Annotated in this window: 49 protein-coding genes and 2 pseudogenes (1 of these 51 running past the window's edge); 20 read left to right on the top strand and 31 right to left on the bottom strand. The window is 41.5% G+C overall.

Going from position 1 to position 57671, the window contains the following annotated elements; translation table 11 throughout:
• The 8 genes and pseudogenes from Q0541_RS22835 to Q0541_RS22795 form a co-directional block, all read right to left on the bottom strand.
• On the bottom strand, window positions 1-303 hold the 5' portion of the coding sequence (locus Q0541_RS22835) for a TerB family tellurite resistance protein (protein ID WP_273769603.1). It extends 120 nt beyond the left edge of the window; only the first 303 of its 423 coding nucleotides appear in the window; it begins with the start codon at window positions 301-303; its stop codon lies off the left edge, out of view.
• 57 nt (window positions 304-360) lie between these two features.
• Window positions 361-1857, bottom strand: coding sequence for a 16S rRNA (cytosine(967)-C(5))-methyltransferase RsmB (gene rsmB, locus Q0541_RS22830; protein ID WP_298915770.1), 1497 nt, complete (start codon window positions 1855-1857; stop codon window positions 361-363).
• A gap of 130 nt (window positions 1858-1987) precedes the next feature.
• The gene (locus Q0541_RS22825) at window positions 1988-3442 is read right to left on the bottom strand and encodes a glycoside hydrolase 100 family protein (RefSeq protein ID WP_273769604.1); all 1455 of its coding nucleotides are present in this window, start codon (window positions 3440-3442) and stop codon (window positions 1988-1990) included.
• Window positions 3443-3975: 533 nt separating this feature from the next.
• On the bottom strand, window positions 3976-4845 hold the full coding sequence (locus Q0541_RS34575) for a DnaJ domain-containing protein (protein WP_366941920.1): 870 nt from the start codon (window positions 4843-4845) through the stop codon (window positions 3976-3978).
• 15 nt (window positions 4846-4860) lie between these two features.
• Window positions 4861-5475, bottom strand: a pseudogene (locus tag Q0541_RS22810) (hypothetical protein); the annotation flags it as partial.
• A 529-nt stretch (window positions 5476-6004) separates the two neighbouring features.
• Window positions 6005-6868 (bottom strand): alpha/beta fold hydrolase, encoded by an 864-nt coding sequence (locus tag Q0541_RS22805; RefSeq protein ID WP_298915765.1) that lies wholly within the window; start codon window positions 6866-6868, stop codon window positions 6005-6007.
• A 272-nt stretch (window positions 6869-7140) separates the two neighbouring features.
• Window positions 7141-7860 (bottom strand): hypothetical protein, encoded by a 720-nt coding sequence (locus tag Q0541_RS22800; RefSeq protein ID WP_298915762.1) that lies wholly within the window; start codon window positions 7858-7860, stop codon window positions 7141-7143.
• A gap of 227 nt (window positions 7861-8087) precedes the next feature.
• Window positions 8088-8219: a hypothetical protein gene (locus tag Q0541_RS22795; RefSeq protein WP_298915759.1), complete on the bottom strand. Its 132-nt coding sequence runs from the start codon at window positions 8217-8219 to the stop codon at window positions 8088-8090.
• A 107-nt stretch (window positions 8220-8326) separates the two neighbouring features.
• On the opposite strand from Q0541_RS22795, the gene Q0541_RS22790 reads away from it, so the two are divergent.
• Window positions 8327-9520, top strand: coding sequence for a Coenzyme F420 hydrogenase/dehydrogenase, beta subunit C-terminal domain (locus Q0541_RS22790; protein WP_298915757.1), 1194 nt, complete (start codon window positions 8327-8329; stop codon window positions 9518-9520).
• A 146-nt stretch (window positions 9521-9666) separates the two neighbouring features.
• Here the strand turns inward: Q0541_RS22790 and Q0541_RS22785 are convergent, their stop codons facing one another.
• From Q0541_RS22785 to Q0541_RS22775, 3 genes are all read right to left on the bottom strand, one after another.
• Window positions 9667-10035: a hypothetical protein gene (locus tag Q0541_RS22785; protein WP_298915754.1), complete on the bottom strand. Its 369-nt coding sequence runs from the start codon at window positions 10033-10035 to the stop codon at window positions 9667-9669.
• Window positions 10036-10391: 356 nt separating this feature from the next.
• On the bottom strand, window positions 10392-10973 hold the full coding sequence (locus Q0541_RS22780; protein ID WP_298915804.1) for an ABC transporter ATP-binding protein: 582 nt from the start codon (window positions 10971-10973) through the stop codon (window positions 10392-10394).
• Window positions 10909-11190, bottom strand: a complete 282-nt coding sequence (locus Q0541_RS22775) for a hypothetical protein (RefSeq protein ID WP_298915751.1) — start codon at window positions 11188-11190, stop codon at window positions 10909-10911. Before Q0541_RS22775 ends, Q0541_RS22780 begins: the two co-directional genes overlap by 65 nt.
• 207 nt (window positions 11191-11397) lie before the next feature.
• On the opposite strand from Q0541_RS22775, the gene Q0541_RS22770 reads away from it, so the two are divergent.
• Together Q0541_RS22770 and Q0541_RS22765 are read left to right on the top strand one after the other, a co-directional pair.
• Window positions 11398-11730 carry a DUF433 domain-containing protein gene (locus tag Q0541_RS22770; RefSeq protein WP_366941919.1) on the top strand — a complete coding sequence of 111 codons (333 nt, stop codon included), beginning with the start codon at window positions 11398-11400 and terminating at the stop codon, window positions 11728-11730.
• Window positions 11731-11748: 18 nt separating this feature from the next.
• On the top strand, window positions 11749-11886 hold the full coding sequence (locus Q0541_RS22765; protein ID WP_298915798.1) for a DUF5615 family PIN-like protein: 138 nt from the start codon (window positions 11749-11751) through the stop codon (window positions 11884-11886).
• A 65-nt stretch (window positions 11887-11951) separates the two neighbouring features.
• Here the strand turns inward: Q0541_RS22765 and Q0541_RS34570 are convergent, their stop codons facing one another.
• The 6 genes from Q0541_RS34570 to lepB form a co-directional block, all read right to left on the bottom strand.
• Window positions 11952-12302 (bottom strand): hypothetical protein, encoded by a 351-nt coding sequence (locus tag Q0541_RS34570; protein ID WP_366941918.1) that lies wholly within the window; start codon window positions 12300-12302, stop codon window positions 11952-11954.
• A complete protein-coding gene (locus Q0541_RS34565) occupies window positions 12299-12481 on the bottom strand; it encodes a hypothetical protein (RefSeq protein WP_366941917.1) in 183 nt (60 codons plus the stop codon). The genes Q0541_RS34570 and Q0541_RS34565 overlap by 4 nt, the downstream gene beginning before the upstream one ends.
• A 51-nt stretch (window positions 12482-12532) precedes the next feature.
• Window positions 12533-14266 carry a R3H domain-containing nucleic acid-binding protein gene (locus Q0541_RS22755; protein WP_298915749.1) on the bottom strand — a complete coding sequence of 578 codons (1734 nt, stop codon included), beginning with the start codon at window positions 14264-14266 and terminating at the stop codon, window positions 12533-12535.
• A gap of 391 nt (window positions 14267-14657) precedes the next feature.
• A complete protein-coding gene (ldpA, locus tag Q0541_RS22750) occupies window positions 14658-15887 on the bottom strand; it encodes a circadian clock protein LdpA (protein ID WP_298915746.1) in 1230 nt (409 codons plus the stop codon).
• Window positions 15888-16033: 146 nt separating this feature from the next.
• Window positions 16034-16816 carry an MOSC N-terminal beta barrel domain-containing protein gene (locus Q0541_RS22745; protein ID WP_298915796.1) on the bottom strand — a complete coding sequence of 261 codons (783 nt, stop codon included), beginning with the start codon at window positions 16814-16816 and terminating at the stop codon, window positions 16034-16036.
• Between the two features lie 314 nt (window positions 16817-17130).
• Window positions 17131-17772 carry a signal peptidase I gene (gene lepB, locus Q0541_RS22740; protein WP_298915744.1) on the bottom strand — a complete coding sequence of 214 codons (642 nt, stop codon included), beginning with the start codon at window positions 17770-17772 and terminating at the stop codon, window positions 17131-17133.
• A gap of 407 nt (window positions 17773-18179) precedes the next feature.
• Here lepB and Q0541_RS22735 point away from each other — a divergent pair, with 407 nt between their 5' ends.
• Together Q0541_RS22735 and Q0541_RS22730 are read left to right on the top strand one after the other, a co-directional pair.
• The gene (locus tag Q0541_RS22735; RefSeq protein WP_298915740.1) at window positions 18180-19499 is read left to right on the top strand and encodes a dihydroorotase; all 1320 of its coding nucleotides are present in this window, start codon (window positions 18180-18182) and stop codon (window positions 19497-19499) included.
• 561 nt (window positions 19500-20060) lie between these two features.
• Complete coding sequence (locus Q0541_RS22730; RefSeq protein ID WP_298915737.1) at window positions 20061-21236, top strand: patatin-like phospholipase family protein; 1176 nt, start codon at window positions 20061-20063, stop codon at window positions 21234-21236.
• A gap of 529 nt (window positions 21237-21765) precedes the next feature.
• On the opposite strand, the gene tsaE is transcribed toward Q0541_RS22730, so the two are convergent.
• Both tsaE and Q0541_RS22720 read right to left on the bottom strand, forming a co-directional pair.
• Window positions 21766-22221 (bottom strand): tRNA (adenosine(37)-N6)-threonylcarbamoyltransferase complex ATPase subunit type 1 TsaE, encoded by a 456-nt coding sequence (gene tsaE / locus Q0541_RS22725; RefSeq protein ID WP_298915734.1) that lies wholly within the window; start codon window positions 22219-22221, stop codon window positions 21766-21768.
• 92 nt (window positions 22222-22313) lie between these two features.
• On the bottom strand, window positions 22314-23684 hold the full coding sequence (locus Q0541_RS22720; RefSeq protein ID WP_298915731.1) for a gluconeogenesis factor YvcK family protein: 1371 nt from the start codon (window positions 23682-23684) through the stop codon (window positions 22314-22316).
• A gap of 174 nt (window positions 23685-23858) precedes the next feature.
• Here Q0541_RS22720 and ruvC point away from each other — a divergent pair, with 174 nt between their 5' ends.
• Both ruvC and Q0541_RS22710 read left to right on the top strand, forming a co-directional pair.
• On the top strand, window positions 23859-24350 hold the full coding sequence (gene ruvC, locus Q0541_RS22715; RefSeq protein WP_298915728.1) for a crossover junction endodeoxyribonuclease RuvC: 492 nt from the start codon (window positions 23859-23861) through the stop codon (window positions 24348-24350).
• Between the two features lie 560 nt (window positions 24351-24910).
• Complete coding sequence (locus Q0541_RS22710) at window positions 24911-27223, top strand: NACHT domain-containing NTPase (protein ID WP_298915725.1); 2313 nt, start codon at window positions 24911-24913, stop codon at window positions 27221-27223.
• Between the two features lie 292 nt (window positions 27224-27515).
• Here the strand turns inward: Q0541_RS22710 and Q0541_RS22705 are convergent, their stop codons facing one another.
• Both Q0541_RS22705 and Q0541_RS22700 read right to left on the bottom strand, forming a co-directional pair.
• Window positions 27516-27728 carry a hypothetical protein gene (locus Q0541_RS22705; RefSeq protein WP_298915722.1) on the bottom strand — a complete coding sequence of 71 codons (213 nt, stop codon included), beginning with the start codon at window positions 27726-27728 and terminating at the stop codon, window positions 27516-27518.
• Window positions 27729-28590: 862 nt separating this feature from the next.
• Window positions 28591-32811 (bottom strand): chemotaxis protein CheB, encoded by a 4221-nt coding sequence (locus Q0541_RS22700; protein WP_298915719.1) that lies wholly within the window; start codon window positions 32809-32811, stop codon window positions 28591-28593.
• Between the two features lie 833 nt (window positions 32812-33644).
• Between Q0541_RS22700 and Q0541_RS22695 the strand changes: the two genes are divergently transcribed.
• Entirely contained in the window at window positions 33645-33827 is a 183-nt protein-coding gene (locus Q0541_RS22695; protein WP_298915716.1) for a hypothetical protein, read from the top strand.
• A 672-nt stretch (window positions 33828-34499) separates the two neighbouring features.
• On the opposite strand, the gene Q0541_RS22690 is transcribed toward Q0541_RS22695, so the two are convergent.
• Both Q0541_RS22690 and Q0541_RS22685 read right to left on the bottom strand, forming a co-directional pair.
• Window positions 34500-34940 (bottom strand): response regulator, encoded by a 441-nt coding sequence (locus Q0541_RS22690; protein ID WP_298915714.1) that lies wholly within the window; start codon window positions 34938-34940, stop codon window positions 34500-34502.
• 401 nt (window positions 34941-35341) lie between these two features.
• Window positions 35342-35518, bottom strand: a complete 177-nt coding sequence (locus tag Q0541_RS22685; RefSeq protein ID WP_298915710.1) for a hypothetical protein — start codon at window positions 35516-35518, stop codon at window positions 35342-35344.
• Between the two features lie 482 nt (window positions 35519-36000).
• Here Q0541_RS22685 and Q0541_RS22680 point away from each other — a divergent pair, with 482 nt between their 5' ends.
• Both Q0541_RS22680 and Q0541_RS22675 read left to right on the top strand, forming a co-directional pair.
• Window positions 36001-37302 carry a pitrilysin family protein gene (locus tag Q0541_RS22680; protein ID WP_298915706.1) on the top strand — a complete coding sequence of 434 codons (1302 nt, stop codon included), beginning with the start codon at window positions 36001-36003 and terminating at the stop codon, window positions 37300-37302.
• A gap of 260 nt (window positions 37303-37562) precedes the next feature.
• On the top strand, window positions 37563-38423 hold the full coding sequence (locus Q0541_RS22675; RefSeq protein WP_298915793.1) for a fructosamine kinase family protein: 861 nt from the start codon (window positions 37563-37565) through the stop codon (window positions 38421-38423).
• Between the two features lie 585 nt (window positions 38424-39008).
• On the opposite strand, the gene Q0541_RS22670 is transcribed toward Q0541_RS22675, so the two are convergent.
• On the bottom strand, window positions 39009-39329 hold the full coding sequence (locus Q0541_RS22670; protein ID WP_298915703.1) for a TMEM14 family protein: 321 nt from the start codon (window positions 39327-39329) through the stop codon (window positions 39009-39011).
• Between the two features lie 87 nt (window positions 39330-39416).
• On the opposite strand from Q0541_RS22670, the gene Q0541_RS22665 reads away from it, so the two are divergent.
• The 3 genes from Q0541_RS22665 to Q0541_RS22655 all read left to right on the top strand — a co-directional run bounded on the left by Q0541_RS22665 (window position 39417) and on the right by Q0541_RS22655 (window position 43837).
• Window positions 39417-40769 carry an ATP-binding protein gene (locus tag Q0541_RS22665; RefSeq protein WP_298915700.1) on the top strand — a complete coding sequence of 451 codons (1353 nt, stop codon included), beginning with the start codon at window positions 39417-39419 and terminating at the stop codon, window positions 40767-40769.
• Window positions 40770-41122: 353 nt separating this feature from the next.
• Window positions 41123-42412, top strand: a complete 1290-nt coding sequence (locus Q0541_RS22660; protein WP_298915697.1) for a tellurite resistance TerB C-terminal domain-containing protein — start codon at window positions 41123-41125, stop codon at window positions 42410-42412.
• A 96-nt stretch (window positions 42413-42508) separates the two neighbouring features.
• Window positions 42509-43837: an ATP-binding protein gene (locus tag Q0541_RS22655; RefSeq protein ID WP_298915694.1), complete on the top strand. Its 1329-nt coding sequence runs from the start codon at window positions 42509-42511 to the stop codon at window positions 43835-43837.
• Window positions 43838-43985: 148 nt separating this feature from the next.
• On the opposite strand, the gene Q0541_RS22650 is transcribed toward Q0541_RS22655, so the two are convergent.
• From Q0541_RS22650 to Q0541_RS22640, 3 genes are all read right to left on the bottom strand, one after another.
• Entirely contained in the window at window positions 43986-44468 is a 483-nt protein-coding gene (locus tag Q0541_RS22650; RefSeq protein ID WP_298915691.1) for a cupin domain-containing protein, read from the bottom strand.
• Between the two features lie 104 nt (window positions 44469-44572).
• Window positions 44573-45187 carry a Uma2 family endonuclease gene (locus Q0541_RS22645; protein WP_298915687.1) on the bottom strand — a complete coding sequence of 205 codons (615 nt, stop codon included), beginning with the start codon at window positions 45185-45187 and terminating at the stop codon, window positions 44573-44575.
• Window positions 45188-45500: 313 nt separating this feature from the next.
• On the bottom strand, window positions 45501-46703 hold the full coding sequence (locus Q0541_RS22640; protein WP_298915683.1) for an AGE family epimerase/isomerase: 1203 nt from the start codon (window positions 46701-46703) through the stop codon (window positions 45501-45503).
• 235 nt (window positions 46704-46938) lie between these two features.
• Between Q0541_RS22640 and Q0541_RS22635 the strand changes: the two genes are divergently transcribed.
• The gene (locus Q0541_RS22635) at window positions 46939-47823 is read left to right on the top strand and encodes an aspartoacylase (protein ID WP_298915680.1); all 885 of its coding nucleotides are present in this window, start codon (window positions 46939-46941) and stop codon (window positions 47821-47823) included.
• A 31-nt stretch (window positions 47824-47854) separates the two neighbouring features.
• Here Q0541_RS22635 and Q0541_RS22630 read toward each other — a convergent pair whose 3' ends face one another.
• The 4 genes from Q0541_RS22630 to acs all read right to left on the bottom strand — a co-directional run bounded on the left by Q0541_RS22630 (window position 47855) and on the right by acs (window position 52143).
• Window positions 47855-48004 (bottom strand): DUF4351 domain-containing protein, encoded by a 150-nt coding sequence (locus tag Q0541_RS22630; RefSeq protein ID WP_366941916.1) that lies wholly within the window; start codon window positions 48002-48004, stop codon window positions 47855-47857.
• A 9-nt stretch (window positions 48005-48013) separates the two neighbouring features.
• Entirely contained in the window at window positions 48014-48793 is a 780-nt protein-coding gene (locus Q0541_RS22625; RefSeq protein ID WP_298915677.1) for a Uma2 family endonuclease, read from the bottom strand.
• Window positions 48794-49361: 568 nt separating this feature from the next.
• A complete protein-coding gene (locus Q0541_RS22620; protein WP_298915674.1) occupies window positions 49362-50048 on the bottom strand; it encodes a tetratricopeptide repeat protein in 687 nt (228 codons plus the stop codon).
• A 121-nt stretch (window positions 50049-50169) separates the two neighbouring features.
• A complete protein-coding gene (acs, locus tag Q0541_RS22615) occupies window positions 50170-52143 on the bottom strand; it encodes an acetate--CoA ligase (protein WP_298915672.1) in 1974 nt (657 codons plus the stop codon).
• A gap of 666 nt (window positions 52144-52809) precedes the next feature.
• Here acs and Q0541_RS22610 point away from each other — a divergent pair.
• From Q0541_RS22610 to Q0541_RS22585, 6 genes and pseudogenes are all read left to right on the top strand, one after another.
• Window positions 52810-53454, top strand: a complete 645-nt coding sequence (locus tag Q0541_RS22610; RefSeq protein ID WP_298915669.1) for a restriction endonuclease subunit R — start codon at window positions 52810-52812, stop codon at window positions 53452-53454.
• 29 nt (window positions 53455-53483) lie between these two features.
• A pseudogene (locus tag Q0541_RS22605) lies at window positions 53484-54213 on the top strand (Uma2 family endonuclease).
• A gap of 93 nt (window positions 54214-54306) precedes the next feature.
• On the top strand, window positions 54307-54996 hold the full coding sequence (locus Q0541_RS22600) for a hypothetical protein (RefSeq protein ID WP_298915666.1): 690 nt from the start codon (window positions 54307-54309) through the stop codon (window positions 54994-54996).
• A gap of 64 nt (window positions 54997-55060) precedes the next feature.
• Entirely contained in the window at window positions 55061-55504 is a 444-nt protein-coding gene (locus Q0541_RS22595) for a hypothetical protein (protein WP_298915663.1), read from the top strand.
• Window positions 55505-55782: 278 nt separating this feature from the next.
• Window positions 55783-56199 carry a hypothetical protein gene (locus tag Q0541_RS22590; protein WP_298915660.1) on the top strand — a complete coding sequence of 139 codons (417 nt, stop codon included), beginning with the start codon at window positions 55783-55785 and terminating at the stop codon, window positions 56197-56199.
• Window positions 56200-56210: 11 nt separating this feature from the next.
• On the top strand, window positions 56211-57671 hold a 1461-nt coding region (locus Q0541_RS22585; RefSeq protein WP_298915657.1), incomplete at its 3' end, for a tetratricopeptide repeat protein.

The raw sequence follows: 57671 nt of genomic DNA, 5'->3' as shown, positions 1-57671 counted from the left end.
GGCTTCTTCAACGGCAACTTCACCATCGCTATAAATTAAGCCACTGATGGCTTCAATCAAGTTTTCACAATCTTCAAGGCTGGGGCGATCGCCTAAATACTCCTGCACCCAGTCATAGCACTCTTTTGGTTGTACAGGAACTAATTCGTACAGCCAAGGCTTAATTTCTGGATCGTTAGCCAAACCCTTTGCTTGAGCTATTTCGCGCAGATATTGCCGTTCTTCTGGCTGGATTCTGCCATCGATCCAGGCTGCTCCAATCAGGATTTTAACTAAGTTTTTCACATTGGAAGGGGTAACCATTGCTGCCTCCTCTGGTAGATTCAGACCTCCATAAAATCGTACAATCCCAAACAGTATTCACTCGGAATTATTGGTTTTTCTTAAGCGCACCATAAAAAAGCCATCCATGTCCTGTCGATGGGGCCAGACTTTAAACCAACCTTGAGGCATGGTATGGGCAGAATCAGGGAACTCAAAGCCGCTGGGAGACTCAATTTGCCAATCAGGTGACTCAGCTAAAAATGCCGAAATCACTTGTTCATTTTCTGCTGGATGCAATGTACAGGTAGCATAAACTAGTACACCACTAGGTTTGACAAAAGTAGATGTATGTGTTAATAATTCTTTTTGCAGCAGGGAAAGTTCTCGGACAGATTCTGGTGTCTGTCGCCAACGAGCATCAGCATGACGGTGCATGGTTCCCAAACCAGAACATGGAGCATCCAGTAATACGCGGTCTGCGGTGTTTTGAAATTGGGCAAAATGACGACTGTCACCAGTGTAAATTTGAATAGATTGTAAATTCAGCCGTTGAGAATTTTCTTGGAGTTTGCGAAGACGAGAAGGAGTGCGATCGCAAGCCCAAATTTTCCCTTTATCTGCCATTAATTCAGCGATGTGGGTTGTTTTACCCCCTGGTGCAGCACAGGCATCAATTACCACCTCACCTGGTTGGGGGTCGAGCAAATGACTTACCAATTGGGCACTACTATCTTGTACAGTCCACCAACCTTCTTTGAAACCAGGTAGTTTTTGAATTGACCCAGTATTACCAATCAATCGTAAAGCTTGGGGTAAATGAGAAATCCGTCTCACCAAAATACCAGCAGATTGCAAAGCCGCCTCAACTTGCTCAATTGAAGTGCAAAGGGGGTTGATACGCAAGTCAATTGTTGGTGATCGGTTCATCCATTCACATAATTGTTCTGTCTGGGCCAAACCCAATTGTTCTAACCAAACTTGAATAATCCAGTCAGGAAAGCTGTGTAAAATACCCAAGCGTTTCACCTGACCTGGAAAAGTTACGAAAGCTAACCCCCCAGCCCCCAACCCTTGTAGGGTTGAGGGAGAATTCAAAGCCTCTCCCCTTTTAGGAGAGAGGTTTGGAGAGAGGTTTTCCAGATCAGGTGAAAAGTCAAAGTGTTCCACTAGGTTCTCTGGAAGTTGTAACGGATCTGCCTTTATCTTTTCTGCAAGGCGAATGTACTGGCGTAATAGACCGTTAACAAAACCCGTGAGTCCAGAAAAACCGTTTTCTTTAGCAAGTTGGACGGTGGTATTAACAGCAGCTGAGGCGGGAATACGCTCTTGATAGCGCAGTTGGTAGAAGCCCAGATGTAAAATGGTGCGGAGGTCTTGTGGTTGTTGATCAGATTTCTTTTTAGCGAGTTGATCAATGAGACTATCAAGAGTGCGCTGCCTTCTGACGCTCCCATAAACCAGTTCTGTCACCAAACGGCGATCGTTATCAGCCAAATTAACTTTTTGCAGCACTCTATCTAGGGCAACATCAGCATAAGCCCCCTTATGAACATCTCGCAGGGCAATAAAAGCTAGTTGACGAGGGTTTGTCATGGAAACATGAGTCAGGAGGCTTTTGTATTTTAACTCTGCCAATTTTAGATTTTGGATTTTGGATTTTAGATTTTTCCTTCAATCCAAAATCTAAAATCTAAAATCCAAAATAGAATGACTCTTAACTTCCCTATCGAGTCATATACGGATCTACACTGGCGATTTCTAACTCACATGCTCTAGAAACCTGTTCTGCTGGTAATTTCCCAAAGCTGATTAACGGCAAATAAGTGGGGTTTGCCATCAGTTCTTTTGCTAATAAGAACCCAGTAATTGTCCAAGTTTGATATTTCCTAGCTTGTTTCCCAATCAGTCGCCCTTTCTTACCGTCGTAATACTCTGGCCATTCATCTGTACTCAGCCGTCCTTGGGCAGTTTCAATAGCCTTTTGTGCAAGACTTATTTTGTTAGTTTTCATAGCCGCAGCTGCCAACATCCACATTAAAACTGGCCAACTACCAGCATTATGATACGACCAGGGAATATTTTTTGGGTCACATCCAGTTACAATTCTGTATTCTTCATGTTCCAAAGCTGGGAAACAAATTTTCATTGGCATATCTCCCACCAAATCTTCCCATCGTTCCTCGATGAGAGTCATAATTGCTTGTGACTGTTCTTCGGTGGCTAAGTCTGAAATAATTGCCATTAAGTTTCCCAGTGAAAAGAAGCGAGTATCTAGCTGCGAGGGCCCAACATTACCTGCTAGATAACCACCTTTTTTTGACAGCCACTTATCTAATTCATAATAGGGAACAGAATCTACATATATGTTGAACAGATTAACAGCACCCTTGCCATATTCTTCACTTTTGAAGTGATAAATTGCATTCAGGCGATTAATATCTATCCAATAATGCTGGCGAATATGAGCACATAAAAGAGGCAAACGGTTATCAATAGCTGCAACAATATCGGAATTCCCTTGACAAATTAGCAGTTCACGAGATGCACGCAATGCCGTGTAAAAAAGAACTTGTAGTTCTAGAGGATGCCCATAAATGCCCATCCGACGGTCAATCATACAAGCACCATCTGGAACCAACAGCGTTGGGTACATATCAAAACGATTCGCCAAGCAGATTTCCATGATTAACCTGATTCCGTTTTGGAATTCAGGTTGATAGACTAGAGAAAAATCTTCTGTGGCAACTACATAAGCACGCAACAAAATAATCCACCATAGGCAAGAATCTACAGGTGTAACTCTAGCGATCGCATGTTCACCAAAGTCTGCTTCTAAATATTCTTGCCCATTTTCTGATACAACTTTAAAGCTAGCTGGTATTAATCCTCGTCCCGGCTTATAGGCGTCTAATGCCTTCTCTTTAGGCTGTAACTTTAAGGTTTCTTCTAAGAAATTGCGAACAATATCTGTTCTACCTTTGATCAGAAAAATTAGACCGGCAGAGACAAAATCCCGAACAAAGCACTGGTCATAATTGAGCGCCGCTACAGATGCATCATAAGCAGCTACCGTACCAACGGGGCGGCCTTGATAGTAGAGAATTGATTTTTCTAGTGCTTGCCACGCTGCTTCCACTTCTTTTAAATTTTCAGTAGTTTCCAATTCGTTTAGGTGCATCGCCAGAATAACTCCATTTGGGTTGTGAATTTGTGGTAGATGCGTCTTCATTTATTATTTTTGCTATTCTCAGCATAACAAAAACGCTTCTTTGAATAGCAAATATAACTTGCAGAAAAATTAATCAATTAACTATAAATAAATCTGCTGACATTTATACAACTTTATTGCTAGTTAATTTGCTTATAATCGATTACTCTTTGGGTTAATTATAGTTGTTGTTATTCACTATAAGCAGTAATATAATTCTTAAAAAGAGTTACACAATATATATTTTTAGATTATTTATTGTTCCGTTTCATGTCCGGAATCTTTGCTTTACTAAACAAAAATATATCTTCAGTGGTGTTTAGGGTTTGCGTGAAGTTAAAACTGGTTGCAGTATATTTACTTGAGCCGGATTAGTTTTTGACACTAAGAGGTCAGATTATTCCCCTATAATCTAATAATTTATAACTTTTTTTCAGAATATGCAAGATGAATGCTTTAAAAGTTTAAAATGTCAATACTTCCGAAGAGTTATATATTTTACCCTACTGACATTTGTCAGCGTTTAACTGCTCCTGGAATTCTTTATAAGCTTGATTAATTGCTTGCATTGAAGCTTTTGCGTTCGCAGAACTGTTGACATCAGGATGATACTGTCTTACTAATCGAATGTAGGCAAGTTTTAGAACATTGGCATTATCACTCTGATCTACACCCAAGACTTCCCACCATTTCCCAGATAATACGGAGTCGAGAGTAAATTTATCAAAGCTTTGCATTTGTCTCCAAATCTTGATGCATCCACCATTACCGCCACTTACCACCGTCTTACCATCAGGACTGAAAGCAACGGGATTTCGCCCAGAAAGATTTTGTAGTAATTCGCCAGTATGTAGGTTCCAAAGTTTGATGATACCGTCTCTGCTGGCACTGACAAGAGTTTTTCCATCAGGGCTGATAGCAACAGATAAAACCGCTGCTGAGTGTCCAGTCAGAGTGGAGAGTAATTCTCCAGTTTGAAGATTCCACACCTTTATTGTAGTGTCTGTGCTACCACTAATAAGAGTTTGACTGTTAAGGCTAATAACAACTGTATTCACAGCTCCCAAATGTTCAGTGAGAATGTAGCGCTGTTCCCAAGTTTTGACATCCCAAAGCCTAATAGTTTGATCTGCGCTACTGCTTGCAAGGATTTTACCATCGGGACTGATGGTGACAGACAAAACTGCATCTGAGTGTCCATTCAAGGTGCGTTTTATTGTTCCCGTGTAGCGTCCCCAAATTCTAATAGTCTTATCGGCAGCACCACTGGCAAGAATTGCCCCATCAGGACTGTAGGCAATCGAGTTAACAAAACCATTATGACTATAAGCATTTAAATAAGAGAATGTCCGGTGAAATTTTTTTGTGTCCATCTGCCAAGTGCTGATTTTGCGATCGACACTACCACTTGCAATCTGCTGTCCATCAGGGCTGATAGCAACAGATAAAACTGCCTCTGCTTATCCAGAAAAGGTGTAAAGCCATTTTCCGGTTTTCAAGTTCCACAGATAAACTTGTCTGTCATCACTGCCACTGCTCAAGGTAGTACCATCAGGACTGATAGCGATCGCATTAACTGCCGCTAAGTGACCCTTGAGTGTGCGAACACATCTCCAGCTTTCAGGTAACTGGGTTGTCAGAGATATTCTTTCTGGTTCAATATTGGGAGTAGAAGGTTTAAGAGTAACAAATTCTGATTTTTTCTTGAATTCAGTCTTAAGTGCCTGCAACTCATCTTCGACTTCCAAAGCAGCAAATTTTTGGTTGAAATCCTCACCAGATAAAAATGCTTCTAATTCCATCACTGCTTCTGAATAGGCATCCATCAGCAAAACTTTCTCTTCCATTCGCTCAAAAAGCTGTACTGGAGTTTCGCTAATTTCAGATTCATCTAACAGTTTGGCAATACCATAGGCGGCGAGTCCCACCACTGCACCAATTCCCGCCATCGGGACTGCACCAATACCAAATGCCAGCCCTACTTTAGGTGCGACTAAACCCATACTACCGACGAAGCTATAAACACCAGCACCGCCGACTGCACCAATTCCCATCGTACCAAAAGCAGCAGCATCTCCCTGTGCGATCGCTTTAAAAGCGCCATAAGCAGCTGCACCAGCCACAGCACCAGCACCGACTACAGGAGTTGCACCAATACCGACTGCACCAAATCCTCCGGCTAGTCCCATTCCGCCTACCGTTGCGGAAACACCAGCACCTGCTATGGTTCCGCCTGCGATAAAAGCTGCACCTGTTTTAGAGTTTTGTGTCACTGGTTTTTGTTTTTCGCTTCGATTACCTCCTAGCATTAGCAGTAAATAAGTCAGCACAATAAAACCAAACTAGGTAAAGAAAGATGAACTAGGCTAAACACCCTCTTTCCTCCTGCCTTATGCCAACTATAAATATTTACGCCGACCTACTTATTCTATTGTTTAGCTTCATGCTCCAAGGTGTAGATTAATCTGCTTGAACATTTCAAAGTGCAAATTGGCTATTTATTTGAAAAAATTCTTTGCATCATGTCTTCAACTATAGACCTTTGCTATGCAGCCAATTGATAAACAGGTCAGCAATAGCTAAGTTACCGTGTTCAAGCATTTGCATATGACCGTGACCAGAGAGTCCAACTTCAGGAAGCCAAATAAAATCACCTCGGAAGTATTTTGCAGTTTCTGCATCTACCTCACGAGGATGGCGCGGGTCTTGGTCGCCCGTAATCACACATATGGGAATATCAAATAGTACCTGAGGGTCGCAAATATAAAGCCCTCGTCCTTCAACATTTCTAAGTTCGTTGCTAATCCGCGCACTCTCAGCAACCAAACTGCAAAAGTAATTCTCAAAATTCTCTTGCGGAAAAGTATTTGAGTTAGTGAAGTATTTCTTAGTATCTTCACGCGAGTAAATACGTGGACGGTCTTCGGGAAAAGCCTCGTGAGAGTTTTTTGAGGTCGCTGGTAATAAATCGGCTGGTGGACTTGGTGCAATGGCTACAATAGCTTTAACAAGTTTGGGATGAGTTTTTGCCGTCTGCCAACCAACAACACCAGACATACTGTGGGTAAGAATAACAGCCGGGCCAATCTGTTCGAGTAGCGCGACAGTAGCATTGATTATCCTCTGATATGACATCAGGGGGAAGTCTGGCACAAACCCCGATCGACTATGCCCTGGCAAGTCAACAATATACGTTTCCCAGCCAAGTTCTGCCAGATATGCTGCCCAACCTTGGCGATTATCAGGTGTTTTGACAAAGCAAGTTCCTGTATGAAAAGCGCCATGTAAAAGCACAATAGGAACTGAATTATGGTCTTTCTTCGGTTGGTAATATTGAACGTACATTTGGTACGGAATAGCACCAACAAAGAATTCTGTTTCAGTGTATGAATTCATTTTGATAAAAGACTCAAATCTTTACAGCGATGTTCATTGTTCACTCGCCACAAAAAACTATTAACTGAAATTTTGAACACTTGGTTTTGGCGAATTGTATCATAGTCAGAGTCAATTTTGACAAGTTCTGTAAATCTATCTGGTACAAGTTTGTCTATGATCACTGCCACTAAGTAAGGTAGTAGCATCAGGACTGATAGCGATCACATTAACTGCTGCTAAGTCACCCTTGAGTGTGCGTACACATCTCCAGCTTTCAGGTAACTGGGTTGTCAGAGATATTGTTTCTGATTCAATACTGTTTTCTTGAAATTTTCTAGAGTCATCAGATTTTGTCTGAGTACAGCTACTGTTGCTTCCTGCTGCTGAAGCTGAGTTTGAAGAGTAAGCGCAATTTTGTTTTGAACTTTTTTCTTGAGTACAGCTTTAATAGCTAAATTATCATCATTATTTTTCAAAGCTATATGAGCCTTTCTATTCCAGAATTTAACTTCCTCTTGAGCTTTATCATAATCTTTCTGGATACACTCTTTATTGTTAACAGCGGTGTTTACAGCTTCTTTTGTCTCGCAAATAGCCTCTGCTAATGTTGCTTTAGTATCCTTTTTATCCGGAGATTGACTTTGCAGTTTATGTGGTGATATTTGTTCTTTGAGCCGTTTTAATTTCTCGTCAGTGTCTTCAAAGTTGAGCAAAATATCCTTCTGAAAATCATCGGGCTGTGAAACCACTATTGAACTGGCTTCAATCTGTAAAACTTTCTCTTCCATATACTCGAAAACACCCATATAAATATTAGGATTAGGATTGCTGAGTAACACTTCATTCTGTGTTTCAGAAATTTTGCTCTCCCAAGAAGCCAGGTTAAATTTAATGTTATCTACTTGTGGTGTTTGCTCGTCTACAAGGTTTTTCAGTCTGCTAGCTATTGCTTGGTAACGTTCCTTCTGGAATTGTGCATGACCAGCTAAATCTTCACGACCTTCTTTCAATGCAAGTTTATATCGCCGTACCCATTTATTAGCTTCAGTTTAAGCTTGCTCGTAATCTCGTTGAGCAATTTTTTGAGCTGCACTGGCGCTAGCTGTTGCTGCACGTAACTTTTTTAGAGCGTGCTGCGCTGAGTTAGTTTGGTCGTCAAGTCCCATGAGTTTATCTGAGTAGCCTTATTACCCAGAGCGTAGACTGAATTAAACTGTTACGTCTTCGGAAAAATTACTTAAGCATTGACTGGAGTTACTTCTTCATGTTCCACCTTATCTACTAACACACGCAGAGTTAATCCTTGAACTCTAGCAACAGCTTCTTCTCGTGTCTGCCCATAAGCCAGTACACCAGGAAAATTAATCACTTCAGCTTATTGCGCCCATTTGCTTCTTGTTCAATCTCTATCGTGAAGTTCATAGCGAGTGAAGGTATTGTAATAAAAGCGATTACTGAATAAAACAAAAAATTTACATGACCTCAGTTTCTCCTCACAAAAAAGCCAGAGCCTTAAAGCCTACCAGCCGCCGCCCTGCTAAAGAACTCTGTAGCGAGTGCGGACTATGCGATACATACTATATTCACTATGTCAAGGAAGCCTGCGCTTTTATTAATCAGCAAATAGGCGAACTTGAAGAAGAAACACACACGCGATCGCGCCATCTCGACAACCTTGATGAACTGTACTTTGGTGTTCACCAAGACATGATAGCGGCGCGGAAACAACAGCCCATCGAAGGCGCACAATGGACGGGTATTGTTAGCAGCATTGCCATTGAAATGCTCAATCGCGGCTTAGTTGAAGGTGTCGTCTGTGTGCAAAACACCAAAGAAGACCGCTTTCAACCTATGCCGATCATCGCCCGGACTCCAGAAGAAATACTAGCAGCGCGGGTAAATAAACCAACACTTTCCCCGAACCTTTCGGTGTTGGAACAGATAGAAAAATCGGGAATGAAGCGGCTGTTAGTAATTGGTGTTGGTTGCCAAATTCAGGCATTACGAGCTGTAGAAAAACAACTTGGCTTAGAAAAGCTGTATGTTTTGGGTACACCCTGCGTAGATAATGTTAACCGCGCCGGACTGCAAAAATTCTTAGAAACCACCAGCCGATCGCCACAGACAGTTGTGCATTACGAATTCATGCAAGACTTCCGGGTTCACTTCAAACATGAGGATGGCTCATCAGAAACAGTGCCTTTCTTTGGCTTGAAGACAAACCAACTCAAAGATGTCTTTGCCCCATCCTGTATGAGTTGCTTTGATTACGTCAACTCCCTAGCCGATTTAGTCGTTGGCTACATGGGCGCACCCTTCGGCTGGCAATGGATTGTAGTTAGAAATGACACTGGTAAGGAAATGCTAGATTTGGTGAAAGACCAGTTAGACACCCAAGGAGTCATGTCTAAAGGCAACCGCAAGGAAGCTGCACAGCAAAGCATTCCCGCTTACGATAAAGGCGTTACCCTCCCGATGTGGGCAGCAAAACTGATGGGTGTGGTCATCGAAAAAATCGGCCCCAAGGGTTTAGAGTATGCGCGGTTTTCGATTGATTCTCACTTTACTCGGAATTATTTGTATGTGAAGCGAAATCATCCAGAAAAATTAGAAGCCCACGTTCCAGAGTTTGCCAAGCGTATTGTTGGGCAATATAAGTTACCAGAATAATGTTTACCGTTTGTGTAAAATATTATCTAAGCCAAGCCTGCTTTTGCAAGCAGGCTTGGCTTAGATATGGGCAAACTTTTATACTGAATAGTAAAAGCTTGTTTGTAATTTTCTACTCAAGGACAGTAGTTAATATTTAGTAATTATTAAGACTGCTTAGAACTTAATCGCTTACGGGCTAAAGTAACTGCTTTGACATTTTCGGTAATTAAAGCTACTTGACCACATAATCCGACTAGATTACTTACTCTTTTCATGTTTCCAGTATCTTTCTCTTGGTATGAAACTATACCTAATATAAAACCAGCGACAAATACGTATCCAAGAATTTTTAGATTATTTACTCCTCTGTTGAGATAAATCATGGTAGCAAAAGGAAGAAAAAATGTTAACACACCAGCAACGATAGGGCTTTTTTGTGCTAGTTCTTCAGTTCTGCTTATATCTCTTTTAGTGGGGAGGAAAGGATTCCAAGGAGAATCTGGGGTTTGGTTTTGATTAAAGTCAGTTGCCATTTTTTTAACAGTACTTTTAACAAGCAATTAGTTATCTTGGATACCTTAATAATTCAACAGAAACATCATTCTTGGCTTCAGAGTCAACACGGTTTTTATTTACAATTTTTTGTAAGGTGGTAAGTTAAATTACTTATAATAATATTTAAATAAGTAATACATAATACTAAAATTTTCACAAAACCTCTTCCCGTTGGCGTCAGCCTGCCGTTAGGCAAGCGGAGAGAGGCTTTGAAACCCCCACTCCACACTCAGTTATAATTACTGGCTTGACGAGTAAACATTAAGTGATACTGTCCGCCTAGTGCGATGAGTTCGTCATGAGTGCCTACCTCGATAATTTGACCGTGTTCTAGTTATTTGCCTAAGAGAGTTTCCAAACCGTGATCGAGGTTTTGAATTACTCCAGCTAAACCAGCCTTGGCGATCGCTGAGGTGATAGCGTCGTCATCCTGCATTTTAGGTAAATCCTCAAAGGCAACATTCTCCCGCACAGTAGTCGAAAAACGAGCGTAATCTTGTACAACTACATCAATCCGCGATCGCAAATCTTCTAACGGGAGCGAGCGAAAATCTTGCCCATTCCAAATAATCGCACCTTGGCTAGGGTCATAAAGGCGACACAATAGCTTTGCTAAAGTGGTCTTGCCAGCACCATTCTCACCCATTAGTACAATCATCTTGTTGGGGTGAATCGTTAGGTTGATGTTTTTTAGGATTGGGCGTGGTTTACCGTCGTAGGCATCGTTATTGGGATAAGTAAAGGACAGATTTTTGATGTAAATACCTGTCTGTGATGCTTGATACTCAGTTCCATTTAGACCTGATAAAGCTTGCCGATGATGATTCCCATTTCTTTGAAAGTTCCAATTCTTAACAGCTGATTCCCTGACTTCTCCCCATGCCTTTGTTAAAGTTATTGATGCTAGCGATCGCATCACTCACCAAATTCACCAGCATTGAACCCGCAATACTGGAGAGTAGCAAAGGTTGGGAAAGTATCAGGGCGATAGCATTCTGCGTTGTCCCGATGCTCAATAAGCGGGTAATTTCATCAATGATCACCTTGTTGAGCCAAATGGCGATCGCTGGGCTTGAACCACCCAGTAATGTCAAAATTGTCACGTAGAGTAGCTCCTTTGGAACTACTTGCATTACCGTTGCCACACTTCGGCGAAATGCTTGAAATGGATAAATTTAAATTATTTGCATATAGTTTAAAGTAGCAAATAATCGCAAAATTCCCAGACTTTGTGATCTCAATTTCAACGAGTAGCAAATGCGATCGCACTGATATCAAGCTAATAGCAAACATTAGCGTAGGCGTAGCCCGCCGCAGGCATCGCACAGGTGAGTGATATCATGTCCATCACTTCAAAGAGGGGTAAGGGGCAGATTAAACTAGATAAATTAGCGCGTGTACGCACTATAATTAAGCTGCAAGGCAGCTGCACGCAGAGAAACATAGAAAAACTTGATCGCATCACGCTTAATCCTAATATTTGCTTGGGACAACCGACAATTCGGGGTATGCGAATCACTGTTAGTGTCATCCTCAAGATGCTAGCGAATAGTAAGTCCGTTGCAGAGGTATTACAAGCCTATCCAGAACTAGAAGCTGAAGATATTCAACAGGCACTCAAATACGCCGCTTTGGTTGTTTCCGATCAAATTCAGATAGTCCCAACTGCTTGAGAAACACCTGTAAATGATATCAAGCTACTAGCAGACATGAACATTTCACCTCAGACTGTAGCTGCGTTGCAGGGGGAAGGATGGGATATTATTCGAGTCTCTGATGTTTTGCCTGCAACTACATCCGATTTGAAAATCTTAGAATTTGCCCGCTAGGAAAATAGAGTTGTTGTAACTCAAGATTTAGACTTTTCTATGCTGCTAGCCTTGGGAGGCTACAATCAACCAAGCTTAGTCACCTTGAGATTATCATTAACACTTAAGGAATGTCCACAGGTTGCCACTAGTAACACTACCGTAGTAGGTTTTCCGTTTTTAGCATTAAACCTTTGGGCGGCGATCATTTCTGCAATACACTGCCCCAAACCACCTTTGAAATTTTCCTTTTTGGCTTCCACAATCACCACTGCTGGGGCTTCAATAAATAACTGTTCTAGCAAAAGGCTAATCATAAAGTCGCAAAATTCCGCCAGTCCAACTTCTGGTTCAACATTAAATTCTTCTCCAGAAAAAAAACTGATTTGTCTGTTGAGAATTTTTCGCATTTCAAACAATATTGGGCTGATAATCAATTCTGATCTAGCTTTCCAGAACCCATTGCAATTGCTAACTGGATACTTTCTGCTAAAAATTCAGCCAGCATCGGACTTGGCAAGATTGGTTCTATAGGGGGCAAAAATCGCCCACCTTCTACTAGGGTGAGGTTAAAGTCTTGTTTTACTTTTCTCAAACAAAACTTTTTATAAGACATTCAGTCTACCCCTAACCCCTCTCCGTTTCGGAGAGGGGTTAGGGGTAGAGGTTACGCCGGATAAATCCGCAATCTTCTATTTGGTTCTTCACCAAAACTATGCGACTTGAGGCGATAATGTTCTACCAACTCATGTTGCATTTTGCGGACTTGCGGAGAACGCGGCAATAACTCGACTGGCTGTCCTTTAGGAATCACAATTTGCTCAACAGCAAGTCTGGCTTCTTCAAGAGCATCCATCTCATCATCACTACCACTGTGCAAAAACAGTTGCAGTTCGCGGTCATCAGCCATTTCTGGGTCGTCCATGTTCAGCAACCGCCGCAAACCACGGGTAATTTGGGGAATGGTGCTGGACTTAATCATGTGGATGGGTACATGACGGGCTTTGGCCATTTGGCGTAATTTGGCGTGGTTTTTGACGTGCGATCGCAGTGCTAAAATTGCATCAGCACTATCTATGTCTTTTGTCAATACCACAGGTAAAGTTAGCACGCTGATTACCTGTTCTAGTTGGTGGCGGCTGACGCCATAGGGGTAAACATGCAGTGGCAAATCTTCACCATTAGGCCCTGGCTGTCTGGTAGCAGCACCTAAATCAATGCTCTCCGAATAATTGAAGGATTCATCCAGCAAACGGTCAAACTCACTCCGCCCAGTCACCCGCTCTACTGGTAATTGCGGCAGTGCTACCATTTGCCCAGATGAACGCCAGCCATTAGACGGTCGCGCCGGTGGGAAAGATTCCTCCACTGTCGCTAGCTGTCCAGCGCGACCGTTGACAACGGCTAACTGCCTTGTAACCCCGACTTTGCCGTGGTCATCAACGGTTCTCGTTTGTGGGGTAGGCTGACGCCCCCGCAGCAGATTATCCACTGTGTCAGCAACACTTTCGTGTACTGTCCAGCGTTGCCGTTCCAACATTTCCACAGCAATCTCGAAGGTAGGAGGCGCTTTCCGCTCCAAAACAGTTTTTTGAGAACCCCGGCGTCTGGCTTCGTCGTCTCCCAGTGTTACAGCTTGGATACCTCCAACTAAATCAGCAAGGGTGGGGTTTTTAATTAGATTTTCTATCTGATTCCCGTGGGCAGTACCTACCAACTGTACACCCCGTTCAGCAATGGTACGAGCCGCTAAAGCTTCCAGTTCCGTGCCAATTTCATCAATGACAATGACTTCTGGCATATGGTTTTCCACTGCCTCAATCATCACCTGATGCTGTTGTTCTGGATGAGCCACTTGCATCCGCCTAGCGCGACCAATGGCGGGGTGGGCAACATCACCATCCCCAGCTATTTCGTTAGAGGTGTCAATAATCACCACTCGCTTATCCAGTTCATCCGCCAAAACACGGGCAATTTCCCGTAAGGCAGTAGTTTTGCCCACGCCTGGACGCCCCAGCATGAGAATCGATTTACCAGTTTCTACCAAATCGCGGATCATGCCAATGGTTCCGAATACCGCCCGACCAACGCGACAGGTCAAGCCAATAATCTTACCCGTGCGATTGCGGATGGCGCTGATCCGATGCAAAGTTTGCTCAATTCCTGCCCGATTATCTCCGCCAAAGATTCCGACTCGTTGAATGCAATCATCTATCTGTTCTTGAGTAACGGGTACTTCGCTCAGATACTCAGCTTGATTGGGAAAGCGAGCCTCTGGGCGACGACCCAAATCCAAAACCACTTCTACTAAACTATCTCGTTTGGGATGACTCTCTAGTACTTGTTGCAAATCTTGGGGCAAAATGTCTAATAACTTTTGGAGATCGTCTGTAATCGTCATGCTTTATATGGTGACGGAAACAACAGCAAATGAATACTTTCAGCCTTTAACTGTTCTCAAGCGCTCACTTCATGCTCAAACTCCCTACCTTGACTATACGAGCATCAATTATTAGTATAACTCGACACTCAGTGTTTATGCTTAACAAATGCTCACTCTCTCAACCTATCGGGGAATGAGGGACAAAAGCATACCTCTATCTTATATCTCTAAAGTTGTTGAAGTAATAGTCTAAGAACTTTCACTACGTGGAACCTACAAAAAAAACCAACCTTTTTAGGGTCGAAGACTAGGTGCGTTACGGTTGTAAACTGATTTACTGATTTAGCAGTGCGATAGCTATCTCAAGCTGCATTTTAGCCTTGTGCAGGTTGAGTAAGTTCTCTTGATCCTATCGCTCCTGCTGTGACTTGATCTGGGAAACGAGAGAATGGGCAAGTTCTACAGCTTGCCAAAGTAATCCGTCATCTTCTTCTAAGCGAACAGTCACCTTAATATTGGTGTTACTTACCTCCTTATTCTCTAATTGATCGAGAATCGGTGACAGCAGTACACGCGCGTAGCTACCGTAGGCGACCCCGGCAATTTTGGATTTTGGACTTTCCTGCGGAACGCTACGCCTAGCTTGCTTCCCCGTAGGGGTACGGCATGAGCGCTCAGTCGAGCGATTTTGGATTTCAGATTGGGGATTGGCGTCTTCTAATCCAAAATCTAAAATCGGCAATCTAAAATCGTTTAGCAGTCCCATTGCCTTTAACTTAGCAACGGTATAGCTATTAGTGCCGCCTGCTAACTGCACATATCCCGGTAATTTAGCTGCCAAAACTTTTTGCCCTAATTTCACCGCGGCTATTGTAGTGCCATCGCCAATATCGCCGCTCATGGGGCGACCGTCGGTTTGCCATATTAAAGCACTCTTGAGTGGGGCAATCAGGTCATATACTGCTTTTAGGTAGTCTGTCATCCCATCGCCATCGGGACAGCTGATGGCTAGTACCTTTAATTGGTCGGCCCACGGTGAAATTGCTTGCCACAATCGCTGAAATTCTGCTAACCGCCCTACTTGTGTATGGATTTCTAGGGCATCTACTCCCGTTGACATTATCAATGGCGCGATCGCTCCCGGCGTTGTCACATATGAAGATGTATAAATTATACCATATGGACAAATTGGTATGCAACGACCGCAGCCATAGCACTTTTGGGATACTACTCCCGAAAAGTCTTCTTTTTTATTGTTAAATATGATTGCTTGTGCCGGACAAATCCGTTCACAGGGTCTTGGGCAATCTGTAGGACACTCTGTAGGATTAAATTCTGCTTTCCGAAAATGGGGGTCTTCTCCATCGTTCAGGCTGACCATCAAAAAGGGTGAATTGCCTTTGTAGTCAAAGCCTCGCTTTTGGGCATCTCTAGCAAGAGTTCTGGCTACTTGTAGCGCTGCTTGCGCCGCTGCAATTACCGCCGGATCAGCTGCAACATCTATACAGTCAGCGCCCGCCAAAGTATAGGCTAACGTTAAATTTCTGACTGCCGACAAATGCTGGAAGCTAGCTCCGCAGATCAGCTTGAACCAGTCACCTTGTTTGAGAGATTGTAAAGGGGCGAATAGATCAGTCACACTTACTTGATGTTCTGGTTTCAAAAGCTCTCAACTTGTACAAAAATCTATATTTAACTACAACAATTTTAAAATTTTCACGCAAATAAATGATAAAACAAAAAAATTTACTTTGTATTTTTTATTTCAAATAAATGTTAATTTTATTATGGAAGTATGTTAACCTCATCGCCGATTTGTAAAATTTTTCCGGCTGACGATGGGGGTAATTGGGTATTGACACTCAATCTGTAAAAGTGATTAAAAGGCGATGAAGCAACCCAATCTGGCAAAGTTGCTTGCCGCTGGTTCGCAAAGATTTTTTGAAAGTTTGGGTAAGCTTCCCCTAAGTAAGAATCGCGTGTTGGGACTATACAACGCTGACATGGCTTAACCCCAAAAAAGTGGACATCTCCCACTTGAAAGGAAAATAAATCACCTTGTTCACTAAATAGCTGATCTTCCCAAAATGCTGGTACACCATCAATCTCAATGTTGGCACGCATCCGACGGCGCATTTCATCTACACTTAAACCGGGAAACCAAGAAGCTACCTCTGCCAACGTTGCTGTACTAATTACTGTTGAACCTGGTGCAGATGTATCGTCAGGAAAGCCCATCAGAGAGTTTTGCCTCAATGTGACAGCAAACCCAAAAAAATCGCTCAAAGTTGCTTCTAGCGCTTGCCGTTCGTCATCTAGATGAAAAATTTGTTGTGAGTCGCCGCCTGGAATTTGTAGCGAGATAGTTCTATTGAAGAGTGCAAATTGCGCCCTTAGTAAATGGATTTTAGCATGACGCTTGGCATTGACAAATTTACCCTGTTCGTCAAAAATGGCAAACTCACGGTCATACTGTAGTGCGCCACTGGCAAGAACTTCAGCGTTTTCAACTTCAACACCATCCAGTGACTTAACTGGATACACTAAAATCTTGGCTAGGTAAGGCATCATAGCAATTTTGGATTTTAGATTTTGCAAAAAGTTGTAAGGACCACTGCGTTGCGCGGGTTAAGAGCGTTGTAACAAGTCCCTCCGTAGTAAACTTTTCAAGACAAATTTTAGATTAAAGATTGGTGATTTAGCAGTACCAATCTAAAATTCTTTTGTTACTTATCCACCTTAGGAATAAGAATTAAATAACATACAATTTATGTCCCTGACTTATCTCACCCTCAATCCCTCTCCGATATATTGGAGAGGGAAGCAAGATAGAGGATGAAGTTTTGCATTTTATTTAATCCACGTTCCTTAGTAATATTAATTTATGGATATAGTGGCGATTTATCTATTCCTCCAACATGATTTAGAGGCCAGAAGCGAACTACAGCCCGTCCAATAATATTCTGGCGGGGGACAACACCCCAGCAGCGGCCATCATAACTATTGTTACGATTGTCACCTAATACTAAGTATGAATCGGCTGGTATAGTCTGGAGTTTCGCCAAAAAAGGTGGCTGTGGCCCTGATTGGCAAACATCAATTACTGTACTCTGCCCAGAACTGAGGTAATTGGCTTCTGAGAGGGGTTTGTTGTTGATATAGACTTTGCCATCTCTAAGTTGTACTTTTTCTCCAGGTAAGCCAATTACCCGTTTAATAAAAGCATCCTGGTATTGTTCTTTTTGTAGTTCTTGTGTAGGCGAGAATACTACTATATCTCCCCTCTGCGGGTCAGCAAATTTATATTTCAACTTATCGACAATGATTTTGTCTGCCTCCCACTGGTTTGGCGTACCATGCAGAGTAGGTTCCATCGATCCAGAAGGAATCCAGCGTGCTTCAGCAACAAATGTACGAATTCCCAGAGCTAGAACAATGCTCAATACAATTGTTCTACCTAGCTCTGCGATCCAAGAATTATCAGGTTGTTGACTAGAATTGTTATCAGGCACTTGATTTTGCATGAAATTACTTAACTGAACGAAAGATGTAGGTAATTAACTCGCCTAGTGAGACTTTATTTGTTAATCTTAACGGGAAAACTTTAATTTCCTAATCATGTTCGCATCTTGACTACCAATTTTAGATTGTGGATTTGAGATTTGGGATTGGGGGTGTCTCTTATGGATCATGACTCGCCTTTGATGGGTGAAACCAATGTAAAATCCCCAAGCCGCATCCCTTCTAGGGTACAGTCAATACAAAATCCTAAATCTAAAATCTAAAATTGATTGACGGGCTTCTTCATAAATTAAAAATAAACTTTTTTTTAACACACAGCAAAAATTGGTTACTCCGAGCGCGAATAAGTTTAATCTAAAAGCATGGTTCTCTGTAATACATAGCTCCCTGTCTGAACAAAGTTAACTCTATGTCATCCCCACAAAATTTACTGATTCGCCGCGCTCGCATAATTCTACCCAATGGTGAACTGATGATTGGGGATGTGTTGACGCGCGATCGCCAAATAGTCGAAGTTGCCCCAGAAATCTCCCAAACAGCACTAGCCACTGAAATTGACGCACAAGGGTTAACTTTGTTGCCAGGAGTTATCGATCCGCAGGTGCATTTCCGGGAACCTGGACTAGAACATAAGGAAGATTTATTCACCGCCAGTTGTGCCTGTGCTAAAGGTGGAGTCACTTCTTTTTTAGAAATGCCCAATACGCGCCCCCTGACGACGACACAGCAGGCTTTAGACGAAAAGCTAGAACGTGCCTCCCACAAGTGCTTGGTTAATTATGGCTTTTTTATTGGGGCAACACCAGAGAATCTTCCAGATTTGCTTTTGGCAAAGCCAACACCAGGAATTAAGATTTTCATGGGGTCGATGCATGGTCAGTTGCTGGTTGATGGCGAAACAGCACTCTCGGCGATATTTGCTAAAGGCTCACGCTTGATTGCCGTTCATGCCGAAGACCAAGCTAGAATCAACCAACGACGCCAAGAATTTGCCAACATTCACGATCCAGCTGTTCACTCGCAAATTCAAGATAATCAAGCGGCAATGCTTGCAACCCAACTGGCATTAAAACTTTCTCAAAAATATCAACGTCGTCTGCATATTCTGCACATGTCAACTGCCGAGGAAGCAGATTTGCTGCGTCAGGAGAAACCTAGTTGGGTAACAGCAGAGGTGACACCACAGCATTTGTTGTTGAATACTAGTGCTTATGAGAAGATTGGTACATTAGCACAGATGAATCCACCTTTGCGATCGCCCCACGATAACGAAGTTCTCTGGCAAGCTTTGCGCGATGGCGTGATTGATTTCGTCGCTACAGATCACGCGCCGCACACTTTAGAAGAAAAAGCTCAAGAATACCCCAATAGTCCTTCGGGAATGCCTGGGGTGGAAACTTCCCTAGCTTTAATGTTAACTGCGGCGATCGAGGGAAAGTGTACTGTTGCTCAAGTTGTCAACTGGATGTCTAAAGCTGTAGCTGTGGCCTATGGTATTCCCAATAAAGGAGCGATCGCACCTGGTTACGATGCTGATTTAGTGCTTGTAGATTTAAACACATACCGTCCAGTCCGGCGCGAGGAACTTTTAACTAAGTGCCGTTGGAGTCCCTTTGAAGGCTGGAACCTCACCGGCTGGGCTACAACCACCATTGTCGGTGGTGAGATAGTTTATGATAAAGGCCAGGTAAATACGCAAGTCCGGGGTCAAGCTTTAACTTTCTTATAGCAAATATTTATTTAAGCTTACGTAATAGATAAATAATTATACATCAAAGTCATACTTTAACTGGCAAGATTTTCATCTACCAGAGTTAAGGTTAGTAGTCTGTCAAGTTTAAATTGATGGGTAAGCAAGTTCGTAGTTAGGACTTTAGTGCTTATTTTCTAAGTATTAAAGTGCTTACTACAAACCCTCAAAACTAGCTTGACAAAGTACTAAACCTTGCTTAATTAATTAACTTGTCGCTTTATCCGAAATTGCGACTTGAAACCTTGAATTTATTTAGGTAAAAAACAGTTTCTGTACCCGCGGCCACTCTCAATACAGTTCAGATCAGAAGACCCCCACTTCCATTTACCCCCTCTCTAAAAAGTAAATGGAGGAAAATAGCCCCTTTTCCTTTGGAAAGCAGTGCATTGCAAAAGAATTCTGTCAGAACTTTCGAGAGTTCCTTCCCTTGTTGTACTTCAAAGGAGAATCTGCTATGAAAGCAACTGCAATGGGTTGAGGGATTTTCGAGAGCTAAACAAGATAATGGAACCTAGAAATAATTAAGGAGAATTGCTTATGTCCTTCAAAATTTTGGCTTTAGACGGTGGCGGTATTCGTGGAGTCATTACAGCACGAATACTTCAACAAGTAGAACAAGAAATAAGAAATCAGGGGAAAGGAAACTTTTTACACGAATACTTTGACCTGATTGCTGGCACTTCTACCGGTTCAATATTAGCAGGAGGGATTGCTATAGGAAAGGAGAGTGATGAACTGATTAAACTGTATAGAGATAGAGGTAAAGATATATTTCCGCCAGATAGAAAAGAACGCTATAAAAACTTGCCGTCTATCATCAAATCAATTATTGATGTATTTTCAGCACCTAAATATTCTCATGATGGAATTATTAGTGCCCTCAAAGATGCGTATAAATCCACAAGAATAAAGGATATTGAAAAACCTATTATCTTGATTCTTGCTTACGATACGCTATATCGTAATACAACCTTTTTTACAAATTGTCATCCCGATCTAGGAGACAGATGGTACGATGACTGTTATTTATGGGAGATATGTACCGCTTCTGCCTCAGCTCCCACTTTTTTTCCACCATATAAATTAGAACCTGTAGATAAAGAAAAATTTGGTGATTGGGAATTCCCACACATTGATGGAGGAGTTTCTGCTAATAACCCCTCTCTTGCAGCTTTGAGTCTAGTTATGAGGATCAGTCAGTCTTCAGTTTCTCCAACAATTAAGCAAAAATATAAACTTGATAATCTGCGATTGGAAGATATTTCTATCCTTTCTATTGGTACAGGTCAAACTGGTGAACCATATCAATATGAGCAAATAAGCAAATGGAGAGGCTTAGACTGGGTACAACATATTTCTAATATCTTTATGGAACCTACATCTGAGATTGGTAGTACGATTTGCCGACAAATCATGGGTGGATACGATTCTAAACGTTACTTACGGCTTCAGTTTGACTTAAATGAGACATTTAAACCCAAGCCAAAAGAGACTTATAAAGATCCTCGGATTGTATTACCTCCAGAAGATCGGAAAAACCGATTTACAGGGCAAAAAGTCACTGAAGAAATAGATAACGCTAGTTCGGAGATTCTTCAGCAGTTAATAGATACTACCTCTGCATTCATTGATAAAGGTCTTACGTACTATACCAGAGACGACTCCGGTTCTCAGGTGAAAAAGGCGATCGCTTCTTTCATTAGAGATAACTAGTGCATCCACGTAGGCATATTAACCTCAAATAATTTAGGAGAAAATATCTCGTGTTTCTACGATAATTATGTAGAAACACGAGATATTTTATTTTAATTGTTTTTGACATCAGTGCTAATTACAGATGTGAACATAAAAATCATTTGCTAGTTAAACTTATTTAAAATAATTTAAAAATTTCTCAAATAATTTCTTTATTTGTATATATTTTGAATCTAGCTTGGGAATACTAAGTGTAAGGAAAGTTAGACAAATTATACAGAACTTGATTGTTGTTTAACTTTTCTCTTTTAGCTTTCGCTGCTAAATAATCCAGATTGCTTTTAACTGAACCTGATTGCAAAATATCTGCTGTTGAACAATTATTTCATTTATTTTTGGTTGAGATAACAATGTTAGTAATTTACAATGGTGAGCGTGGTAGTGGCAGATAGGACGAGTGGGGAGTTCTCCCTCGACTATTTGCAGAAATTTTCTAGTGTTATGATCAAAAAAGTGAAATCCCCCGTATTTAAGTCGGGAGATGAGCTTAAATCGCGGCAATGACTTCGCTAATGGTACAATTGAATGGTATAAGTTCGACTTGACGTGTACCCCCATGCCCATAAGTCAAACTCACACTTAGATAACTATCTGGCTTGTAGGGTAATCGTTCCGCCCATTCAACTGCCACAATTCCTGGTATGACCTCAACACCTTCCCAGTAACTTTCTAAATTCAGGGCTGCAACTTCTTGTGGTTCTAAGCGATATAGATCTAGATGGTAAAGGGGGAGGCGTCCTTCCGTGTACTCATTAATCAGGGTAAAAGTGGGACTGACAATAGGTTCAGTGATTCCCAAACCCTTGCCAATACCTTGAACTAGGGTAGTTTTTCCAGCACCTAAATCACCTTCTAGTAAAATTACACTGCCAGGAGTTAGGGATTCACTGAGAGTAATACCTAAGCGTAGCATCGCCTCTGTATCTGCAAGAAAGATTTTCATAATTAGTCAAGAGTCAAGAGCAAAGCCGGAGACTTGCGTTGCCTCCGGTTAAGAGTCAAGAGCTAGCTCACTATGAACTTTGGACTATTAACTCATCTTCCATGATGAGCTCTACCGTACCACCGCAACAACACTTGTGCTAGTTTCTGTGGATTGTGACGGACAAAACCCGTTTCATCTTCATACAAAACATTAGCTGGAACAATCCTTCGCCCTAGCTGAGTTACGGCTTCTCTATCCAGGAAAACGGGATGGGAGTTTTGTTGGGCGTAGCGGATGAGTGATTGCTCCGAGGGGGGTTTTTTATGTATTAGCACAGCATCGAATAGCCGTCTTTGCCCACAAGCAGCATCAATTGCTCTGATGTGATCGGCAACAGTGTAGCCTTCGGTTTCACCTGGTTGAGTCATTATATTGCAGATATAAATACGGGGGACATTTGTTTGAGCGATCGCATCGGCAATTTCTGGTACTAGTAAATTAGGAATCAGGCTAGTATAAAGACTACCTGGGCCAATAATGATGTAATCAGCTTCTTTAAGTGCCTTAATAGCTGCTGGGACTGCTGGGGGATTAGCTGGAATACAGCCAATTTTGACAATTTTACCGCCAGCTTTGGGAATGCTAGACTCCCCATCAATGCGGCGACCATCGGCTAATTCTGCCCAAAGGCGAACATCACTGAGAGTTGCTGGTAGTACTTGTCCCCGTACCGCTAGCACTTTGGAACTGGCTGCAACTGCTTGTTCTAAATCTCCAGTAATATCGCTCATTGCCGTTAAAAACAAATTGCCAAAACTGTGACCCGTCAACCCATCTCCAGCCCGAAAGCGGTATTGAAACAATTCTGTTAATAACTTTTCTTCATCTGCTAGTGCAGCCAAACAATTGCGAATATCCCCTGGTGGTAGTACTCCAAATTCTTGACGCAACCGCCCAGAAGATCCACCATCATCGGCTACAGTCACAATAGCAGTAATATTAGCGCTATAGGTTTTCAGTCCCCTCAACAACGTAGAAAGTCCCGTACCCCCACCAATTACCACTATTTTCGGGCCTCGGTACAATCGATGATGTGCCAGCAAGACATCGATAAGTTCTTCTCCGCCTTCTGCTCTTAATACCTTAGTAATTGAGCTTACAGTGCGAGTTTGCCCCCAAAGCACTAACAGCAAGCCGCCAAGCAGCACCAAAGGCCCACTGATATAGTTGGGTAAGAAGTTGGTGATTACTCCCAGAAAATTCTTAAACAACTCGATCATCCAAAAAATTGGGGTCAGCTTAATCCAAATAGCTAACCCCAAACTCGTTAGCAGTACACCCCCAACACTGATCAACAACCAACGTTTTACCGATAGTCCAGGGGATAACCATTTGAACCACTGATTAACCCGATAGGAAGTACGAGAGCGCGACTGCTTTTGCAGGGCGTTGAGGGCTTGTCTGAGAAAACCAATTGACATACCTGATTTGGAGCAGTGCTACAAACAATAATTAACAGAAAATGTACACCACTTGGTTTTAAACACCAGGCGTGGAACTATTATATTTGTCAATTCCTTTAGACTAAGAGCAAGTCGTGAAGATTGCCAGTATTCCTAGTTAAACAATACCCTGGCTTGGTAAAAGTGAATTTAATGGAAAAACGAATTTTAGGATTAGATCCAGGACTGGCAATTTTAGGATTTGGGGTAATTACCTGCACACAAATTCCCAACAAAGTGCAAGAGAGTACAGTAAATATGCTGGATTTTGGGGTGATCAAAACGTCAGCAGATGTAGAAATGGGACAGCGCCTATGTACCTTGTTTGATGATTTACATACCCTGATGGAGGAATTTAAACCAGATTTAGTAGCGATCGAGAAACTATTCTTCTATCGGATGTCAAGTACAATCCTGGTAGCACAGGCGCGGGGTGTACTCATTTTAGTGTTAGGGCAGCGTCGTCTTCCCTACGTAGAGTTTACTCCGGCTCAAATTAAGCAAGCTTTAACAGGCTATGGTAATGCTGATAAGTTAGATGTGCAAGAGGCGGTGGCGCGGGAGTTGGATTTAGATGAAATTCCCAAGCCTGATGATGCTGCGGATGCTTTGGCAGTAGCTTTGACGGCTTCGTATCAGTTGTAAGTGTATATACAAACAATAAAGTTCTTAAATGAACAATAAACTTTTTAAATTAGAATACATTCGTCAAAATCAAGACGCTCTCTACGAGACGCTAAAAGCGAACGTGGACTCGCTACCGTTACGCTATCAGTGAGAGATTCAGACTCGACACTGATTGTTTTGCACCAAATTTAAAATTTGGTATTGTGTTTCACCGTTTATTCAGCGTTTTTTTCAAAAATCAAATCGAATTGCTATAGCTTTATACACAAGTATATTCAAGCGTACAGAAGTGGTACAATAATTATGAGTACTCAATCGTAGAGAAATTTTAGACTTGCCACAGCGCTAGAGCTACTAGATATACAAAAACTTTCTCCGGCACAAAATATTAGGTTATAAAAAACACGTAAAATTCCATAATGTACTGAGACAAATGCCATCACACGATATTGGCTGAAGATGCTTTAAATAAATCATTAGCATTTAAAAATAGCTTACTCAGTTTCTAAGTAGTTCCGAAACGAGATGTTGCAATAATGTCAAATTGAATAATTCTTATTTGATGTGTGTAAGCTCCTATGGTCAAGCGATCGCTCCAAGGATCAGAAAGTGGGATTCAAGAAGCCAAAAAAGCGTTCGCTCATAAGGGCTGGACACAAGACAATTTGGCTTTTGAAGTCAACTTAAAGACTCGCCAACCAATTTGGCGGTTTTTTACTGGGCGTCCGGTTGAGCGTCATATCTTTATAGAAATTTGTTCGGTGTTGTCGTTGAACTGGCGGGAGATTGCGGCTAATCCTCCAGAAGAATTTACTGAATCAAAAGAACTTGGTGCTGAATTTTTAGATATTGATGCTCTAGTACAACAAGTGCGATCGCAACGCTTTGAGAAAATTGAAGACCAGTGCGGCACTTTGCAGTTATTAGATATTAGTCGCCCTGTTAGAATCGACGACATTTACATCGATGTTAACATTTTGGAGGAGATTGCAAACCTTCAGTGGCTAGAGTTTGATGACTTGCAAAATTTTACGTCAAAAGAATTTGATCGCTTTGGCTTAGGTGAGGTATCCCAGACACAAATCGCGGGTATTAATGCAGTTGAAACTTATTCAAAGCTGCGGGTGTTGGGAAAACCAGGAGCAGGTAAAACTACCTTTTTGCAATATCTAGCGATTCAATGCAACCGAGGTAGATTTGCCGCAAATCGGGTGACCATTTTTGTTACCTTAAGGGATTTTGCAGACGAATCTAGAGAAGCAGGAGAATTCCATTTACTCAACTATATTTGCAAGGAATTCCTCACCTCTGGGATTTCAGATGCATCTGTGGTTGAAACTTTGTTGTTGGAAGGCAGAGTGTTGCTGTTGCTGGATGGATTAGATGAAGTACTCGAGCAATACAGCAACGCTGTCGTCAACGAGATTCGCAGACTCTCTGAAAAGTACCAAAAGAATATGTTTGTCGTGACTTGCCGCACGGGGGCTAAAGCTTCCAGCCTCAGACGCTTCACAGATGTCGAAATTGCCCCATTTACCTCTGAGCAAATTGTTGCCTTTGCTCATAAGTGGTTTAGAGCACTCACAAAAACGAATGTCCACCAGAGGCATGAACAGGCAGTTGAGTTTACCCTGAAACTAGATTTGCCCGAAAACTTACAATTTCGGAGACTTGTCGTCAACCCTTTATTTTTGCACCTCGCTTGCTGGGTTTTTGACCAGCAGAACAAATTCCCAATCCAAAAAGCTGCGTTTTATAAGCAATGTTTAGACCTTTTGCTGGTCAAATGGGACGCAACTAAAGCAATTGAGCGGGATGAAGTGTACCAAGGTTTTTTATTACCACAAAAGCTGAAGTTGCTAAGTCAAATTGCAAGCGCCACATTTGAGCAGGGTAATTACTTTTTTGAACAACGCATTGTTGAGCAATACATTGGCGACTATATCCGTGATTTGCCGAATGCTTCGACAGAACCAGAGGAATTGCAATTAGATAGTGAAGGGGTATTTAAGGCAATAGAGTTGCAACATGGATTACTGGCAGAACGAGTGCGGGGGATTTTTTCCTTCTCTTATTTGACGTTTCAAGAATACCTGACTGCTCGACAAATCGTTGCCAGTCATAATTTACAACCCTTAGAACAACCCTTAGAACGTCTGGTGAGTCATATTACTGAACCCCGGTGGCGTGAAATCTTTTTGTTAACGGTTGCCATGCTGCGGAGTGCAGATTTCCTGGTACAGTTGATGAAGCAACAAGTTGATGCGCTAGTGGCTGAAGATCCATATTTGCAAAAATTCTTAACTTGGGCAAGCCAAAAGTCCCTTGTCGCTCCCCCCCAGCCTGCTGCAATTCGGGCGTTTTACCTTGCCCTAGCTAGGACTCCTCACCTTATTACCCCACCCTTTGCTCTTGCCTGCATCCTTGATCAGAGTATTTTTTTGGATGCGGCATTGGACAAGCTAGTAATGGAATGCACTATTGACAGCAAATCTAATTTTGGCAATGCCCTAGTCTGCGACTATGCTTTGAGTAATGCTTTAGCGATTGTTCAAGATGCTGACTTACATCAAGCTTTACAACAACTTAAAGACCTACTGCCCGATCCAAAACAAAGTAAAGAAAGGTTTCAGACATGGTGGCAAAAAAGTTTCCCTGCCTGGCTGGAGCAGTTAAAGGCGGTGATCGCCAAGCATCGAAACATTGAGCATCACTGGCACTTCAGTCCTGAGCAACAGCAAGTATTGCAACAATATTACTATGCCAATCAGTTGCTTATCGATTGCCTCAATAGCAACTGTCAGGTAACAGACGTTGTGCGGCAGGAGATTGAAGCTAGTTTGTTCTTGCCGATAAAAGAACTCTCTCAGCGAGAATGGCAGGGATTGTGAGAATCAACTTAGGTTAAAACAATTCGCAATTCGCTTTTTCTTAATGACGCTCGTTCCGACGCTCGTTCCTCGCTAACGCTGCGCTATCGCTGCGCGAATGCTAACGCAATTACGTTTTGTGTCGGGGTCTAAATCCCCGTCACAAAACCTGCTGCCAGTAGAGACAGGGGACTTAAAGCCCCACTACTTGTTAATAGGACTTACGCAATAACTCTCTGAAACCTTATTCCTTCTTGTCCTTTGCGTCCTTTGCGGTTCGTTTTTTCATGATTTTGCGTAAGTCCTGGTTAAATCAGATTTTATGCCGCAAATCTGCCTCATTGAGGAATATCATCGTTTCTGCACCAACTCTGCCAAAGTCAGGCTCTAGCCCTAATGCCATCTCAATGAGATACGTCCATGTGCCAGATTCAGGTGTGTAGCTGCGTACAATCCCTTCTCCACCAACAAAGCTCACCCATTGAGTATTGCGAAACTTAGGTACTTTCATGAAGGTTGCAATCATGCTTTTGATTCCTCAATTCATAGTTCATACTTTCTGTTTTAGGATAAAAAATCAAATATATTTTGTATCTTTTTAAGTAAAAATGTCAAATATTATCTATAACTTTTGAATGTTTTAGGGGCAAATTATACAATTCATACGTAATTGAAACGTTTGCTTCAACATGATTTTTGACAACAGCATGTCAGCCCCTTTGGGGAAGTCAAAAATCAAAAGTCAAAAGTCAAAAGTAACAACCCCATAAAGAAATTTAGGGGCTTGTACCTTTTTCTTTCTGGTCAAGCTAATTGCTAGCAACAGATTGATTGTAGAATCCGCCGTTATGACTGTAATGATTAGATAGTTTATCTGCCGACTATATATAGCGGTTCTCATTTTGGTGCAGTACAGTTTTGACCTCTCTCCTAAGAAGAGAGAGGCTTTGAATCTTACTCCCCAACGCTAGCAGGGAAGGGGTTGGGGGTTAGGTCTGTATTGGACTCAACTGCAAACCGCTATAAACAAAATTCTGGTGTTTTTATGTCAATTACACTCGTCATATTGAGATATTTCAGATTAAAAATATTCCAAATTGCTACTTTAAGGTGTTGTTTTTCAGGAGAAAAACTCTTGTTTAAAGCACTATTAAAAGCTCAACTAAAAATTTATACAATGAGGTTGTCTAGTGCAATATGCTTGGTTTAAGGATAATTGTAGGTTGGGTTGAGGAACGAAACCCATCTACGCAAAATCAGGTTTTTAGCTCTAACCCAAGCGTATTGTTTCTAGTGTAGTTTTAGTAAATAAAATTGCTGACGATCGCCTACTTACTAAAAATTTTCCGGCTCAATTTGTCAACTGAGTCAGCGGTACATCCACTCATTCATCTGGCTCGGAGTCCACACAAGTTTGCAATCATCAATACCAATTGAGTCGGGTCAATCGGTTTAGCTATATGCATTTGGAAACCAGCATCAATTGCCATTTGCTGCCCTTGTTCGCTGACATAGGCAGTGATTGCCACTGCTGGAATTTGTCCCTCCGCAGAGGCGTCAAGCGCTCTCACCTGACGAATCAAGGAGTAACCATCTTCCTCTGGCATCCCAATATCTGCTAGAAGCAGATTATATCTATCAGGAGATTCAGTTAGAGCAGCGATCGCTTCCCTTGCCGATGTCACAACCACTACTTCAGCCCCGAAGTCTTCTAACATCCACTTGATTAAGTCGCGGCTGTCTGCTTGATCATCTACAGCTAGGATGCACAGCCCTTCAAGGGTAAGGGATGGATTTTTACCATTTAATGTGTCCATCCCTGACAAAATGGTCGGCTCTAAATAAGTTGGCGGTATAATTTCCGGTGGCATTGAGCGCAGAGGCAGCCTAACGGTAATCATGGTTCCTTGTCCCTCGCCTGGACTTTGCGCTTGAACTGTTCCACCGTGAAGTTCTATAAGATGACGGACAATTGACAAGCCCAATCCAAGTCCCTGAATTGCTTTGCTGCTGCTAGAATTTCCTTGGCGGAAGCGCTCAAACACATACGGCAGCAAGTCTGCCGAAATGCCAATTCCTGTGTCACTGACTTGAATCTGGGCGTGAGTATCTACAGGTTCGAGGGTGATTTCCACTCGCCCACCGACTGGAGTGAACTTAATCGCGTTAGAAAATAAATTCCATAGAACTTGCTGTAAGCGATCAAAATCTCCGATAACCGTCGCCGAGTTCAACTGTGAAAGAATTTGAATGCTTTTCGCCTCTGCGGACAATTTGACAGACTCGATGGCGACATCCACTACTGAAACTAGATCAATTAGACGAGTGTTTAAATGAAGCTTTCCACTCGTAATCCGTGAAACATCCAGCATATCATCAATTAACTGAGCTTGCACCCTAGCACTCCGCTCCACCACTTCCCAGGCACGAGTGATTGCTGCTTGATCTAGTTCCCGGGTGCGCCAGAGTTGCGCCCAGCCCAGTATAATATTGAGCGGGTTACGAAGTTCATGGGAAAGGTTCGACAGGAATTCATCTTTAGCTCGGTTGGCAATTTGGGCCTGTTGACGAGCTGACTGCTCTTGTGCTAGAAGATTTGATCGCTCTACCTCAAATTGCTTGCGCTCGGTGATATCTTCAATCGCCAGCAAAATCATTTGAGCATCTCCCTGTTGAATAATTTTCCAACCATTGAGCAGCATAGTTTTTTGCCCAATCCGCTCAAAAAGATGCTCTATCTGCAAGTTGTCAATACTGGTATCATTGGTGAGAATGTCTTCTAAGAGCGATCGCAGTCCGGGCAGGTTCCACTGACCGTTGCCTAGTTCAAAAATTAAAGATTGCGCTGTCTGTGATGGTGAAACTTGAAACGTTTCATAAAACGAGCGATTGGCTTTGTTCACCCGCAAATCAGAATCAAGCACGATTAACGGTATTTGTACTGTCTCCACAATCCCTTCAGCGTAATTCCGGGCTTGTTCTAAGGTTGCTGCACTGCGTTTGAGAACATCAATATCTATTAACACCAACACTACACCGTCAATCTGGTTTTCTATGGTGCGATAAGGACGGATGCGGAGGTTGTACCAATGTCCCCCTAGAGTTTGGACTTCTAATTCTTTGATGCTGAGTGTGTCAAGCACATCTAAAATTAGAGGTTCTAAGTCAGGAATATCGAGATTCGTTCTGATGTCGCTCAAGGGTCGTCCAGCATCGGCGGGAATTAAATTGAAAAGCCGTTGCCCCATTGGCGTAAAACGTCGAATGCGTAAGTCCGAAGTCAATATCAAAATTGGGATATTGATACTGGCCAGCAAATTCGTCAGATCGTTGTTGACTTGGTGTAATTCCAGATTTCGAAAGCGAAGTTCTTCATTGGTTGTGTTGAGTTCTTCGTTGGTTGCCTGAATCTCTTCTTTGGCAGTTTCTAGCTCCTCATTGGTGCTTTGCAACTCTTCATTACTAGAGAGGATTTCTTCATTGGCAACTTTCAGGTCTTGATTGATATGCTCCTGCTCTTGGATTAGCGCTTGCAGATAGTCTTGAGTCGCAGCCTGCTCTTGCTTGGCGGTTGCAAGTTCCTGCTTAAGCCGAACAATCTCACGCTCTAAGTCTGGCTGCTCTGGGCTCTCACGATTAAAAGAGCTAAGGTTGTTAACCGTGGGTGGAGCTTGTTCAAATAAAACCAGAAAGTAGAGTTCTTCGTCAGTCTTAGGCTTGAATGGAATCACCTCAAGATTGACGATTTTTGAAAGCTCACTCTCTTCAATCCGTAACCCTTCCCTTCTAACTATAATTTTTTGCTGTTGTGCCTGATAAATTGTGGTGCGTAGCTCGACGAGCAAGCCGGAGCGCACCATTTGGAATAAGTTGAGACTTGGTTTGCCAGGTGCAAGTTTGAGGTAGAGATCGATTTCTCCCCTAAATTGCAGCACCTCCATATTGTCGTTGATCACCACACCTACTGGGGCATAGCGACTCAAGATCAGTTGGTCAGTTTTTTTCTCTAAGTCAAACTCATCCGATGGATTTGAATTCCCAGGTTGAGGTTCGTCCAGTTTTGCGATCGGATAATTGCTGGTAACGAACGAAAGAATTGGACGATTTGCGGTTAGCTTCTTGGCATAGATTTTATGCCTTTTGTCAATCACAGTAAACAACTCCGAATATTTACCTATGCTTTCTGAAGTCCCTAGCAGTAAAAAGCCAGTTGGCTTGAGACTGTAATGAAAGATGGGCAGTATCCGTTTTTGCAACGTTTCGTCTAAATAAATCAGTACATTCCGACAGCTAATTAAATCTAAGTTGGAAAAAGGGGGGTCACTGCCCAAGTCTTGTCGAGCAAACACACACAGGTCGCGGACAGCTTTGTTAATTTGATATCTACCGCCCTCAAGAGTATTAAAGAATCTGCGGCGGCGCTCTGGTGAGACTTCCACCATTTGATTTTCTGCATAAATGCCGGATCTGGCTTTGTCAATTGCCATCTCGCTGATGTCTGTGGCAAAAATCTGGATCGGCGGCGAGGTTAATTTATGCGACAAAAACTCCAGCAAGGAGATGGCGATCGAATAGACCTCCTCGCCTGTCGAACACCCTGCCACCCAAATCCGAATCGGCAATGCCGGCTTGGAGAGCATGATCGTGGGAAAGACTCGCTCTTTCAACTGTTGAAATACTTCGGTGTCGCGGAAAAAATAGGTGACGTGGATCAGAATTTCTTCATAGAGCGCTCTGACTTCAGCCGGATTCTCTTGTAGATACAGGGTATAATCCTCTAATCGTTCTAGTTTGTACAACAGCATTCGCCGCTGGATTCGGCGATCAAGCGTATTGGGTTTGTAGTGGCTGAAGTCAACGCCAAGTGCCGATCGCAATAACGCAAAAATAGTCGCCAGGGCATCTCCCACTTCGGGCAATTTCTCAGGCGTTATCAGCGGCTGTGAGTTAGAAATAAAAGGACTACGACTGAGGTTTGCCAGTTCCTCGGCAATTTTTCCAGGCGGTAGCACAAAATCGACATTCCCTGTGGCAACAGCGGTATTGGGCATACTATCGAATTTGGCCGTGTCTTCACACTGAGCAAAAGTCACACCTCCGGCTGCCTTAATTGCCTTCAGTCCTAGTGAACCGTCTCCATCCGCTCCAGATAATACCACTGCGATCGCTTTGCGCCCTTGCTCCGTTGCCAATGAACTAAAGAACGCATCAGCAGGCATATATTTCCCATGAACTTTCTCTCGCGGCATCAGTTGCAACACCCCACCAGACAAGATCATCTTAGTATTAGGCGGAATGATGTAGACTTGGTTTGGTTCTACAGTCACCCCGGATTGCACTTCCTTGACAGGCATTTGAGTTACTCTCGCCAGAATCTCGCTTAACAGACTCCTGTGGTTAGGGTCTAAGTGTTGAATCAGCACAAATGCCATTCCTGTATCGGTAAGCAAATGCTTGAGTAACTGCATAAATGCCTCTAATCCACCCGCAGAGGCGGCAATGCCTACGATGGGAAATAAAGCATTTATATTCTCAAGCTGCTTTACGTCCAACGGTTCATTAGCGGCAGATTCAGATGCAGTTTGCTCAGAGGGTTGATCAGATGTCATAGGATGAAATTTAGTACTGCAATGGTTTGGCAGCTAAGGTTTATATTTTGGGTCAGTTTACTTACTTGCCCAGTATTTATTAAGAGTTGGAGTATAAATTCAATAACTTAAGGCTCATTCGATGAATTAAGCTCTCAAATCACGGATAGTTGTCATTTTCTCGATTTTCGCTTTAGCATAAGCTTGAGCAATATGAAATTCTCTTCTTTTATGCATTAAGAAAGTGGTAAGATAACCAACTTGGAAAACACAGGTTGTTTATTTGTAAAGTATCAAGCAATTAGAGAAACTAGCAAACCTTCTACAACATAGTAGTATTATATTATATTTTATCCCTACACCTTGTTTTTACTCTCTTAGCCCAAGTTGGGGAAATGCAAATCATTGGTTGAGATATTGCCAAAAAGTTCGCCTTTTAGCATAAACCGATTTTTCTAAGGGTAAAGCTCTCAATATAAGTGGTACTAACTTACAATATTAACAAGAAATAATTCACGAGTCAGTCGCCAGAATGGGCTGCACCCTGCTACGCTAACAGAATTGAATTTGTAGTACAAGCGTAGATGAATAAACGGGTTTAAGTTCCTCACCAAATTTTCTATTTGGTGGTCAGCTTTCGTAGTGGCGGGTCTGAATCCTCCACTGATCGCATTCTGACAGGAGGCGGAGCGTCTTTGGCTTTGCTCTTGTATTTTGACTTCTGAATTCTTCAAAGCCTTATCAACAATCAGTGTAATATCAAGTTTGGGTGATTACTTATTTATAAATAAGATATATCAATGTAAGTTGGGTTGTAGCAAGATCCCCGTAGGGGTACGGCAGTGAAACCTAACATGAACTTGAAACAAATGTTGGGTTATTCTGCGGGAAGCCCCTTTGGTTCTACGTTCCTCAAACGCCACTTGCTTAGTTGTCGGGAAACCGCAGACGCTCTCTACGAGACGCTGCGCGAACGCTATCGCCTTTGGGAGAAGGGCGCAGTGGCTCCCCAATCTACAGATATTATAAGTATTTAAGCGAACCTGATATAAGAACTAAAGCATTGAAGAAATTGAAATAAACATGGACATGAACAAACCTGCTACTCTCTAAATTTTTTACAAATAGCAGAGAGGACAATTAACTTGAGCTTTTTAATATGTACAGAATCAACATTTCACAACTACCTTTCAAATTCAAATACTTTAGGTATTTAGTAGGGTGTGTTATCGGCGAGAGTACGGCACCTAGAATTAGAGGTGGTGCGTTAGCCTTTGGCATAACGCACCCTACGTATATTTCAAAAATCAAATATCAGTCCTATAGCGGAGAGGACAATTAACTTGAGCTTTTTAAGATTTACATAGTCAACATTTCAGAACTACTCAAACTCAAATACTTTAGGTATTTAGCAATTTTATTTTTTCATTTAATATCTCCAAGGATAAGTTAGAAAAAATTTAAGTTTTCTAAATCCAAATTACTGCTAAGAAGTAGGAAATTAGAATAAATCCAATACCAAGAATTCCGCTACTCAAAAGCAAAACTAATTGACTGAAAACAGACATTTTATAAGTCATAAAATTAGTCCTATCGTTTATCAAGTTCATTAGTAGCATTTCCAAAATAATGATACCCACCAATAAATGACCCAGATCATTACTTATCAAAACTTAGACTACTATATCTAAAACATTAATTAGAGCTAGTTAGCATGAGCACGAATGAAGATTATTGGTAATTGCTAAAATGCCAAGCACAGCAACGAAATCATTAATAACTATGGGTTTAGCAAAGCATAGACTAAACCCAGCTAAGAGAGCATGTTGATACATATCTTCAGTTACAGTGCCTGTCAGAGCGATCGCTGGTACTACTTTGCCACGTTCTCCTGTAAGTGTTCTTACTTGTTGAATCAGAGCATAGCCATCCTCCTTTGGCGAGGAAATACCATTCAAGAGGATATCAGGTTGCCATTGCTCAAATATTTCCAGAGCTTGCTCTCCTAAAGATGCCGTTTGCACCTTCACACCATAGGATTGCAACATCGGCGTCAACGAATTGCAGAAATTGACATCATTATCTACAAGAAGTACTCGTAGCCCTTCAATAAATGAAGGATTAGTAGGAAATCTATTATTTAAATCCATCTCAGTTCCAAAATTGAGATTTTCTTGAGCCTTGGAATTTCCTTAAGCAGTACATCTATTGTGCTTGCTTGAAGTTCAATAAACGTCTCACCAGTAGGCACAAAAACGCTGAACAGGCTATTACCTTTGAAAATATCTACTCCCTGAGCAGCTTTGATTGCAGCAACTAGGATACTAAAGATATTATTTCATGGCAGCATCGCCCAACTATTTATTTGTCCCACTAAACATAATTTTTATTAACAGATTTGACTATAACATCCTTTTGTTAAAGCTCATGTTTGAATAAATGTTTTAATAACGTATAAGTTGTATAATTTGTATAAATTTACCAATAAATATTATATAAAAATTTAAATTTTTCTGTTGGTTTTATTCGTTTATATTATTTGTTTATTCTGCTATATTATTTGTTTATTCGGGGATTTCATTTGTTTATTCGGCGATCGCATTTGTTTATTCGGCGATCGCATTTGTTGATTCGGCGATCGCATTTGTTGATTCGGTGATCGCATTTGTTGATTCGGTGATCGCATTTGTTGATTTAGCGATGCCTGCGGCGCGCTACGCCAACGCATTTGCTGATTGCACCTGAGTCGCAGAGGTATAGGTTTTGCGTAGTAAAACCTTTTAAACCTCATCTATGTTGAGAACCGTAGTTTTTGCCCTCACCCTAAATCCCTCTCCCAAGTAGGGGGAGAGGGACTTCTTTGCGGCTCCCCTTCTCCCAAATTTGGGAGAAGGGGCTGGGGGATGAGGGTTTTTTGTTTTCACACGGAAAGAACTACAAGTTTTCAAGGTGGACGCGGTTTAGACGCATTATTTTTGATTGTGGCACTCTCCACTCGAAATAAATATTTTTGCTTTTGGGCATAAATAAATTTATTTGCTCTGAAACTCTTTTTGCACCTTGTATTCTAAGTAAGTCGGTACAATAAAACCAAACTGTGTGAAGAAAAGTAAACAAGGCTCAAACTCTTTTTCCCCCTGCCCCCTGCTCCCTTGTCTCTTCGGTGACGGATAAGATAAAGAGGTAACGTAGCTCCTCACACAAGTAGCAATGACTTCAACCCTACGGAAATTTCCTCGTCTTAATACCCCAACGCTGCATCAGTTGCCCAATGGTTTGACAATCATAGCGGAGCAAATGCCAGTTGAAGCTGTGAACCTCAACGTATGGATTAAAGTTGGTTCAGCGGTAGAATCTGATGCCATTAACGGTATGGCTCACTTTTTAGAGCATATGATTTTTAAGGGAACAGAACGGCTGGCTAGCGGTGAGTTTGAACGGCGAATTGAAGAACGGGGTGCTGTTACCAATGCCGCTACTAGCCAAGACTATACTCATTACTATATAACCACTGCGCCCAAAGATTTTGCCGAGCTGGCTCCACTACAAATAGATGTAGTATCAAATGCTAGTATTCCTGATGATGCTTTTGAACGGGAGCGATTAGTAGTTTTAGAAGAAATTAGGCGTTCAGAGGATAATCCCCAACGACGGACATTTCGACGGGTGATGGAGACAGCGTATACTGAGCTACCTTATCGCCGTGCGGTATTGGGGCCGGAATCGGTGATTGCCGAACTTAAACCCCAACAGATGCGGGATTTTCATACTAATTGGTATCAACCCCAGTCAATTACTGCTGTAGCTGTGGGCAATTTGCCTGTGGAAGAATTAATTGCAACCGTTGCTGAAGGATTTACAAAACTCAGTACAGACACGATTAATCGCGTCTCTCCTCGCTCACCAGTACAGACGGCATTAATCGCGTCTCTGCCTCCTGAGTTACCATTTACAGAAATTGTCCGTCGAGAATTTGTAGATGATAGTCTCCAGCAAGCAAGGCTAGTGATGGTTTGGCGGGTTCCAGGAATGACTCAGTTAGATCGCACCTATGGACTGGATGTTTTAGCAGGAATTTTGGGACACGGACGGACATCAAGACTGGTGAGGGATTTACGAGAAGAACGGGGATTGGTTTCTTCAATTTCTGTGAGCAATATGAGCAATCAGTTGCAAGGGACATTTTATATTTCAGCTAAATGTGCAGTGGAAAATTTAGCAGAAGTAGAGGATGCGATCGCTCAACACATTCGCAAAGTTCAAACCGAGTTAGTCACAGAATCAGAAATTGCCCGTGTGCGGCGGCGAGTAGCTAACAGATTTATATTTGGCAATGAAACACCAAGCGAGCGCTCTGGGTTGTATGGTTACTATCAGTCCTTGCTAGGAGATTTAGAACCCGCCTTTAACTACCCAGATTATATTCAGAGCCAAGATGCAACTGACTTGATGCAAGCAGCCAAAGAGTATCTTTCCCCAAATGCTTATGGTGTAGTTGTCGTCAAGCCGTAAATTAGAAAATAGGGCATTGGGCATACGTGAATTCGATGAGTACTGTTTTGACCCCTCTCCAAACCTCTCCCCGAAAGGTCGAGAGGCTTAAAAAGCTGATTTTTGTGTTGCTCCTCCCTTTCCGCTTCGGAGAGGGAGGCTGGGAGGGAGAGGTCTGTTGAATTCCCGTTGGGTATGGGGAAGAAGAGAATAACCAATAACCAATTCCCAACGCCCAGTTACTAATCCAAAATCCAAAATCTAAAATCCAAAATTGCATGATGTGGACTCAAATCGATGCTCAAATTAGCCAGCTGACTGGTGAAAAATTTCAGAGTCAGCAACGGCGATCGGTTGGTGGCGGGTGCATCAACCAAGGTTATGCTGTTTCCAATGGTGAGATAACCTACTTCGTCAAGCTTAATCAAGCATCCGAAGTTGCGATGTTTGAGGCTGAGGCATTGGGTTTAAAGGAAATGCTAGCAACGGCTAGTATCCGCGTCCCAAAACCTCTAAGCTGGGGTGTAGCTGGAAATTCTAGTTACATCGTGCTGGAATGGTTAGAACTTGGTAGCAGTAACAGCAATTCGTGGGAAGAGATGGGGCGCAAGTTAGCGGCGATGCATCAAGCTAGCAGTAGTGAAGGTTTTGGTTGGAAAATAAACAATACCATTGGTTCAACGCCCCAAATCAATACTTGGACAGTAGACTGGGCAGAATTTTATATTAAACATCGCCTGGGTTATCAATTTCAGTTGGCAAGGCGACGGGGAGGAAATTTCCCTCAACAAGAAAAATTACTAGCAGCTATCCCGGAACTATTGGCGCACCAGGTGCAACCTTCTTTAGTACATGGCGATTTATGGGGCGGAAATGCTGGGTGTACAGCTTTAGGAGAACCCGTGATTTTTGATCCAGCAACTTATTTTGGCGATCGCGAAGTTGATATTGCCATGACAGAATTATTTGGTGGATTCCCCGCAGCGTTTTACAAAGGTTACAACGAAGTCTTTCCTTTAGATGCAGGCTATGAGCAGAGAAAAACGCTCTATAACCTGTATCACATTTTGAATCACTTCAATTTATTTGGGGGCAGTTATGGTTCCCAGGCGAACCGGATGATTGACCAGATTTTGCGCTAAGTACAGCATTTTATTAATTCCTAGCGAATTAAATTTAGCAATACCCTACAATGCCAATGTGTCGGGATGCATTGTTAATGCATCGGCCGCTTTATTAATGCGTCGGCTTGCATTGTTAATGCATCAGCTTGCATTGTTAATGTATCGGCTTGCATTGTTAATGTATTGGCTTGCATTATTAATGCATCGGCCGCCTTATTAATGCATCGGCTTGCATTGTTAATGTATCTCAATACAATGCCAATGCATTCCCTTGGAATGTTAATGCGTTCCCCTGCATTAAAAACACTACGCTTTTACGCAAAACTGTAGTAAGTACTGGATTGCAGAAACACAGGAACACCCGATTGCTTGATTCATATGATGTCCGCCAAATTAGCCATAAGAAAAGAACCCCACCCCCAACCCTTAAGAGCAGGCTCTTAGGTTAGCTCAAGCGTAGCTTTGGCTCTTTGAGCTTGGGGGTATTATGATTAATTGCCCGGACATCATATCACTGCTGCAAATCATCACCTCCCTCACTCTGGAAGAACGCCTTAATAGGTAACAAAAAACAGGAGGATGGTTATTGCTTGGAGACTGATGCTACCTTAAAGCCACAAATTGATTTACCATCACCGCCAATGCCAAGATACCCAAAATCGTCATTAATCCCGCAGGCATAAACTTGCGTGTTTTAGCCAGTCGAAATCCAAAGACGACTACTAAAACAGCAGTAATTAACCCTGCTAAAATCGAACCCCAGGTTTGTCCTTGGAATTGAAAGTAAGCGGCAAGTATTAGTAATAAACCGCTAATGCTACCGCTTAGGAGTGAAACCTTACTTTTAGCCTGAATGTAGCCAATAATGCCACCAACAATCGCTAATATGCCGTAGGCAAGAGCAGCAATCATACTTAAATTCATTGTTAAAACCTATGTAGACTTTGACTTTACTGCCAGGGTCAGCAGACAATTTACCATAGTTATTTAGCTATACCACACAGTTTATTGATGGACAATCAAGCAATGCCAATCACAAATACTTCTTCATATACAAAGGTTCAATATCTCCAGCGCCAAGCAGCCTCACTTTTACTCTACCAGTCTGTTCTGCAAGGCGAAGTGGGGATAGCATTTCTGGAACTGTTGCAAGCTATACGTTACACTGACGCCGATGCACGCGGTTGCCTTCAAGCCTACGGCAGTTACTTCTACGCTTTGGCTGCTAGAAATCAAAACTGGGAAGACTATTTAATCACTCAACTTCTTTTCTCTAAGAATCCTTTTACAAGGCTGGCTGAAGTGCGAGAATTTGAAGATTTGCCCCCAGCAATAGTTGCAGCAGTTGAGCATGATTTACAAATATTGCAAAGTCTCTATAAATGTAGCAGCGCTTCTTTGAGTGAGTGGATACAAGGCGTAGCTCATATGCCGGTTTCACCAGTAGTGTGGTATAAAGAGCAAGAATTGGTAGGAGTAGAGACATTCGCTACATATCTACAAGAGTTAGATAATTGGGGTGATGCTGTAGAAGAGTTAGCAGCTTATTATCGGCAATGTGGCTCTGGTTTATTTGCAGAATATCGCGCTTTACGCTGGCAAGCTGGGCAGTTTATCGGTATTCGGTATTCTGACCCAGTTAAGCTGAGTGCGCTTGTGGGTTACGAGTCTCAAAGAGATGCTTTGCTAAAAAATACAGAGTTTTTATTATCAGGAGAGATGGCACTGCATGTATTACTTTACGGTAGTCGAGGTTCTGGCAAATCTTCTTTGGTGAAATCTTTGTTGAATGAATATAGTAATCGCAGCCTTCGCTTGTTGGAAGTGTCAAAATCTGATTTAAAAGACTTACCAGAAATTGTGGAACATTTACGGGGAGTGTCACAAAAATTTATCATCTTTGTCGATGACCTTTCATTTGAAGAAGATGATGATGCCTTTAAAGCCCTCAAGGTAGTTTTAGAAGGTAATTTAACCGCGCGGCCTGAAAATGTAGTCGTTTACGCTACTTCCAACCGCCGCCACCTGATTCGGGAGTTTTTTGTGGATAGACCTGCACCTAAGGATAACGAGGAAATCCATGCCTGGGATACGATGCAGGAGAAACTTTCGTTTAGCGATCGCTTTGGTTTAACCTTGACTTTTGAACCAGCCAATCAGAAAACTTATTTAAAGATTGTACAACATCTAGCCGCACAAGCTGAAATCAATATTACTCAAGAAGATTTGGAATTTCAAGCATTACAGTGGGCAACTCGCCATAATGGTCGTTCTGGACGGACAGCACGGCAGTTTGTAGATTTTTTAAAAGCAGATTTAAGGCTTTTTAATGTAAATAAAGATACATTAAACACTTCTGATTAAAATTAGTTCATTAATGATTGCACTTTTTTGTTACTTACAGAACAATGTTATGTACCAGTAACTAAAATTAGATATTTCAGAACGACTATGATACCAAATTTGGGAAAAAAGTCTTGTTTCACCAAACAGAACAACAGATTGAAACTGTTTTTTAGTAAGTATTATTCTCTGTATATTCTAATTACGAATTATGTTAGTGCAGCGTAAAGCCTTCTCTTCTCCCTACAGCGCTTCTTCTAAAAGAGACGCTGTTCGCGTTCGCTCGTTAGCGAGTCTGTAAGCGTCATTACGAATTATAAATTAGTATGAGAGCTACTTATTCTGATAATTTAACTACGCTAAAAACCAGCAATATGCAATCAGTAATGATCAGCAATCGATTTATCTTAGGGATAGTTGCCTTTAGTGTGAGTTTTGGCCTTAGCCTCGTCCCAAACTGGGATTTTAATAAAGCCTTTCTCACAGGTGTAATTACTGCCGTTATTATCTATGCAGCAGCATTATTCGTAGATAAGCGACGCAGAAATTATGAAATGTTTGTTTTAGGTTCTCTCCGCAAGCGAATTAAAGAAATGGAGGGATTGAAGGCTCGTGTTGTCAGAGAAATTAATCAAATCGAAGAACATCATAATTTATTATATGCTGAGTCACAACATCTACAAAATCAAGTCACAGAAAGCCGTAACCAAAGGGATAGTATACATCGAGAATTAAGAACATTTGCCGGGCAGAAAAAGCAGTTAGAAACTGAAATTAATAATCTGCAAACTGAAATTAATAACTTGCATAAAAATCAAGCAGAATTGAACAATGCTTTTTCTGTCCTCACAGCAGAGAAGCGCCGTCTAGAGTCGAATTGTAATGGATCTCGCACTGAAATTACTCAGTTGCAAAGTCAAATTTCCAAACTTCAGCAGGAGAAACAAGAAGTTGAAAGCAATTTAACTCTTTTGGGCAGACTCAAACCCCAATTAGAAGAAAAACTATATGAACTACGAATTGCAATTCAAGAACTAGAAGTTAAAACAAGCCAAAAAAATCAATTGCTGGTAGCAACAAAAACCGAAAGAGAAAATATCCAAGCTATCCTGAATTATTCACAAACCCAACTAGTAGAAAAAAAAGCTGAATTACAGGAGTTGCTAGGGCAAGTTTCATTATTACAAGAAGAACGAGACTCATTACAAAATCAAGTATGGGAATTACTTCAACAAATAGAAACATTCAATCAAGAGCCTTTGTCTGATAATTCCCCGGAAGATGATCCTGAATTGTTTCCTTTTTCTGAAATAATGGAAACTACAGCAATCAGAGATACTTCAGAAATTGAAACATCAGAGAATATACCTGAAGAATGGACTAATTTTTTAGAAAATCTTCCCCGATCTGAACTAGAGGTATTAAAAGCTATAGTCGAACAAGATAATCCCAAGGCTGCTATTAAAAAAATTGCCGAAGCAAACATCACTATGCCGAATCTGTTAATCGATTCTATAAATGAACGGGCAAATGATATTATTGGTGAATTAATTATTAATTCAGATTTGGAAATTCCAAAAGTTTACCCTGAGCATATAATGTATGTCAAAAAAATGATTGCAATGTATGAAGACTTTATGGCTAGACATGCTTCGTCAAATTAAATTATTATTGCTGTCGTCAGATTAGTAGTAAGGTGAATATGTGCCTTACCTACTTACTGCGTGCTTCTGCATTTAGAATAAAGTGATGTGTAATATATGGCAAAGCTTAAAATCTCGAAAAAAATCTCCACTGCTTTAATCAATTCCCTTGGTGCGGGGGTAGTACCAAGAGTGGGAGTTGAACATATAGCAGTAGGTCGAGAAAAAGAACTAAAAAGCCTATTACAAAATCTCGATGATATTGCAGAAGGTGTAGCAGCATTTCGCTTCATAATTGGTAACTACGGTTCTGGGAAAAGTTTTTTACTGCAACTAATTCGCAACCGTGCTATGGAGCAAGGTTTTGTAGTAGCTGATGGTGATTTATCCTCTGAACGCCGATTAGCAGGAAGTAACCATGAAGGTGTAGCCACCTATCGAGAATTAATGAGCCACCTAGCTACAAAAACTCGTCCTGATGGTGGTGCTTTAGTCTCAATTTTAGAAGGATGGATTAATAAAATTCAACAAGAAGTGGTTAAAGAAAGTGGAATGCGTCCGAATGACGATGGCTTTGATGACCAAGTTGAATCGAAAATTAGGGAAGTAGTTCAGTATATTGAAGACTTAGTTCATGGATTTAATTTTGGTAGCGTTATAATCGCTTATTGGCGTGGCTACCGATTGGATGATGATAATTTAAAAAATGCGGCGATGCGCTGGTTCCGTGGAGAATTTACTACTAAAGTTGAGGCAAAAGCAGCTTTAGGAGTGCGCGTGATTATTGATGATGATAGTTGGTATGATTACATCAAACTATTTGCTAAATTTGTAGCTGAAATTGGCTATAAAGGACTGTTAATTATACTTGATGAAGCTGTACATTTATATCAAATATCTACTACAGTCACGCGGGAAAAGAACTATAATAGACTTTTAGCAATGTTTAACGATACCATGCAATGTAAAGCAGAACATCTTGGTATTGTTGTTGGTGGAACAACTAAATTTTTAGAAGATCCCAAACGGGGACTTTTTGCAGACCAAGCTTGGCAAAGACGTACAAAAGAAAGCCGTTTTGTTGCACAATCTGGTGTTCAAGAGTATTTGGGGCCAGTAATTCGATTGAACCCATTGAGTGAAGTAGAAATTTTGACGCTTTTGCAGCGTTTAACTGAGATTCATGCACTCAATTTTGGGTATGAACAGACTTTGACAAATCGTGAGTTGAAGGAGTTTGTGCAAGAAACTATTAATCGCTTGGGTGCAGAAGCATTACTCACACCAGGAGAAATTGTGCGAGATTTTATGAGTGTGCTAAATATTCTTCACCAAAATCCAGGAATTGCGTTTGGTGAATTAATTCATGGTTCTAAATTTAAACCTACTGCTATGGGTAAGGATGCAGATGTAGATGAGGATGGCGCAGCGGAATTTAGTCTGTAATTATTGCTAGTAAGAGCATCTCCGACAAAAGAAGCAACTGACGCGACACAAAGAGAAGAAAGAGAAGGAAAAAATTTCTTAACCCAAGCGTATTCTTTCAAATACTAATGAGTAAACCTCTGACAAAAGTCAAAATCTATCATCAAATTCATCTGTTTTGAGGATTGATTAAAATAGCTTTTGGTTGATTAGCATTAAATAGAGAAGCAGACAACAGAATAATCGGTTTGTTTGTTTGGTTTTCTGCATAATGAACCATTCCGGCAGATTCAACTAAAGAATCTCCAACTGTAAGCTGTATAGTTTTCCCTTTTTGAAGAATCAATTCTGTGCCGTTAGCTTTCGTTACTTTAGCTTTTCCTTCCACAACGGTATAAGTTAAAGTTCCCGCTTCTACTCGTTCAATCTGCATTCCCGGATGAGTATGAGTAGGGAGTTTTGTTCTTGGTGCGATGGTGTAGCGTACAAGTTCAAGAATCTGCTTTTGATCTTGAGTAGGATAACCACTCGCTAAAACTTCACGGTTAACAGATTTAGTGTAAGTATTGGGTGAGGAGATTTCTTGGCTCTTAACAACTACACTGCCAAAAGCCAGGATAGCTAAGGGGAGAATCAGAGACAGTTTTCTCATCTTAAAAGTTTTTTGTTTGGGCAATACCTTTAATTAAATCATTTTGTATTTAGTTTGTCTAATAAGCCTAAGTAGCTTAACTCGCTTTAGAAGACGAGCGAAAATTATTCACCTGCAATCTCTGGAAACAATCTACTCAAGTCCAATAATGCATTTTCAAATCCAGGAATCGCCACTGACTGGTTAGATAGAAAAATCTGCTTGCTGAGATAGCTAAACTTACTTTGAGCATTCTGATATGGCTGGCTATGACGCTCAAGTTGACGAGCCGGCAAATTCACAATCCAGTAATCAGAAATTCCGGCTTCTGCATACAATGACAGCTTGGTTGTTTGGTCGTAATCTATTGTTTTATCCGAAATTTCAATCACGAACAAAATATCTTCGGGATAGGGATGATGAGCGAGATAATCTTCATCTTTTCCTCGTGCGATCACAACATCCGGCTCAGGCTCACTTTGATTAGAAAGGGTGATAGGATCTTGTCCACGGATGACTGCTTGTAGACGCGAAGCGGCTTGTCGCCAGACATCACCTAAAAGCCGATCCAATTGACGGCACAGGATAGAACTACAAACTGTATGAGGTGTTCCCTTTGCTGTCATTTGAATCAGTTCTCCTCGAATTAACTCAATATGATTGGCCTCTGTGAGAAATCCGAGTTCAATCAATCGATGGTATTCAGCGATCGTAAATCGCTTAGGTGTCACAGCATTCATGAGACATTCTTCCTATGGCACTGATTCCAATTTTACTTGTAGATTAAACTGACTGCGTTGTTTACCGCCGCAGGCATCGCAATAACTTAAGCTGTCGTTACCACAACTGAAGCATTCATAAGTAACGTTAAAGCTGTGGTTATGAATGTTGAAGCTGTCGTTACCACAACTGAAGCATTGATAAGTAATGTTAAAGCTGTGGTTATGAATGCTAAAGCTATCATTATCTATACTTCAAAGTTCATAAGTAACTTTAAAGCTGTCGTTACCACAGCTTAAGTTGTGGTAATGAAGATAAATTTTTGCAACAAGTCTATTGCAAAGGAGTAGCGATCGCCTCAAATTGCTGCCAACAAAGGTACAAGGCCCGCGGTACGTGAAAACATCCTTTCCATTTGCCACCTTTAAGGTTCAACAATACTTCCCCACGCCGATTGAGATAGCCAAACCACTCTCCGTATTCTGAATCAGCAAAGTGTGACCAGGTGTAATCGTGCATCTTTTGATACCATTCCCAACACACCTCACGCCCAGTCAAGCGATAGCCCATCGCTAATGCAACCAAAGACTCTAGGTGAACCCACCACAGCTTTTGATCCCATTCCAATTGTTGTGGGGGATGACCGTCTGCATCCATAAAGTAATACAATCCGCCATACTCACTATCCAAAGCAAAATCCAGGATATTTAGCACCACATCAACGGCTTGGTTAATAGTTTTGGTATCGTTTTTGCGACGGGCGATGTCCATGATGAACCACATAGCTTCGATACCGTGACCTGGGTTAATCAGCCGTCCCTCAAAACAATCAATGTGGGAACCGTCAGGGGCAACGTTTTCGTACATTAGTCCCCGTTCTTGGTCGAGAAAATCGGTCATCACTTCGCGGACTGTCTCAGCTAAGACATTATCTAGTGTTTCCTTTGGCAGCAACCATTCCATTTCTAAAGTCAGGTTGGCTAAAATCATCGGTACAGCCAATGATTTCATCGGGCGTGTGCCGGGATAGGTTTTATTATATTTGCCCTTCGGGTTGTCCTTGCGGCGTAATACGTTGTTATAAGCCTGCATTGCCACATCCTTTGCCCATTCTTCCCCCCCAGCGAGTGCATATTGACTAAATGCCATCGCTGCAAAGCAATCAGAAAAGATATTGTAAGGCTGAACCAGTGGTTTCCCTTCACGGGTGAGGGAAAAATACCAGTTACCATCACTATCTCTGCCATGTTGGGCGAGAAAATTAGCGCCATTACTAGCAATTTTCAGCCAGTTTTCGCGTTTTTCTAGCTGGTTGCAAAGCATGGAAAAAGTCCACACTTGGCGGTTTTGCAGCCAGATGAATTTGTCTGTATCATAAATTTTGCCATAGCGATCAAGGCAGGTGAAATAGCCGCCTTGCTGCCAATCAAGGGAGTGTTTTTCCCAAAATGGAAGGACATCGTTGAGGAGGGCGTTTTTGTAAAGTTCAGCGTAGGCGTAGCCCGCCGGAGGCATCGCTTGAAAGTTATGCTCCATAAATTTCCTCCCCTTTTGTGCTAAAGCTAACAGCTTAACAGTTATCACATTTTGGCTCGAATATGGAGCAATCGCGTCACTCTCTGACAAGATTTCGTCAGCAGCAGTTATACTTCTATCTTGTATCTTGCACCATTCTCAATAACCGTAGGGGAGCCAGTGCAATCTTGAGTAGAACAATTGGTGTTGGGCATTATAGCGTCCACTTGACAAGTTTTTTAGATATGAGGTTGTTATGAGTCAGATTGAACGAGTTGCGATCGTTGGAGGAAACCACGGTAATGAGTTAACAGGAATACATCTAGTCAAAAGGTTTCAGCAATATCCTAATTTAATCAACAGAGCAAGTTTTGAAACTCTGGCATTACTTGGCAATCTCAAAGCTATTGAAGAAGGCAAACGATACATTGACAAGGATTTAAATCGTTGCTTCACCAATCAAGGCTTACAAAATCAGCAACTTTCAAGTTATGAAGATACACGGGCAAAAGCAATCCAGCAGATCCTGCAACCGCAAAATCAACCCTTTGTAGATGTAATTGTTGATTTGCACAGCACAACTGCCAACATGGGGTTAAGTCTGATTTTTTGTGATCTGCATCCTTTCTTACTTCGGTTAGGCGCTTATTTAAGTTCTATCAATCCGATGGTAAAGGTTTTTGTTAATCAACAATCTAGAGAAGGTGGTTTTCTCCGTTCTTTGTGCGAATTGGGTTTTGTTATAGAAGTTGGTGCTGTGGCTCAAAATATTTTAAATGCAGAATTATTTCAGCAAACAGAGCAGCTTATTTATGCAATTTTAGACTATTTTGAAGGGTGCAACCAAGGTAATATTCCGCAGAGAAACAGCACGCTTACACTCTATCAATACATTGAGACTATCGATTATCCTAGAAGCGATGCCTACGGCGGGGAAATTCAAGCCATGATTCACCCCCAGCTTCAATTTAGAGATTATGAACCTCTGAATCCAGGCGATCCAATGTTTCTGACTTTTGAAGGAAAAGATATTCTTTATGAGGGAGAGTCTACTGTTTATCCTATTTTTATTAATGAAGCAGCTTACTACGAGAAAGGAATTGCGATGTATCTAACTCAAAAACAACAAGAGGTAGTTTAAGAAGCGTTGCATAATAGGAAAAGCCAGTAGTTTAATTTATTCGCCCTTTTAACCAAGATTGCAAATTAGTCAAGGTAGTAAAATAAAGCAATGCATCGCTCAATTCTTCCAGAACAGGTAAAGGTAAACCAGAAATTGAGGAGCGCATTTCCTGAGATAATTTTTCAAGCCGCTTAGTCAATAATGTTTTTTAATCCAACATTTCTGGGTCAATTCCTAAAGCGTTGAGTTGTTCAATAGGGAGCGATGTCTTCGACGGGCTACGCCTACGCAATTTCTCTACAATTCTCTCCCGTTTTTGTCGCTCAACTTCAGTGCGTTCATAACCTGTTAACAATAAATTTCCTTGTGCATCCCACCACCGCAGCCAAGGTAACTCTGCATTTTGATACAAACCCTGCCAGATTCCTAACTCTACCCCCATAGGAGCAATTGGGTAATGTCCTCGTTCATTGGGTTTCATCAGTTGATAAGTATTATCGACTAGGTGGTAAACTTCCACCTGCGCTTTTGCTACTTCATAAATCCCATAATAAGGCACTCGAATTGCTTGCTCATAAACCCAAAATTTACCAACATTCCCACCTTCGCCTTGAGATGGTGGTGTGTTATCTCGTTCTTCCGAACCATCTCCAGAGACAAATTCCAACACAATCAACGGCGCGACATACTCCTTCCACAGTACATAAGAACGCCGTGTTTTACCTTCAAGGGTCGGTGGTACATTGGGTACATAAAACCAGTCTGGTGCCTCAGCCCCCTTCTCAGGAGGATCTGTCAATCGCCAGTAGATACCTAAATCTTGTCCAATACAATATTGACTATTAGGATGAAGTTCCTCTAGAACAAGTGTAATTGAGTCAGTAAGTAAGATACTTTGGGGATGCTCTTGCCAGTTTTTCACGAACGTACCATCTGAGTCTGGTAACTGGGTGTGGTCAGGTAAAGTTAATGCCGATACAGAAGTCATAGGCTTTAACCAAAGGTTTGTCTGATTCTTATTGTAGATTGCTATTTCACTATTTTTGAATAGATGCGCTACTAGGTTAGATGCTATTTATACAACAAAAGTCAATCTTTCTATATGAAAAAAGCTATTACGATTATTGCGGATATTCTCTATATCCTCAGAATCATTCGTATTCGACTAGACAATAGAAAACGAGAACCTATTGCTCGTAAATCGTATGGTATTACATGAGTTAATATATCAAAAATCCATCCTGTGCCTGCCCATGCAGTATTTTCAGAGCGTTCCCAGATTACCCTTGTGTATCCCCCATCCAAGTGAAAAATTACTCTTACAGTTTCTCTGGCTAACAGAAATATTTCATTCATTACAACTATTCTATTTCGATGCTTTTAAGAGGGTGAGCTTTCCGGCCCACCTTACAATAATTACAAACCAGATACCTTTTACCCAGCAACCAAATTCCGCAGCAATAGGCGCATAATACCCGATCGCATTATTGGCAAAGCACCCTGAAAGCTAATCGTCAGCAACTCTTCTTAACTTTTAGCACTGAATAATATGATTTTCATGAAACATTAGGCTGATCACCAGTTTTGATCTCTCGTAAGATTCGTTCGACTTGGTTAACTTTTTCACCTCTATTCTGTGCTTTAAAAATATTTAAAGCTTTTTGTAGAGAAGATAGTGCCTCATCTTTTTTATTTGTTTGCCACAATGCCAGTGCAAAATTAGTCAGCCCCTCGCCATAATTAGGATTAATTTCTAGAGCTTTTTTATATTCAGTAATAGCTTCTTCCCAACGACTTTGGCTAGCATAAACAATACCGATCGCATTGTAGGCTAGAGCATATTTTGGCTGGATGCGAATGGCTTCTCGATATGAGCTAATTGCTTCTTCTAATTTTTTTTGCCGAAAAAGCACATTTCCCAGTTGAAAGCGTCCAAAGGCATCGTCTGGGAATTTTTTTATTAATTTGCGTAAATTTTCCTCTGCACCTGTTAAGTCTCCCTGATTAAATGAAGCATTGGCTTGTTGCATCATCTGCGATCGCTCTGTTGATCCTTTGTCTGGAGCTTGAGCCTGTGCTAGTTTTTGTGGTTGTCTCTGTGCATACTGTTCAGGGGAATGCAAAAAAACTTTTGCCGGAACCGCTAACACTAGTGGTGATATCCCCATTACAGTGATCATACTCAGCGTCATGCCGCTAAAAGATTGAACAAATGCTGATTTGGATTTGTGCTTCAACTTCATCGCCCTAAGTGCCTCAATAATGTTCTAATCTTTATAATAAATTGAGGTGCGTTAGCACGTAATGCATTACAAGACAGACGGGGCGCAGATATATGCGCCCCTACTAGGCTCATAAAATTATTTACGTACCTTGCCGTAATTTATCCAACACGCTTTTATCTTCCAATGTCGAAATATCCCCCGATACCTCTTCACCCGCAGCTAGATTCCGCAGCAATCGGCGCATAATCTTACCCGATCGCGTTTTAGGCAAAGCATCGGTAAAGCGAATTTCTCCCGGACGAGCGATCGCACCAATTTGTTTGACAACGTGCTGTTTGAGTTCTTTACTCAGTTCCTCACTTCCCTGATAACTGCCTTCTAGAGTCACAAAAGCAACTACTTCTTCACCCTTAAGTTCATCTGGTTTACCCACTACCGCCGCTTCTGTAACCGCTGGGTGAGAAACCAAGGCTGATTCTACTTCCATTGTACCGAGCCGATGTCCTGACACATTCAGTACATCATCCACACGACCCGTTATCCAAAAGTAACCATCCTCATCGCGTCTGGCACCATCACCAGCAAAGTAATTATAGTTACCATCTTTGGGCGGGATGTGTTCCCAGTAGGTGCGGCGGAAGCGTTCTGGATCGCCGTAGACTGTCCGCATCATTCCTGGCCAAGGATGTCGTACCGCCAGATAACCGCTTTCGTTATTGGGTACGGTGTTTCCATCCAAATCTACGATATCTGCGATAATTCCTGGGAAGGGAAGAGTTGCTGAACCCGGTTTGGTGGGAATTGCTCCTGGTAACGGTGTAATCATGATTCCGCCTGTTTCCGTTTGCCACCAGGTATCAACAATTGGACAACGTTCACCACCAATTACTTTGTGATACCACATCCAAGGCTCCGGGTTAATCGGTTCGCCGACGGTTCCCAGCAAACGCAACGAAGACAGGTTTCGCGCATTCGGATGTTGTTCTCCCATCTTAATAAATGCTCGAATTGCCGTAGGTGCAGTATAAAAAATATTGACACCGTATTTTTCAATCACATCCCATGTACAACCAGGATTAGAAGCACGGGGCGCTCCTTCATACATCAGGCTCGTTGCACCGTTGGAAAGAGGGCCGTAGACAATGTAGCTGTGTCCAGTAATCCAACCTACATCGGCGGTACACCAGTATACATCTGTATCTTGCAGGTCGAATATCCACTTGGTAGTAATGTGGCTATATAAATTATAACCAGCAGTTGTATGCACTATCCCCTTCGGTTTGCCGGTGCTGCCTGAAGTGTAGAGGACAAACAGCATATCTTCGCTGTCCATTGGTTCGGCGGGACAATCTGCTGATACTCCTTTTTGCAAATCATGCCACCAATGATCGCGTCCGCCCAACTGCATATAAGTTTCTTGTCCGGTGCGCTTCACAACCAGGACATTTTCTACGCTGGGAACAGCACCATCAGCTAAGGCTTTATCTACCTGTTTCTTGAGAGGAACGATCGCATCTTTGCGCCAACCACCATCAGCTGTAATTACCAGTTTAGCTTTAATATCAATTAAGCGATCACGCAAAGCTTCGGCACTAAAACCACCAAATACTACACTGTGGGGTGCGCCAATTCTGGCACAAGCTAACATAGCGATCGCAGCTTCGGGAATCATCGGCATATAAATACCAACGCGATCGCCTTTTTGTACACCCAGTTGCTTCAATACATTGGCGAACTGGCAAACTTCTCGGTGCAGTTGGGCATAGGTGAGGGTACGCGAATCACCTGGTTCTCCTTCCCAAATCAATGCTGCTTTATTTTTACGCCAAGTAGTGAGATGTCTGTCAAGGCAGTTGTAAGAAATATTAATCTTACCGCCAACGAACCATTTAGCAAAAGGCGGTTGCCAGTCTAATACTGTATCCCATTTTTGGAACCATTCTAATTCTGTTGTAGCCAAATCTGCCCAAAATTGCTGCGGATCAGCTTTGGCTTTAGCATAGAGACGCTGATAGTCCTCCAGGCTTTTGATATGGGCATTCTGTGAGAATTCCGAGGCAGGATGAAAGAGGCGGTTCTCTTGTGGGATTGATTCTATACTTGGTTGAGACATAATTATATTTGCAAACGGTATTGTTACTGAAAACTATTTTTAGCTTAGTTGTGCCAGACAGTGTTTAAATTTTCCTGAAGCTGAATAGAAATTGCAAGGTGTTTAGCTTACACCAACCAAAACCAAGCAATAAAAAAAGTTATGATATCTATAGGTCATTGAGCCTGAGAATATTTTGCCATGAAAAGATACAAGTGTTGTGCAAAGCACATATTATACCGCTTGTAGTTGAGAATAGAGTGCGTAAGCCGCTATTATTGCCAGAATCAGACTTTCACCTCGATTTAATTGGGAAGAAGTTATCTTGTCATCCCCTGAGAGTTTATCAATTTAAACAAATTGCATAAATTCAAATAGAATCGATTATTGAGGTAGAAGTTCTCACTAAATCTTTATTAGAATACTAATGTGAATCTGAAGCAGTCGGCATCCGAATCTGGGGCTTTATTCCTGCTCAAGAAGCTTTAGATATTGCTGACAGGTTGTTAAAGAGTAAAAGCTTGTCTGTAACACCTATAAAGCAAGGAGTAAGGGTAAATATATCTTTTTTTTTGGGCTATAAACTAGAAATGCCCCTTGTATATTGGATTGAAAAATTAAAATGTTACCGTCTCTACCGACAATGTTGCAAAATGTAAATAGTCTTTACAAACAACGCCTGAAACTATGACACTTACCGTCGAAGCTAGCAGCCTATCTCTCAACGATGTTCATCGCTTTCTTAAACTGGAAGAGCTTTCCAATGGTTCTTTCACTGATTTTTTAAATTTAGAACCGTTAACAGAGTTTGAAGAACAGGATTTATTGCGAATCAGAAACGACTTCCGTCGTTATCTATCAGCAGGTAAAATTTCCGAGGGTTTAGTTAAATTCTTAACGATTGCACCCTTAATGCGGTTAGCTGGCTTTTACGATGTGCCGATTCGGTTGACAATGGAAGATAGCGTTGCGATCGCAGTCGAAGATGAAGACAGAAGAATTACTGGACGGATGGATATTTTAGCAATCAACAGTCCTCAAAGTAATATTGCGCCGCTTTTTTGGGTTGTTGTTATTGAAACGAAAAACAGTGCGATCGAAGTGGGTGAGGGTTTACCTCAATTACTGACTTATGCTTTTAAAAGTTTAAATCAACAACCATTTGTTTGGGGACTGGTAACTAACGGACTGCGTTATCAACTTGTTTATTTAAGATGTGGCCAGCAACCAACCTATCAGTTAATGCCATTATTAAATCTGAATGAATCTCCAGATGCAATAGAGTTATTACAAGTTCTTAAAAGCATCTGCAAGTTACCAAATTTTCAGTAAAATGAATGGAAATCGCGGGGCGATCGCTGATGTCTGAACCTGCTACCTTAGAATTCATATTTAATGGTATTTCAGAGGATGAAGTTGTATTTCCTCATGATGATATACTTAGTGACTAACTACCCTTAGAAAGTGACCTACACCGAGAGCAAATCGATTTGCTGATTCGCATACTCAAATTGTGGTGGTGAGAAAGGCAGCATTTCTATACTTCTGGCAATTTGACGATTTACCAAAGTCCTAACCAAAAAAAATCAGAACATTTCCGTGGTTCAGACTTTTTTGTAGTTTTGGGAACTCAGAAAAAAGACTGTAAGAGTTGGGTAGTTTGGCAAGAAGACGGCAAATATCCAAACCTGATTGTGGAAATTTTGTCAAATTCAACGGCAGCAGTTGACAAAGGCTTAAAAAAACAAGTTTACCAGGATACCTTCCGTATACTAGATTATTTCTGGTTTGACCTTGTAACAATAGAGTTTCAGGGATTTCATCTAGTTGATGGTAAGTATCAAGAAAATCAACCCACCACTGATGGACGTTTGTGGAGCCAGCAGTTAGAACTATTACTTGGGAGTTTATGAAGGTAAATTAAGATTATTCACTATTGAAAATCTATTAATATTATCATCTGAAGAACTAGCTGAACAAGAAAGTTTACGTGCCTAACAAGCAGAAGAACGTGCCCAACAAGCATAGCAAGAAATTGCTCGATTGCGGGAGGTTTTAGGTACACAGGGCATTGAACCAGAGAATATTTAATGACATCAGGAAATTAACTAAAGACATTTTCAAGTTAAGATTTAGTTATTAAGTGTGTAAAAAAAGCGTTATCTTCTGAAAGTAGGGCATCGTTTGCAAGCAAAAGAGATTAAGGATAAGCTAAAGTCCCTTATCGAGCAAGCTTCCTCGATAGATCCTGATTTAGCGAGAAGATTAGACGAAATCAATCGTTGGGTAAAGGATATTAGGCCAGGTTCCCTGACTGCAAAACCTTTTGTGATTGCATTTCTCTTAGAGGTGATTACGGATTCTACAATTTGGCTGATAGTGAAATCCTTACCTTCGGAAGAAGAACAAAAAGCAAAGTTCGATCAAATGACGCCGATTGAGAGATATTGGTATAGTTATCTTTTTCCTAGATGGATTAATGCAAGTGACTCCAAATTTTATATTTGGAAACAAAAATTGATGGGAGGCGAATTTAATCAGGTTGATGATGATATAATTAAATCAATAGCCCAAGATATTGTTCAGCGTGAAGGTAGTTTTTGGCAGCGTTATATTGCCGACCTTTCAATGGCAACAGATTTAATTGTTAGTCGTAACAATCAACCACTGTGCATTCAAGTTACCAGTGTCTCAGAAGAACTTAATTACCAAAAGTACCAAGCTTGGCAAAATACACTGCGATCGTGGGAAATAGAGAGAGGACTGTTCTTAAGTTACAATCCCAAGGACGCTAATTTTGTTAATCAGTTAGTCAACGTGGCACTGTATAACAGTGATTATCTTTCTGGTGGCAAATATTTAAAATTTTCGTGAACTTCCATTTGATGTTCCAGATTTTGATTTCAGCCTACATACCTACCTGCTAATTACAGCTTTTATGCTTAATAAAAGAGAAACTCACAGCTGCAACAATCAAGTAGATGCATTTGCTGAAGCTTTAGCAACAGCGCGAGAAATGCAGCAAAACTGGCTAACTTACGGGGTTAATTTTGTCAATTTTTACGTTGAAGATGTAGATGGAGACTGGCTAGAAACCTGGGGACATGACGAAATATTAGGTAATTCTCGATTAGATGCTATTAAAGAATTTTTGGTAAGTGATGAGAGTGTAGCTGTTAAAGTAAGAGAGCATTTAGGAGAGCGATCGCTATTTGATTTTGCAGTAAACTTAGAAGAATCTTGGAGAATTTCTGAAACCAATGATAGGTTATCTGCTGTGAGAAGGTTGTTAGCTGGTGAAGAAAATAGTGTTGATGCAGATGATATGAGGTTAGGGAATTTAGCAAATAGTCTGCTGGTAAAGTTGGCAGAGATTTTGTGAAATTTTGAATTAATTACAGTATATCTTAGCTGAATTGAATACAAAGTTAGTAGGGTAGCACAGCTGTGCTACCTTACTAATTATCTATTATTAGAATAAAGTTATAATCTGTGGCCACGCCAAGAAGTATTTTGTTAGCAACACTCAAGTAACTTTGTGAAAAGTTAGATACTCGACTTTGTAAAAGTTGTTGGGGATCTGGACATGTATCTTTATGGAATACAAACATCTGTTATTGTATCCATCAAAGAACATGTTGCTAAATAAGGTAGGATATTTTGGAACCAATCACAGCTAGTGCGATCGCAACTCTTGCTTTTACCAAAGCATTTGAGAAAACTGTCGAGAAATTCACTGAAGCAGCCCTTGTAAAAATGGACGAGCTGCGAAAAAAGATTTGGGGTAAGTTACGGGGAAATCTGAAAGCAGAAACAGCCCTCGTTGCTGCTGAAAAAGGCTCGAAACCCGATTTAGACAGGGTTGCTGCTTACTTGCAGACAATTTTACACGAACAACCGGAGTTTGCTAAAGAAGTAGAAACACTGGCTCGTGAAATTCAGGCTGGTAAGATAGTAGACAAAAGCAATATGACCCAAATCAATCAAGACAATGCCAAGGGATGGCAAACTAAGGTTGAGGATGGAACAGTTTATCAAGGCGATATTAACATTTATCATGCACCTCCCAATTCTTGAAGTGAGCCATCATGAACCAAAGCAACCAGGATAACGCCAAGGGCTGGCAAACTCAGGTTAAGGGTGGAACGGTTTATCAAGGCGATAATATTAGTATCTACAATTCCCCTACTGGGCAGTTACACTCATCTCCTCCAAATAATATTCCTTATCGGGGTGTCGCCCACTTTGTCGGGCGGGATGAGAAACTTGTAGAACTACATAAAAAGTTGCTGCAAAATGACAGCGCGGCAATTTTGGCTGTGGCTGCTATGGGAGGAATGGGTAAAACTGAACTGGCGACACAATACGCACAGCGCTACAAAGTCAATTATCCTGGTGGGCTTTGCTGGTTAGATGCCAGAAAACCAGATTTAGCAGCAGAGATTGTCGAGTTTGCTAAGTCTTACATAAAACTGGAAGTACCGCAAACCTTACTAACTTCCCAGGAACAAGCAAAATGGTGCTGGCATAATTGGCAACCACAAACAGGACTAGTCTTGGTAGTATTGGACAATGTTGACGATGTAACTAACTGGGAAAATTCTCGCCAAATATTACCAACAGATAACCGCTTCCGTATATTGATGACAACTCGGTTGCGAAATCTTGGTTCAACGGTTCAACAGATAACTTTGGATGAACTCTCACCAAACGATGCTTTAAATTTGTTGATAGCTTTGTTGGGCGAGAATGATAGGCGGGTGCAACGGGAACCACAAACGGCAGCAAATTTATGTAAATGGCTGGGATATCTGCCTTTAGGTTTGCAATTAGTGGGTGCGTATTTGGCAGAAGATCCAAATTTATCTTTAACAGAGATTTTACAGCGATTACCAGCCCAGCAAAAATCTCAATTGGAAGCCGTATTTGAGTTAAGCTGGCAACAACTTGACTCTATGACACAGCGTGTCGGTGAGTTGTTGAGTTTATTTGCCCCAGATATCATTCCTTGGCAAATCGTTGAATCTGTCAGTCAGCAGCTAAATTGGGCGAAGGCAGATGTTGACGAGGCAAGAAAGCAACTTTATCAGCGCTATTTAATTCAAAGCGTAGCAGAAAGAGAAAGTTGCTATAAAATTTATCCTTTAATTATGGAGTTTTTGCAGGGTAAATTGGTAGGGTTAAACACAGCTGATGACCTTAAAAAAGCCTTTGCCGCAGCATTAGTAGAAATTGCTCGGAAAATACCTGAATCTCTCACCCTTGAGGATATCAAATCAGTGCAGCTGGCAATTCCCCATTTAACTGAGGTGGCACAAAATCTGATTGATATTGTGGAGGATGAAAATTTATTTTGGGTTTTCAATAGCTTGGGCAATTTTTATCAAGAACAAGGTTTGTATACTCTAGCAGCACCTTGGTATGAGCAAGGATTATCAACGGTGCAAACCCGTTTGGGAGAACAAAATCTCAATTTCGCCAGCAGCCTGAACAACCTGGCATTACTCTACTATTCTCAAGGACGCTACGACCAAGCCGAACCCCTGTAT

Source organism: uncultured Nostoc sp., assembly GCF_937863485.1.
Lineage (GTDB): Bacteria > Cyanobacteriota > Cyanobacteriia > Cyanobacteriales > Nostocaceae > Nostoc.
The sequence above is the reverse complement of the archived record's forward strand: the minus strand, read 5'-3'. Positions and strand labels throughout refer to the sequence as shown.

Bases quoted from the DNA above. Each gene is read 5' to 3' on its own strand.
- Q0541_RS22655 (WP_298915694.1), top strand. From the start codon at position 42,509: ATGGCAAAGCTTAAAATCTCGAAAAAAATCTCCACTGCTTTAATCAAT.
- Q0541_RS22785 (WP_298915754.1), bottom strand. From the start codon at position 10,035: ATGGCAACTGACTTTAATCAAAACCAAACCCCAGATTCTCCTTGGAAT.
- Q0541_RS22755 (WP_298915749.1), bottom strand. From the start codon at position 14,266: ATGACGATTACAGACGATCTCCAAAAGTTATTAGACATTTTGCCCCAA.
- Q0541_RS22770 (WP_366941919.1), top strand. From the start codon at position 11,398: ATGTCCATCACTTCAAAGAGGGGTAAGGGGCAGATTAAACTAGATAAA.
- Q0541_RS22670 (WP_298915703.1), bottom strand. From the start codon at position 39,329: ATGAATTTAAGTATGATTGCTGCTCTTGCCTACGGCATATTAGCGATT.
- Q0541_RS22690 (WP_298915714.1), bottom strand. From the start codon at position 34,940: ATGGATTTAAATAATAGATTTCCTACTAATCCTTCATTTATTGAAGGG.
- Q0541_RS22685 (WP_298915710.1), bottom strand. From the start codon at position 35,518: ATGCGTTGGCGTAGCGCGCCGCAGGCATCGCTAAATCAACAAATGCGA.
- Q0541_RS22705 (WP_298915722.1), bottom strand. From the start codon at position 27,728: ATGATTGCAACCTTCATGAAAGTACCTAAGTTTCGCAATACTCAATGG.
- Q0541_RS22650 (WP_298915691.1), bottom strand. From the start codon at position 44,468: ATGAGAAAACTGTCTCTGATTCTCCCCTTAGCTATCCTGGCTTTTGGC.
- Q0541_RS22620 (WP_298915674.1), bottom strand. From the start codon at position 50,048: ATGAAGTTGAAGCACAAATCCAAATCAGCATTTGTTCAATCTTTTAGC.
- Q0541_RS22735 (WP_298915740.1), top strand. From the start codon at position 18,180: ATGTCATCCCCACAAAATTTACTGATTCGCCGCGCTCGCATAATTCTA.
- Q0541_RS22595 (WP_298915663.1), top strand. From the start codon at position 55,061: ATGCTTAATAAAAGAGAAACTCACAGCTGCAACAATCAAGTAGATGCA.
- rsmB (WP_298915770.1), bottom strand. From the start codon at position 1,857: ATGACAAACCCTCGTCAACTAGCTTTTATTGCCCTGCGAGATGTTCAT.
- Q0541_RS22665 (WP_298915700.1), top strand. From the start codon at position 39,417: ATGGACAATCAAGCAATGCCAATCACAAATACTTCTTCATATACAAAG.
- Q0541_RS22745 (WP_298915796.1), bottom strand. From the start codon at position 16,816: ATGCCTTACCTAGCCAAGATTTTAGTGTATCCAGTTAAGTCACTGGAT.
- Q0541_RS22635 (WP_298915680.1), top strand. From the start codon at position 46,939: ATGAGTCAGATTGAACGAGTTGCGATCGTTGGAGGAAACCACGGTAAT.
- Q0541_RS22700 (WP_298915719.1), bottom strand. From the start codon at position 32,811: ATGACATCTGATCAACCCTCTGAGCAAACTGCATCTGAATCTGCCGCT.
- acs (WP_298915672.1), bottom strand. From the start codon at position 52,143: ATGTCTCAACCAAGTATAGAATCAATCCCACAAGAGAACCGCCTCTTT.
- Q0541_RS22710 (WP_298915725.1), top strand. From the start codon at position 24,911: ATGGTCAAGCGATCGCTCCAAGGATCAGAAAGTGGGATTCAAGAAGCC.
- Q0541_RS34575 (WP_366941920.1), bottom strand. From the start codon at position 4,845: ATGGACACAAAAAAATTTCACCGGACATTCTCTTATTTAAATGCTTAT.
- Q0541_RS22675 (WP_298915793.1), top strand. From the start codon at position 37,563: ATGTGGACTCAAATCGATGCTCAAATTAGCCAGCTGACTGGTGAAAAA.
- Q0541_RS22640 (WP_298915683.1), bottom strand. From the start codon at position 46,703: ATGGAGCATAACTTTCAAGCGATGCCTCCGGCGGGCTACGCCTACGCT.
- Q0541_RS34565 (WP_366941917.1), bottom strand. From the start codon at position 12,481: ATGTCTTATAAAAAGTTTTGTTTGAGAAAAGTAAAACAAGACTTTAAC.
- ruvC (WP_298915728.1), top strand. From the start codon at position 23,859: ATGGAAAAACGAATTTTAGGATTAGATCCAGGACTGGCAATTTTAGGA.
- Q0541_RS22645 (WP_298915687.1), bottom strand. From the start codon at position 45,187: ATGAATGCTGTGACACCTAAGCGATTTACGATCGCTGAATACCATCGA.
- Q0541_RS22730 (WP_298915737.1), top strand. From the start codon at position 20,061: ATGTCCTTCAAAATTTTGGCTTTAGACGGTGGCGGTATTCGTGGAGTC.
- Q0541_RS22805 (WP_298915765.1), bottom strand. From the start codon at position 6,868: ATGAATTCATACACTGAAACAGAATTCTTTGTTGGTGCTATTCCGTAC.
- Q0541_RS22625 (WP_298915677.1), bottom strand. From the start codon at position 48,793: ATGACTTCTGTATCGGCATTAACTTTACCTGACCACACCCAGTTACCA.
- Q0541_RS22680 (WP_298915706.1), top strand. From the start codon at position 36,001: ATGACTTCAACCCTACGGAAATTTCCTCGTCTTAATACCCCAACGCTG.
- tsaE (WP_298915734.1), bottom strand. From the start codon at position 22,221: ATGAAAATCTTTCTTGCAGATACAGAGGCGATGCTACGCTTAGGTATT.
- Q0541_RS22720 (WP_298915731.1), bottom strand. From the start codon at position 23,684: ATGTCAATTGGTTTTCTCAGACAAGCCCTCAACGCCCTGCAAAAGCAG.
- lepB (WP_298915744.1), bottom strand. From the start codon at position 17,772: ATGCAAAATCAAGTGCCTGATAACAATTCTAGTCAACAACCTGATAAT.
- Q0541_RS22790 (WP_298915757.1), top strand. From the start codon at position 8,327: ATGACCTCAGTTTCTCCTCACAAAAAAGCCAGAGCCTTAAAGCCTACC.
- Q0541_RS22775 (WP_298915751.1), bottom strand. From the start codon at position 11,190: ATGCAAGTAGTTCCAAAGGAGCTACTCTACGTGACAATTTTGACATTA.
- Q0541_RS22660 (WP_298915697.1), top strand. From the start codon at position 41,123: ATGCAATCAGTAATGATCAGCAATCGATTTATCTTAGGGATAGTTGCC.
- Q0541_RS22610 (WP_298915669.1), top strand. From the start codon at position 52,810: ATGACACTTACCGTCGAAGCTAGCAGCCTATCTCTCAACGATGTTCAT.
- Q0541_RS22695 (WP_298915716.1), top strand. From the start codon at position 33,645: ATGAACTTGAAACAAATGTTGGGTTATTCTGCGGGAAGCCCCTTTGGT.
- Q0541_RS22825 (WP_273769604.1), bottom strand. From the start codon at position 3,442: ATGCACCTAAACGAATTGGAAACTACTGAAAATTTAAAAGAAGTGGAA.
- Q0541_RS22780 (WP_298915804.1), bottom strand. From the start codon at position 10,973: ATGCGATCGCTAGCATCAATAACTTTAACAAAGGCATGGGGAGAAGTC.